The 55500-nt window shown below is 71.9% G+C and carries 52 protein-coding genes and 1 pseudogene (2 of these 53 only partly in view); 34 read left to right on the forward strand and 19 right to left on the reverse strand.

Features of this window, described 5'->3' with window-relative positions; all coding sequences use genetic code 11:
- The 3 genes in view from BLW43_RS04760 to BLW43_RS04770 are tightly spaced (at most 19 nt apart) and all read left to right on the forward strand, a layout consistent with a single transcriptional unit that may run on beyond the window.
- Positions 1-911, forward strand: partial view of a sugar ABC transporter substrate-binding protein gene (locus BLW43_RS04760; protein WP_093249400.1) — the 3' portion only. The gene continues 157 nt to the left of window position 1, outside the view; 911 of the gene's 1068 nt are visible here — the last part of the coding sequence; the start codon falls outside the window, past its left edge; it ends in the stop codon at positions 909-911.
- A 7-nt stretch (positions 912-918) separates the two neighbouring features.
- Complete coding sequence (locus BLW43_RS04765; protein ID WP_093249404.1) at positions 919-2412, forward strand: sugar ABC transporter ATP-binding protein; 1494 nt, start codon at positions 919-921, stop codon at positions 2410-2412.
- 19 nt (positions 2413-2431) lie between these two features.
- On the forward strand, positions 2432-3463 hold the full coding sequence (locus BLW43_RS04770; RefSeq protein ID WP_093249406.1) for an ABC transporter permease: 1032 nt from the start codon (positions 2432-2434) through the stop codon (positions 3461-3463).
- A gap of 37 nt (positions 3464-3500) precedes the next feature.
- Here the strand turns inward: BLW43_RS04770 and BLW43_RS04775 are convergent, their stop codons facing one another.
- Together BLW43_RS04775 and BLW43_RS22850 are read right to left on the reverse strand one after the other, a co-directional pair.
- Entirely contained in the window at positions 3501-4685 is a 1185-nt protein-coding gene (locus tag BLW43_RS04775) for a vWA domain-containing protein (RefSeq protein WP_093249409.1), read from the reverse strand.
- A 140-nt stretch (positions 4686-4825) separates the two neighbouring features.
- The gene (locus BLW43_RS22850) at positions 4826-5482 is read right to left on the reverse strand and encodes a hypothetical protein (protein ID WP_139283986.1); all 657 of its coding nucleotides are present in this window, start codon (positions 5480-5482) and stop codon (positions 4826-4828) included.
- 297 nt (positions 5483-5779) lie between these two features.
- Here BLW43_RS22850 and BLW43_RS04780 point away from each other — a divergent pair, with 297 nt between their 5' ends.
- The 8 genes from BLW43_RS04780 to BLW43_RS04815 all read left to right on the forward strand — a co-directional run bounded on the left by BLW43_RS04780 (position 5780) and on the right by BLW43_RS04815 (position 14487).
- On the forward strand, positions 5780-6238 hold the full coding sequence (locus tag BLW43_RS04780) for a MaoC family dehydratase (protein ID WP_093249412.1): 459 nt from the start codon (positions 5780-5782) through the stop codon (positions 6236-6238).
- 101 nt (positions 6239-6339) lie between these two features.
- Positions 6340-7275, forward strand: a complete 936-nt coding sequence (locus BLW43_RS04785) for a bifunctional riboflavin kinase/FAD synthetase (RefSeq protein WP_093249414.1) — start codon at positions 6340-6342, stop codon at positions 7273-7275.
- The gene (locus BLW43_RS04790; protein ID WP_093249417.1) at positions 7275-8048 is read left to right on the forward strand and encodes a lysophospholipid acyltransferase family protein; all 774 of its coding nucleotides are present in this window, start codon (positions 7275-7277) and stop codon (positions 8046-8048) included. Before BLW43_RS04785 ends, BLW43_RS04790 begins: the two co-directional genes overlap by 1 nt.
- Positions 8049-8138: 90 nt before the next feature.
- Entirely contained in the window at positions 8139-9476 is a 1338-nt protein-coding gene (locus BLW43_RS04795) for an MFS transporter (RefSeq protein WP_175478762.1), read from the forward strand.
- Positions 9477-9906: 430 nt separating this feature from the next.
- Entirely contained in the window at positions 9907-11226 is a 1320-nt protein-coding gene (locus tag BLW43_RS04800) for an ATP-binding protein (protein WP_175478763.1), read from the forward strand.
- Between the two features lie 113 nt (positions 11227-11339).
- Positions 11340-11807: a YcgN family cysteine cluster protein gene (locus BLW43_RS04805; RefSeq protein ID WP_093249979.1), complete on the forward strand. Its 468-nt coding sequence runs from the start codon at positions 11340-11342 to the stop codon at positions 11805-11807.
- Positions 11807-12889: a threonine aldolase family protein gene (locus BLW43_RS04810; protein ID WP_093249430.1), complete on the forward strand. Its 1083-nt coding sequence runs from the start codon at positions 11807-11809 to the stop codon at positions 12887-12889. The genes BLW43_RS04805 and BLW43_RS04810 overlap by 1 nt, the downstream gene beginning before the upstream one ends.
- 113 nt (positions 12890-13002) lie before the next feature.
- A complete protein-coding gene (locus tag BLW43_RS04815) occupies positions 13003-14487 on the forward strand; it encodes a peroxidase family protein (RefSeq protein ID WP_093249444.1) in 1485 nt (494 codons plus the stop codon).
- A 71-nt stretch (positions 14488-14558) separates the two neighbouring features.
- Here BLW43_RS04815 and hspQ read toward each other — a convergent pair whose 3' ends face one another.
- Positions 14559-14885: a heat shock protein HspQ gene (gene hspQ, locus BLW43_RS04820; protein ID WP_093249447.1), complete on the reverse strand. Its 327-nt coding sequence runs from the start codon at positions 14883-14885 to the stop codon at positions 14559-14561.
- A gap of 176 nt (positions 14886-15061) precedes the next feature.
- On the opposite strand from hspQ, the gene BLW43_RS04825 reads away from it, so the two are divergent.
- The 3 genes from BLW43_RS04825 (at position 15062) to BLW43_RS04835 (ending at position 17642) form a co-directional block, all read left to right on the forward strand.
- The gene (locus BLW43_RS04825; protein WP_093249449.1) at positions 15062-15937 is read left to right on the forward strand and encodes an AEC family transporter; all 876 of its coding nucleotides are present in this window, start codon (positions 15062-15064) and stop codon (positions 15935-15937) included.
- 63 nt (positions 15938-16000) lie between these two features.
- Positions 16001-16582: a transglycosylase SLT domain-containing protein gene (locus tag BLW43_RS04830; protein WP_093249452.1), complete on the forward strand. Its 582-nt coding sequence runs from the start codon at positions 16001-16003 to the stop codon at positions 16580-16582.
- A 22-nt stretch (positions 16583-16604) separates the two neighbouring features.
- Positions 16605-17642, forward strand: a complete 1038-nt coding sequence (locus BLW43_RS04835) for a P1 family peptidase (RefSeq protein WP_342741592.1) — start codon at positions 16605-16607, stop codon at positions 17640-17642.
- Between the two features lie 12 nt (positions 17643-17654).
- Here the strand turns inward: BLW43_RS04835 and BLW43_RS04840 are convergent, their stop codons facing one another.
- The 7 genes from BLW43_RS04840 to BLW43_RS04870 form a co-directional block, all read right to left on the reverse strand.
- Positions 17655-19058, reverse strand: coding sequence for a cytochrome P450 family protein (locus BLW43_RS04840; protein WP_093249455.1), 1404 nt, complete (start codon positions 19056-19058; stop codon positions 17655-17657).
- Entirely contained in the window at positions 19058-20683 is a 1626-nt protein-coding gene (locus tag BLW43_RS04845; protein ID WP_093249457.1) for a Dyp-type peroxidase, read from the reverse strand. The genes BLW43_RS04840 and BLW43_RS04845 overlap by 1 nt, the downstream gene beginning before the upstream one ends.
- A 3-nt stretch (positions 20684-20686) precedes the next feature.
- Positions 20687-21790 carry a hypothetical protein gene (locus BLW43_RS04850; RefSeq protein WP_093249462.1) on the reverse strand — a complete coding sequence of 368 codons (1104 nt, stop codon included), beginning with the start codon at positions 21788-21790 and terminating at the stop codon, positions 20687-20689.
- 3 nt (positions 21791-21793) lie between these two features.
- Complete coding sequence (locus BLW43_RS04855) at positions 21794-22441, reverse strand: hypothetical protein (RefSeq protein WP_093249466.1); 648 nt, start codon at positions 22439-22441, stop codon at positions 21794-21796.
- Positions 22442-22552: 111 nt separating this feature from the next.
- Positions 22553-23818: an MFS transporter gene (locus BLW43_RS04860; protein ID WP_093249469.1), complete on the reverse strand. Its 1266-nt coding sequence runs from the start codon at positions 23816-23818 to the stop codon at positions 22553-22555.
- 90 nt (positions 23819-23908) lie between these two features.
- A complete protein-coding gene (locus BLW43_RS04865) occupies positions 23909-25579 on the reverse strand; it encodes a methyl-accepting chemotaxis protein (RefSeq protein ID WP_093249472.1) in 1671 nt (556 codons plus the stop codon).
- Positions 25563-25889 carry a hypothetical protein gene (locus tag BLW43_RS04870; RefSeq protein WP_245730921.1) on the reverse strand — a complete coding sequence of 109 codons (327 nt, stop codon included), beginning with the start codon at positions 25887-25889 and terminating at the stop codon, positions 25563-25565. The genes BLW43_RS04865 and BLW43_RS04870 overlap by 17 nt, the downstream gene beginning before the upstream one ends.
- Before the next feature lie 170 nt (positions 25890-26059).
- On the opposite strand from BLW43_RS04870, the gene zapE reads away from it, so the two are divergent.
- Positions 26060-27169 (forward strand): cell division protein ZapE, encoded by a 1110-nt coding sequence (gene zapE, locus BLW43_RS04875; RefSeq protein ID WP_093249475.1) that lies wholly within the window; start codon positions 26060-26062, stop codon positions 27167-27169.
- 61 nt (positions 27170-27230) lie between these two features.
- On the opposite strand, the gene BLW43_RS04880 is transcribed toward zapE, so the two are convergent.
- Positions 27231-28013: a TetR family transcriptional regulator C-terminal domain-containing protein gene (locus tag BLW43_RS04880; RefSeq protein WP_425441162.1), complete on the reverse strand. Its 783-nt coding sequence runs from the start codon at positions 28011-28013 to the stop codon at positions 27231-27233.
- Positions 28014-28142: 129 nt separating this feature from the next.
- On the opposite strand from BLW43_RS04880, the gene aptA reads away from it, so the two are divergent.
- Entirely contained in the window at positions 28143-29471 is a 1329-nt protein-coding gene (gene aptA, locus BLW43_RS04885) for an omega-aminotransferase AptA (RefSeq protein WP_093249479.1), read from the forward strand.
- Positions 29472-29519: 48 nt separating this feature from the next.
- Here the strand turns inward: aptA and BLW43_RS04890 are convergent, their stop codons facing one another.
- The gene (locus BLW43_RS04890; RefSeq protein ID WP_093249483.1) at positions 29520-29783 is read right to left on the reverse strand and encodes a DUF7218 family protein; all 264 of its coding nucleotides are present in this window, start codon (positions 29781-29783) and stop codon (positions 29520-29522) included.
- Between the two features lie 129 nt (positions 29784-29912).
- Between BLW43_RS04890 and BLW43_RS04895 the strand changes: the two are divergent.
- From BLW43_RS04895 to hydA, 3 genes and pseudogenes are all read left to right on the forward strand, one after another.
- Positions 29913-30146 (forward strand): annotated as a pseudogene (locus tag BLW43_RS04895) (cupin domain-containing protein); the annotation flags it as partial.
- 37 nt (positions 30147-30183) lie between these two features.
- Positions 30184-31434: a Zn-dependent hydrolase gene (locus tag BLW43_RS04900; protein WP_093249486.1), complete on the forward strand. Its 1251-nt coding sequence runs from the start codon at positions 30184-30186 to the stop codon at positions 31432-31434.
- A 102-nt stretch (positions 31435-31536) separates the two neighbouring features.
- Positions 31537-32997: a dihydropyrimidinase gene (hydA, locus tag BLW43_RS04905; RefSeq protein WP_093249490.1), complete on the forward strand. Its 1461-nt coding sequence runs from the start codon at positions 31537-31539 to the stop codon at positions 32995-32997.
- A gap of 46 nt (positions 32998-33043) precedes the next feature.
- Here the strand turns inward: hydA and BLW43_RS04910 are convergent, their stop codons facing one another.
- Positions 33044-34345: a type I glutamate--ammonia ligase gene (locus BLW43_RS04910; protein WP_093249493.1), complete on the reverse strand. Its 1302-nt coding sequence runs from the start codon at positions 34343-34345 to the stop codon at positions 33044-33046.
- On the reverse strand, positions 34342-35187 hold the full coding sequence (locus BLW43_RS04915; protein ID WP_093249496.1) for a MurR/RpiR family transcriptional regulator: 846 nt from the start codon (positions 35185-35187) through the stop codon (positions 34342-34344). The genes BLW43_RS04910 and BLW43_RS04915 overlap by 4 nt, the downstream gene beginning before the upstream one ends.
- Before the next feature lie 82 nt (positions 35188-35269).
- Here BLW43_RS04915 and BLW43_RS04920 point away from each other — a divergent pair, with 82 nt between their 5' ends.
- The 6 genes from BLW43_RS04920 to BLW43_RS04945 are packed head-to-tail and all read left to right on the forward strand — an operon-like array spanning position 35270 to position 41378.
- Positions 35270-36052, forward strand: coding sequence for an N-formylglutamate amidohydrolase (locus tag BLW43_RS04920; protein ID WP_093249500.1), 783 nt, complete (start codon positions 35270-35272; stop codon positions 36050-36052).
- Positions 36049-36699 (forward strand): cysteine hydrolase family protein, encoded by a 651-nt coding sequence (locus BLW43_RS04925; RefSeq protein ID WP_093249505.1) that lies wholly within the window; start codon positions 36049-36051, stop codon positions 36697-36699. The genes BLW43_RS04920 and BLW43_RS04925 overlap by 4 nt, the downstream gene beginning before the upstream one ends.
- Positions 36692-38602 carry a branched-chain amino acid ABC transporter ATP-binding protein/permease gene (locus BLW43_RS04930; protein ID WP_093249510.1) on the forward strand — a complete coding sequence of 637 codons (1911 nt, stop codon included), beginning with the start codon at positions 36692-36694 and terminating at the stop codon, positions 38600-38602. Before BLW43_RS04925 ends, BLW43_RS04930 begins: the two co-directional genes overlap by 8 nt.
- Positions 38599-39762: an ABC transporter substrate-binding protein gene (locus BLW43_RS04935; protein WP_093249514.1), complete on the forward strand. Its 1164-nt coding sequence runs from the start codon at positions 38599-38601 to the stop codon at positions 39760-39762. The genes BLW43_RS04930 and BLW43_RS04935 overlap by 4 nt, the downstream gene beginning before the upstream one ends.
- 7 nt (positions 39763-39769) lie before the next feature.
- Positions 39770-40486 carry an ABC transporter ATP-binding protein gene (locus tag BLW43_RS04940; protein ID WP_093249520.1) on the forward strand — a complete coding sequence of 239 codons (717 nt, stop codon included), beginning with the start codon at positions 39770-39772 and terminating at the stop codon, positions 40484-40486.
- Positions 40487-40490: 4 nt separating this feature from the next.
- On the forward strand, positions 40491-41378 hold the full coding sequence (locus BLW43_RS04945; protein WP_093249526.1) for a branched-chain amino acid ABC transporter permease: 888 nt from the start codon (positions 40491-40493) through the stop codon (positions 41376-41378).
- 26 nt (positions 41379-41404) lie between these two features.
- On the opposite strand, the gene BLW43_RS04950 is transcribed toward BLW43_RS04945, so the two are convergent.
- The 5 genes from BLW43_RS04950 to BLW43_RS04970 all read right to left on the reverse strand — a co-directional run bounded on the left by BLW43_RS04950 (position 41405) and on the right by BLW43_RS04970 (position 46196).
- A complete protein-coding gene (locus BLW43_RS04950) occupies positions 41405-42172 on the reverse strand; it encodes an HpcH/HpaI aldolase family protein (RefSeq protein ID WP_093249531.1) in 768 nt (255 codons plus the stop codon).
- Between the two features lie 3 nt (positions 42173-42175).
- Positions 42176-43675, reverse strand: coding sequence for a tripartite tricarboxylate transporter permease (locus BLW43_RS04955; RefSeq protein ID WP_093249534.1), 1500 nt, complete (start codon positions 43673-43675; stop codon positions 42176-42178).
- Complete coding sequence (locus BLW43_RS04960; protein WP_093249538.1) at positions 43675-44121, reverse strand: tripartite tricarboxylate transporter TctB family protein; 447 nt, start codon at positions 44119-44121, stop codon at positions 43675-43677. Before BLW43_RS04960 ends, BLW43_RS04955 begins: the two co-directional genes overlap by 1 nt.
- 1 nt (position 44122) lies before the next feature.
- The gene (locus BLW43_RS04965; protein ID WP_093249541.1) at positions 44123-45106 is read right to left on the reverse strand and encodes a tripartite tricarboxylate transporter substrate binding protein; all 984 of its coding nucleotides are present in this window, start codon (positions 45104-45106) and stop codon (positions 44123-44125) included.
- 190 nt (positions 45107-45296) lie between these two features.
- Positions 45297-46196, reverse strand: a complete 900-nt coding sequence (locus BLW43_RS04970; protein ID WP_093249545.1) for a LysR family transcriptional regulator — start codon at positions 46194-46196, stop codon at positions 45297-45299.
- Positions 46197-46308: 112 nt separating this feature from the next.
- Between BLW43_RS04970 and cuyA the strand changes: the two genes are divergently transcribed.
- The 9 genes from cuyA to BLW43_RS05015 form a co-directional block, all read left to right on the forward strand.
- Positions 46309-47334, forward strand: coding sequence for a D-cysteate sulfo-lyase (cuyA, locus tag BLW43_RS04975; protein WP_093249549.1), 1026 nt, complete (start codon positions 46309-46311; stop codon positions 47332-47334).
- Between the two features lie 3 nt (positions 47335-47337).
- On the forward strand, positions 47338-48564 hold the full coding sequence (locus BLW43_RS04980) for a DegT/DnrJ/EryC1/StrS family aminotransferase (protein ID WP_093249552.1): 1227 nt from the start codon (positions 47338-47340) through the stop codon (positions 48562-48564).
- Complete coding sequence (gene cuyB, locus BLW43_RS04985) at positions 48561-49286, forward strand: cysteate racemase (RefSeq protein ID WP_093249559.1); 726 nt, start codon at positions 48561-48563, stop codon at positions 49284-49286. Before BLW43_RS04980 ends, cuyB begins: the two co-directional genes overlap by 4 nt.
- Positions 49287-49356: 70 nt before the next feature.
- The gene (gene tauA, locus BLW43_RS04990) at positions 49357-50355 is read left to right on the forward strand and encodes a taurine ABC transporter substrate-binding protein (RefSeq protein WP_093249568.1); all 999 of its coding nucleotides are present in this window, start codon (positions 49357-49359) and stop codon (positions 50353-50355) included.
- Positions 50356-50478: 123 nt separating this feature from the next.
- Positions 50479-51267 carry a taurine ABC transporter ATP-binding protein gene (locus tag BLW43_RS04995; RefSeq protein ID WP_093249579.1) on the forward strand — a complete coding sequence of 263 codons (789 nt, stop codon included), beginning with the start codon at positions 50479-50481 and terminating at the stop codon, positions 51265-51267.
- Positions 51264-52142: an ABC transporter permease subunit gene (locus tag BLW43_RS05000; RefSeq protein WP_093249583.1), complete on the forward strand. Its 879-nt coding sequence runs from the start codon at positions 51264-51266 to the stop codon at positions 52140-52142. Before BLW43_RS04995 ends, BLW43_RS05000 begins: the two co-directional genes overlap by 4 nt.
- A 46-nt stretch (positions 52143-52188) precedes the next feature.
- Positions 52189-53211 carry a YeiH family protein gene (locus tag BLW43_RS05005; RefSeq protein WP_093249589.1) on the forward strand — a complete coding sequence of 341 codons (1023 nt, stop codon included), beginning with the start codon at positions 52189-52191 and terminating at the stop codon, positions 53209-53211.
- 251 nt (positions 53212-53462) lie between these two features.
- On the forward strand, positions 53463-55388 hold the full coding sequence (locus BLW43_RS05010) for a DEAD/DEAH box helicase (RefSeq protein WP_093249596.1): 1926 nt from the start codon (positions 53463-53465) through the stop codon (positions 55386-55388).
- 92 nt (positions 55389-55480) lie between these two features.
- Positions 55481-55500, forward strand: the start of a protein-coding gene (locus BLW43_RS05015) for a dihydrodipicolinate synthase family protein (protein WP_093249597.1). It continues 883 nt past the right edge of the window; 20 of the gene's 903 nt are visible here — the first part of the coding sequence; it begins with the start codon at positions 55481-55483; its stop codon lies off the right edge, out of view.

Here is a 55500-nt window from a genome sequence, read left to right on the forward strand (position 1 = left end):
CGCAGGAGCTGAAGGCGTCGAGCCGCCCGCTGCGCGCCGCCTTCTCCAACGCCGGGCTGCAGGCGACCTGGTGCGCCCAGGGCAAGCAGGCGGCGGAGGCCTGGGGCCGGCTGATGAACGTCGAGGTCGTCTGGTTCGACGGCGAGCTTTCCGCCACCAAGCAGCGCGCCTCCATCGACAACATGGCCGCTCAGGACTGGGACTTCGTCGCGATCCAGACCTTCGGCATCGGCACGCTGACCGACCCGATCCGCCGGATGATCGACAAGGGCACGCCCGTCATCGCCATGGACACGATGGTGGCGCCCGAGGGGCAGGTCGACATCCACACCTTCATCGCGCCCGACAACGTGATGATGGGCTCGGTCGTCACCGCGCAGCTGCTCAGCGCCGCGGGCGGGGCCGGCGACGTGGTGATGACCCAGGGCGCGCTGGGCCATTCCGGCGCGCAGGGCCGCGCGAAGGGGTTCAAGCAGATCATGGCCTCCTACCCCGAGATGCGCCTTGTCGACGAGCAGCCCGCCGACTGGGACGTGACCAAGGTCGCCCGCATCTGGGATTCGGTGCTGACCCAGCACGGCGACATCAAGGCGGCCTTCTTCCACAACGACGACATGGCGCTGGCCGCCAGGCGCGTGATGGACGCCAAGGGCCGCGGCGACATCATCATCGCGGGCGTCGACGCCATGCCGCCGGCGGTCAACGCGGTCATGGAGGGCAAGATGCTCGCCACCGTGCGCAACCCCTCGTGCCGCATCCATGGCTGGGCGGTGGCGGCGGGCGTCGCGGCGGTGGCCGGCGGCGAGAAGCGGGGCGAGGACATCCCGTCCTTCATCCTCGCCGACGGGCCGGTGATCACGCAGGAGACGGCGGCGGGCCATCTGTGGCTCCAGAAGCACTTCCTGATCTGACCCGGCGATGAACCTGGAACAGGCGGGCGGGGGCGCGACGGCGCCCCTGCTGGAGCTGCGCGGCGCCGGCAAGAGTTTCGGCGGCGTCACAGCGCTCGAAGGCGTGGATTTCGACCTGCGCGCCGGCGAGATCCATGGCCTCGTCGGCGAGAACGGCGCCGGCAAGTCCACCACCATGAAGATCATCGCGGGCGTGCATCACGACTACCGCGGCGAGATGCTGGTCGGCGGACGGCCGGCGCGGTTCCGCAGCCCCGGCGAGGCGCTGGCGGCGGGCGTCGGCATGGTCCACCAGGAGCTTTCGGTCGCGCCGGAGCTGACGGTGGCGGAGAACGTGTTCCTCGGGGCCCAGCCGGTCACGCGGCTCGGCCTCGTGGACTGGAGCCGGATGAACCGCGAGGCGCGCGGGCTGATCACGTCGCTCGGGCTCGACCTCGACCCGCGCGCGCGGATGGGCGACCTGCCGGTGGGGCTCCAGCAGATGGTGGAGCTGGCGCGGGTGCTGTTCTCGGGCGCGCGCATCCTGATCCTCGACGAGCCGACCTCGGCGCTCTCGCCGCCGGAGGTGGAGCGGCTGTTCACGGTGCTGCGGCGGCTCAGGGGCGAGGGGCGCGGGCTGATCTTCATCTCGCATTTCCTCGACGACGTGCTGGCGATCTCGGACCGGGTGACGGTGTTCCGCAACGGCCGGCGGGTGACGACCGAGCCGGTCGCGGGGCTCACCAAGGACGCGGTGATCGGGCACATGATCGGGCGGCGCTCGGCGGAGCTGCACATGGGCGAGACGGCCGAGCTGCGCGGCGACGACGCGCGGCCCGTGGCGATGAGCCTGCGGGCGCCGGGGCTCGACATCGACCTGCGCGCCGGCGAGATCACCGGCGTCTACGGCTTCATGGGCTGCGGCCAGATCGAGCTGGCACGGGCGCTGTTCGGCAAGGGGCGCATCCGCGGCGCGCGGATCGAGATCGACGGCCGGCCCGTGTCGCTGCGCTCGACGGCGGCGGCGCGCGCGGCGGGCGTGGCGTATGTGCCGGAGAACCGCCGCATGATGCTGTTCCGCGAGGCGCCGGTCTACAAGAACGTCTCCATCGCCATCCTCGACCGCATCCACCGCGTCTGGCTGCGGCCGAAGGCGGAGCGGCGCATCGCGCAGACCCATATCGCCGACCTGCAGATCCGACCGCCGCAGGCGGGCATTGCGGTCGGCTCGCTGTCCGGCGGCAACCAGCAGAAGGTGGCGCTCGCGAAATGGCTCACGCATCTGCCGAAGGTGCTGATCCTGTCGGAGCCGACGCGCGGCATGGACGTCGGCGCCAAGGAGGACGTCATCCGCATCCTGCGCTCCCTGCGCGACCGCGGCGTGGCGGTGCTGGTGCTCTCCACCGAGCCCGAGACGATCCTGACGCTGGCCGAGCGCGTCCTGGTGATGCGCAAGGGCGCCGCGACGCTCTCGCTCAGCCGGGGGCGCATCGACAAGTCCCACCTGCTGGCCGCCGCATGATCCCTCTGGAGACGCAGCCATGAGTTCGACCGCCGAAAGCCGCCCGCCCCGGCGCAGCGCCGCCATGGGTTTCCTGCTCGGGCAGCTGCGCAACATCGCGCCGGTGATCGTGCTGATCGCGATGGTGGCGTTCTTCTCCTCGACCTCGTCGACGTTCCTGACGGTCGCCAACTTCATGAACATCCTCAGTCAGATATCGCTGACGGCGATCATCGCGGTGGGGCTGACCTTCGTGATCCTGACCGCCGAGATCGACCTGTCGGTGGCCGCCGTCGCGAACGCCGTGGGCATCATGGTGGCCTATTTCACGCTCCAGCCGGAGTATGTGAACATCGCCAACATGCCGGTGCACGGGGTGCTGGCGATCGTGCTGACGCTGGCGGCCTGCTTCGCCATCGGGCTGACGACGGCCTTCGGCGTGACGGTGATCGGCATTCCCTCCTTCATCATGACGCTGGCCATGATGCAGATCGCCAACGGCGTCTCGGCGATGCTTGTGCGGGGGCAGATCGCCTACAACTTCCCCGACGCGATCACATTCCTCGGCTCGGGCTCGATCTTCGGGGTGCGCGCGACCATCGTGGTGGCGCTGGTCTTTCTCGTGACGGCGCATCTGGTGCTGACCTACACGCGCTTCGGGCGCTACGTCTACATGGTGGGCGGCAACCGCGAGGCGGCGGAGTATTCCGGCGTCAACGTGCGCTTCGTGATCGGCGCGGTGCTGGTGATCGGGGCGATGTGCTCGGGCGTGGCGGGGATGCTGGGGGTGGCCTATTTCGGCTCGGCCCAGCAGACCCAGTTCGACACCTACCTGCTCGACGCCATCGCGGCGGTGGTGGTGGGAGGCACCAGCCTGTTCGGCGGACGCGGCGGCATCGGCAACACCGTCATCGGCCTGCTGGTGCTGGGGGTGCTCAACAACGGGCTCGACCACATCCAGATCGACAGCTTCCTCAAGATCCTGATCCGCGGGCTGATCCTGCTCGCCGCGCTCATCGTCAACGTCTACGCGCAGGCGCTGAGGGCGCCGCGGACGGCCGACGAGGGGTGAGCGCGGCCGGCGCGTCGCGGCGGCGCGAAGGCCCGCCTCAGCGGCTCGCCGCCCGCATCGCGCGGTCGAGCCCGTCGAGCGTCATGGGGAACATGCGGTCGGCCGAGAGGCGGCGGATGATCTGGATCGACTGGGTCCAGCCCCAGTGCTCCTCGGGAACCGGGTTGATCCAGATGTGCGAAGGCCAGCGGGCGAAGGCGCGCTCCAGCCAGACCGCGCCGGCCTCCGCGTTCCAGTGCTCCACCGAGCCGCCGGGCTGGATGATCTCGTAGGGCGACATCGAGGCGTCGCCGACGACGACGCAGCGCCAGTCGGGCCCATAGGTGCGCAGGAGTTCGTCGGTGGGCGTCACGTCCTCGCGCCGGCGGCGGTTCTCGCGCCAGACGCCTTCATACAGGCAGTTGTGGAAGTAGAAGTGCTCCAGGTGGCGAAACTCGGCGCGGGCGGCGGAGAAGAGCTGTTCGACCGTCTCCACATGGTCGTCCATCGAGCCGCCGACATCGAGCAGCAGCAGCACCTTGACGGCGTTGCGGCGCTCAGGGCGCGTACGCACGTCGATGAAGCCCTGCTCGGCGGTGGCGCGGATGGTGTTCTCGAGGTCGAGTTCCTCGTGCGCGCCCTCGCGGGCCCAGCGGCGCAGGCGGCGCAGCGCGATCTTGATGGAGCGGGTGTTGATCTCCACGTCGCCGTCGAGGTCGCGGAACTCACGCCGGTCCCACACCTTCACGGCGCGGCGGTGGCGGCTGCCGTCCTGCCCGATGCGCACGCCCTCGGGGTTGTAGCCGTAGGCGCCGAAGGGAGAGGTTCCGGCGGTGCCGATCCATTTCGAGCCGCCCTGGTGGCGGCCCTGCTGCTCCTTCAGGCGTTCGGCCAGCGTCTCCATCAGCTTGTCCCAGCCGCCGAGCGCCTCGATCTCGGCCTTCTCCTCGGCGGTGAGGTGCTTCTCCGCGAGCCGGCGCAGCCAGTCCTCGGGGATGGCGCGCGGGGTGGCGGGGTCTGCGCCGGCGACGGCCTCCAGCCCCCTGAACGTCTCGGCGAAGACGCGGTCGAAGCGGTCGTAGAAGCGCTCGTCCTTCACCAGCGCCGTGCGGGCGAGATGATAGAAGCCCTCGACGTCGAAATCGGCCAATCCGGCGCGCGTCGCCGCGATCAGCGCGAGATGCTCGCGCAGCGAGACGGGCACGCCGGCGGCCCGGAGCGAGAGGAAGAAGCCAAGGAACATCGCGGCGACGCTACCGCGCCGGGCGGCGGGTTTGAAGCCCGACCTCCAGGCGGCGGGGCGCTGCCCGGCAGGGTGGCCGGCTGGTTCGCGCACAAGACGGACGGTCGAGACCTGCAGCCCAACCGCTTAATCCCCCCCCATTAACGATCAGAAAGCGCCATTGAGGGCATGATGCGTATCTTGAGTGACTTTGGACTATGGGGGTGTTGTGCTACCTTACCCTTACCTGCGGCGTTCATGATCTTAAATGGTTCCTCCCCTCCAACACAGCTTGTTTCTGCAAATTCTCGGAGGTATTGGAGTAGTCTTGGGAAATGCCTGTTTCGGCCGACGTTTAAGCGCCGTGAAGCGCCGACTTTATCTCGGAGGTCACCGATTACGCCCCTCAGAAAAGTCGCAGCCGAGATATCAACTGTTGAGCTGCTTCCAGACAAAGCGTTAGAAGACATCTGACGTATTGATTGAAATACTTGATTTGGCGCATAATCGTCAATTGAACTAAATTTTTCTGGATTTATGATCTCTTCCGCCAAAATATCAAACATGGTTTCCTCATTATCTGTCTCTAATACTTCAAGTTCATCAATTAACAGAACTCTTGATTGCACCTGCTGGAGTTTTATTTTTAACTGACGAATAACATCCGACCTGCGCTCGGTAGGTGATCCACCAACCACAATAAGCTCTTCACCAAAAACATCAAGCCACGCATCTTTAATAAGGGTTATTGTCTTTTCAATTGCCATAGCAGACTGCTTCGGGTCGGTATAACTTCGATATGGCTCATCATCACGCATTGTAAAGGCTTTCATCTTGATGCTGTGATAAGTTCAGGCGTGAGTGTCAGGGGTAACTCGAGACTACTTCAGTGTCCATGATCCAAATGAACGACCGTCCACTTTCCGCGCATCCCTGCCGGTCGACCGTCACGCCAGGAGACGCGCGACCTCGGCGTGCGAAACTCCGGTTGGTAAGATAGTTCCCGAAATCAGCGCATATCAGGACTTAATCTTGCGCAAGGATATTGCTTTCGCACGCGCAGCATGGCATAGCCCCTCACGCAGGCGGGGATGCGAGCGATGGGAGAGACGGGCATGCTGGACAATGAGGCCTTCGGCGACATCAGGCGCGGCACGATCTGCATCGAGGACATCGCCGTGGGCATGTCGCGGTCCTTGCGCAAGGTGATCGAGGACGCGGATCTCGAGATGTTCGCGCGCATCTCCGGCGACCGGAACCCGGTGCATTTCGACGACGACTACGCCCGCGACACCATCTTCGGCGGCCGCATCGCGCACGGCATGCTGACCGCCTCGCTGATCTCGGCGATCATCGGTGAGCAACTTCCGGGCCACGGCACGATCTACCTCAAGCAGAACCTGAGCTTCCTCGCGCCCGTCCGCCCCGGCGATCTGGTCGAGGCGACGGTGACGGTGGCCGACATCGACTACTCCAAGCGCCGCGTGACGCTGGAGTGCGCCTGCACCGTCGGCGACAAGAAGGTGCTGAAGGGCGAGGCCATGGTGCTGGCGCCGTCGGCCAAGTTCGACTGAGGCCCCAGGCGGCGCGCGCCCGCGCGCTCGCTTGATCCCCCGCGCCGGCTGGGCGATACCCGGCCCGGGCACAGGGCCCGTTCGAGCATTCCGAGGGCGCGATGCGGATCATCCGGGGCGTCGACGCGGCGCGGCCGGAGGACCGGGGCGCCACGGCGGCGATGGGCAATTTCGACGGCGTGCACCGCGGCCATCGCGCGGTGCTGGAGCTGGCGGCCGCCGCCGCGCCCGACGCGCCGCTGGGCGTGGTGACGTTCGACCCGCATCCGCGCCGCTTCTTCCAGCCCGACGCCGAACCTTTCGCGCTGATGAGCTTCGAGGCGAAGGCCCGGCGGCTGGAGCGGCTGGGGGTCGAGCGGCTGTTCGCGCTGCCCTTCGACGCGGGCCTCGCAGCGCTGACGCCGGCGGCATTCTGCGAGGCGGTGCTGGCGGAGGGCCTCGGCCTGCGCCACGTCACGGTCGGCGCGGATTTCTGCTTCGGCAAGGGCCGCGCCGGCGACGGCGCGACTCTGCGGGCGGAGGGCGCGCGGCTGGGCTTCGGCGCGACGCTGGCGCCGCTGGTGGCCGACGGCGGCGAGCCGGTCTCCTCCACCGCGATCCGCAGCGCCCTGCGCGAGGGAAGGCCGGAGGAGGCGGCGCGGATGCTGGGCCACTGGCACCGCATCGAGGGCGTCGTGGAGCATGGCGAGAAGCGCGGGCGCACGCTCGGCTACCCGACCGCGAATCTCTCCCTCGGCGATCTCGCCCCGCCGAAATTCGGCGTCTACGCCGTCAAGGTCGACGTGCTGGACGGGCCCCATGCGGGCCAGCGCCGCGGCGTCGCCTCGCTGGGCGTGCGGCCGATGTTCGGAGAGAACCGGCCCAATCTCGAGACGTTCCTGTTCGACTTCTCGGGCGATCTCTACGGCGCGCGGATCTCGGTGGCGCTGGTGGCGTTCCAGCGGCCGGAGCTGAAGTTCGAGAGCGTGGAGGCGCTGGTGCGGCAGATGGACGAGGACAGCGCGCAGGCGCGGCGGCTGCTCGCGGCTGCGGCCTGATGCGCGTTCTCGCCTTCAACCTGTTCTTCTACGCCTTCAGCTTCGGGGTCGCCGCGACGGCCTGGGGCGTGGCGCGCTTCGGCTCCCAGGCGGCGCTGCGGCGGCTGCTGGCGTGGTGGGGGCGCGTGACGATAGGGGCGGTGCGGCTGATCCTCGGCGGGCGGGTCGAGGTGCGCGGGCGCGAGCGGCTGCCGGCGGGGGCGGCGATCATCGCGCCGAAACACCAGTCGGAGCTCGACGCGATCCTGCTCTTCAGCCTGTTTTCGGACCTGACGGCCGTGGTGATGAAGGAGTTGGAGAATTACCCCTTCGTCGGCGCGATGATCGCCAAGCTCGACCTGATCGCAGTGGCGGTCGACAGCGGGCGGCAGGGGCGCACGCAGGCGGTGGTGGCGGGCGCGACGAAGGCGCTCGACGAGGGTCGGCCGGTGCTGATCTATCCCGAGGGCACGCTGATGAGCCTCGGCGCGCGCGAGCGCTACCGCAGCGGCGTCTGGCGCATCTATGCGGCCTCCGGCGCGCCGGTCGTCCCCGTCGCGCAGTCGCTCGGCGCGATCTGGCCGCGGCGGGAGTGGCGCAAGCGGACCGGGCGGCGCGGTGCGGTGGAGTTCCTGGAGCCCATCGCGCCCGGCCTCGACGAGGAAGCGTTCATGGCGCTGCTTGAAACCCGCGTGGAAGACGCCACGATGAAGCTGATCCGCGAACATGCGGACGGGGCCGATCTGTCGGCGGCTGAAGACCGCTTCGCCCGCAGGGCCGCGAACGAGGCCTGACCGCGCAGGCGGTCGGGGAGGCCTGACCGCGCAGGCGGTCGGGGAGGTCTTATCGCCGGGGCACGGCCGCGGCGCAGCAGGAGAGCGCCCTTGGTCCCGCAGAACCAGTTCGCCCTGCTGCGCACGCGCCGCTTCCTGCCGCTGTTCCTGGTGCAGTTCCTCGGCGCCTTCAACGACCAGGTCTATCAGAAGGCGTTTGTCGCGCTGCTGACCTACCGGCTCGGCGACGAGATCGGCGTGCCGCTGGAGACGCTCGGCGTCATCGCCTCGGCGCTGTTCATCCTGCCCTTCGCCATCATCACGCCGACGGCGGGGCAGATCGCCGACCGCATGGACAAGACCCGCATGATGCGATGGGTCAAGTTCTCCGAGATCGTGGTGATGGGGCTGGCGGTGGTCGGCTTCCACACCCAGAGTATCTATTTCCTCTATTTCGTGCTGTTTCTGATGGGCGCGCAGTCGGCGATGTTCGCGCCGATCAAGTATTCCGTGCTGCCGCAGTGGCTGAGGCCGTGTGAACTGGTCGGCGGCAACGGGCTGGTGCAGGCTTTCACCTTCCTCGCCATCATCTTCGGCTCGATCGCGGGCAACGAGCTGATCCTGACCGACGCGGGCGTGGAGATCGTCTCCGGCTTCGTGCTGCTGGTGGCGCTGTCGGGCTTCGTCGCCTCGCTGTTTGCACCGCCGGCCCCGCCGATGGGGGAGGGCGAGAAGGTCGACCCGGTGTTCCCCCGCGCCATCGCCCGGCTGGTGGGCCGGTGCCGGCGCGACCGGCCGGCGTTTCGCGCCATGCTCGCGATCTCGTGGTTCTGGTTTCTCGGGGCCACCTTCCTGTCGCTGCTGCCGGCCTACGCCCGCGACGGCCTGGGCGCCGACGAGAGCGTGCTGACGGTGCTGCTGACGGCTTTCTCGGTGGGGGTGGCGGCGGGCGCGATGTCGTCCAACCGGCTGAACGGCGGCGTCGTCAGCGTGAACCTCGCCCCGATCGGCGCGCTGGGCATCGCCGTGATGGCGGTGGAGCTGTGGTTCGCCAGCGCCGCGGCGGCGCCGGCGCCCGGCGCCGGGCTGGTGGACCGGGCGACGTTCTTCTCCAGCTTCGAGGGCCTGCGCGTGCTGGCGGATTTCGCGCTGCTGGCGGCCTTCGCCGGCGTCTACGTCACGCCGCTCAACGCCGTGCTGCAGACCGAGGCGCCGCAGGCCGAGCGGGCGCGCTTCATCGCCTGCTCCAACGTGGTGGACGCCGCGGCGATGGTGCTGTCGGCGGCGTGCGTCGCGGTCTGCGTGGCGCTGGGGCTGCGCGCCATCGACGTTCTTGCCCTGTTCGCGCTGAGCGGCCTGCCCATGGCGCTGGCCGCGGCGCGTTTCGCGCCGGACACCGCTCTCGGAAAAGTTGCGCTAGCACTCCTGCCGCGCTCATCCGCAGGTTGATTTTTGCCATATTTTAAGGTTTTGTGTGGCTGCCGATTGCGGTGGCGTGTGTGGGTTGATTTGTCGAAGGAACGGGTGGTTGGAACAGGCACTTCGGAGCGCAGCCCGCGCGCTGAACAACGGGCCGGCCGCCGCAATGCGTTGGGGGCGAGTCTCCGGATCATGGCGACTGGTCTTCGTTTCTTCTGAAATTTCAGATATTTGCGGATACGCCGCCGAGGATTTTCTCAGCGGAGCCGTCACCTGGAGCGCGCTGGTCGGCGGGGGGGCGGGCGACCGTCCCTTCTCTCCCGAGGAGGTCGTCGGCGCCGACTGCGCCGTGACTCGCCGCTATGCAATTGTGGCGAAATCCGGTGAAATACGGCATATTTTCGACCAAACTCAGGTGTGGCGCGACGGGGCGAACAATCTTGACGGGTATTCAAGCGCGTTGCTCGACGTCACCGCCGAGCGCGGCGCCGGGAGCGACATCGGAACGCTGGCCTATGTCAGCCATGAGGTGCGCACGCCGCTCACCGGGATTCTCGGTCTCGCCGAGGCGCTGTCGCAGTCGCCGCTGACGGCGGAGCAGCGCGCGGTGGTGGACGCGCTGAGCGAGGCGGGTTCGTCGCTGCTGCACATGGTCAACAACATGCTCGAGGCGAGCCGGAAGGGCGCCGCGGCACCGGCGCTCGACGCGGCGCCGTTCCAGCTCGGCGCGCTCTGCTCGGCCACGACGCGGCTGTTCTCCCACCGCGCCGCGGCCAAGGGGCTTGAGCTCGGCTGCGGCGGCGGCCCGGAGGATCCCGTGCTGGTCGGGGACCAGGCGCGGCTCCGGCAGGTGCTGAGCAACCTGATCTCCAACGCGATCAAGTTCACTGAGCGAGGCGGCGTCGCGGTCGCCTGGGCCGTCGAGCCGCCGGCGGCGGACGGCAGGCGGCGCATGAGGCTGACCGTGTCGGACACCGGCGTGGGCATGTCGCCGGAGTTCGCGGCCGAGGTGTTCGAGCCATACCGCACCTCCGGCGCCGGACTGGCCCACGACCATGCCGGCGCGGGGCTCGGCCTGTCGATATCGCGCGACATCATGCGGATGCTCGACGGCGGCATCTCGGTCGAAAGCGCGCCGGGGGCAGGATCGCGGTTCCTAGTGGAGTGCGACCTGCCCGAGGCGAGGCGCGTCGCCGGTGCGAGCGGCGGCCCGGGCGCCGCAGGCGGGAGCGGCGCCGCAGGCGGGGCCTGCGCTCTGCGCGGCCCCATCGCCGCCGACCGGGAGTTCCTTGAGCGCATGCGCCCGGAGATCCTCGTCGCCGACGACGTGGAGGCGAATCGGCGCGTGGTGGACCTGCTGCTGAGCCCCGTCGGCGCGCGGGTGACATGCGTGGACAACGGCGTTGACGCAGTGGCGCTCGCTGCGACGCGGCGGTTTGACGCGATCCTGCTCGACGGCCGGATGCCGGGTCTCGCCGGGGTCGACGCCACGCTGGAGATACGCCGGCTTGAGGGCTGCGAGAGCCATCCGCCCTCCGCGATCATCGCGATGTCGGCTGACGCGGCGGAGCTGGCCGAGGCGTCTTTCGTGATGGCGGGGGCGGACGCCTACCTCCAGAAGCCCTTTGAGCCGGGCGGGCTGATCCGCGCTGTCGCCGCCGCCCTGCGCGCGCGGCAGGCGGGCGGATGGAAGGCGAACGGGCGGCAGGCGAGCGCGTGGCAGGCGAGCGGTTCGCCGGCCCGCGCGGCGCCGCGTCCGCTGGCGGCGGTGCGCGCCTGAACCCTGCGGGACGCCACGTCGCTCCGGCGCGCGGCGCAGCGGGGGCGGTAGGCCCGAGGCGCAGAGACCTTCGCCGCGGTCGCGCGGCGCTGACGGGCCTGCTAGCATGCGGCATGAACAGCATGATCGAGAAGACGGCGCGCGCGCCTTTCTGGCGGACCAAGCGCCTCGACCAGATGTCGCAGGACGAGTGGGAGAGCCTGTGCGACGGCTGCGGTCTGTGCTGCCTCGTCAAGCTTGAGGACGAGGACGACGGCGCGATCGCCTACACCCGCGTCGCCTGCCGCCTGCTCGACACCGACACCTGCCGCTGCGCCTCCTACGCGTTGCGCAGCGTGCTGGTGCCGGGATGCGTGCGCCTGACGCCCGAGACGATCGGCGAGGCGGCGCGGTGGATGCCGCGCACCTGCGCCTATCGCCTGCTGGCGGAAGGGCGCGACCTGCCCGAGTGGCACCCTCTGGTCAGCGGCGATCCGGCCGGCGCCCATGCCGCAGGCGTGTCGGCGCGGGGCTGGACGGTGCCCGAGTACGAAGTCCATGAAGAAGACTACGAAGACCATGTGATCCCGGGGTTCCCCTGATGCTTTTCTCCAGCGACAACATCGCCGCCTGCGCGCCGGAAATCATGGCCGCGATGGCCGAGGCCAACGCCGGCGCCGCGCGGCCCTATGGCGCGGACCCCGCCACCGGGCGGCTGGAGGCGCTGGTGACGGAGGTGTTCGAAAAGCCGGCGAAGGTGTTCCTCGTCTCCACCGGCACCTCGGCCAACGCGCTGGCGCTGGCCTGCCTCTGCCCGCCCTGGGCGACGGTCTACTGCCACCAGAAGGCCCATGTGGAGGAGGACGAGTGCGGCGCGCCGGAGTTCTACACCGGCGGCGCCAAGCTGACCCTGCTGCGCGGCGAGGCGGCGAAGATCGCGCCCGACGCGCTGGCCGACGCGCTGCGCTTCACGGCGCGCGCGGGCGTCCACAACGTGCAGAAAGGCGCGCTGTCGCTGACGCAGGCGACCGAGCTTGGCGCGGCCTATACCCCCGACGAGGTGGCGGCGCTGGCCGGCATGGCGAAGGCGGCGGGCGTTCCGGTCCACATGGACGGCACCCGTTTCGCCAATGCGCTCGCGCGGCTGGGCTGCGCGCCGGCGGACCTCACCTGGCGGGCGGGCGTCGACGCGCTCTGCCTCGGGGCCACCAAGAACGGCGCAATCTGCGCCGAGGCGGTGATCCTGTTCGAGGGCGGCGCCGCGCATGACAGGGCGTGGGAGTTCGAGCTGCGGCGCAAGCGCGGCGGGCACCTTTGGTCCAAGATGCGCTTCATGAGCGCGCAGATGGAGGCCTATCTGACCGACGGGCTGTGGCTGCGGCTGGCGGGCCGGGCCAACGCAATGGCGGACCGGCTCGCCGCCGGGCTGCGCGCCATCCCCGGCGTGGAGATCGCCGCGCCGATGGGCGCCAACATGATGTTCCCGCGTTTCCCGCGCCGCGGCCACCGCGCGCTGCAGGACGCCGGGGCGCTCTACTACCTCTGGCCGGGCGACCAGAGCCTCGACGGACCGGACGACGAACCGCTGCAGTGCCGGCTCGTCTGCTCCTGGGCGACGACCGAGGCGGAGGTGGACGCTTTCGTCGCCACGCTCTCAGGCGCCCTGGCGGCGAAGGCTGCGTGAGGCGGCCGCCGACTGCGTTAACGGGCGGTTAACGGCACACTGACGCCACGTCAGTAAGGTTCTTCACCGGCGCCGCATTCCGCGGCGGAGACCGGAACGGAGAACCCGACGCCATGAAGAAGCATTTCACCTGCCATCATGGGCTGGCGAAGCCACGCGGCTGCGGCCATGTCGCCGTCGGCGGCTTCTCGCGGCTGTTCCCGAAGCTCGACAGCCTTGCGGTGTCGGAGATCGACGCCGCGGCGCTGGGCGGGCCGGGCGGCCTGATGCACGACTTCGACGGCGCCTCGCCGGATATCGACATCCCGGCCGGCTACATCTTCTTCGCGCAGTTCGTCGACCACGACGTGACGCTCGACACCGGCTCGAAGCTGCGCGGCGCGCCGCTCGACGCCAAGGCGGTGAGCGGGCTCGGCAACGTGCGCTCGGCCAGCCTCGACCTCGACTGCGTCTATGGCTTCGGCCCGGAGGGCAGCCCGCATCTCTACAACGGCGCGCGTCCGGGCGAGATGGCCGTGGGCGAGGGCGGCCGCGACCTGCCGCGTTCGCCCGGCGGCGTCGCGCTGATCGGCGACCCCCGCAACGACGAGAACATCTTCGTCAGCCAGATGCAGCTGCTGTTTCACAGGTTCCACAACCGGCTCCTCGTCGAACGGGTCCACCAGACCGACGGCGCGCGCGGCTTCGACCGCTTCGAGGCGGCGCAGGAGGAGGCGCGGTTCCACTACCAGTGGCTGGTGCTGTTCGACTTCCTCAAGCGGCTCTGCGACCCCGAGGTGTGGCGCTTCGCCGTCGGCAGGCTGCTCGACCACGCGGCGGGCTTCCCGCTCTGCTACGGTCTTGACGCGCATGGCAAGCTGCCGATGCCGGTGGAGTTCTCGGCGGCGGCCTATCGCGTAGGACATACGCTGGTGCGGTCGCGCTACGCCGTGAACGACGCGCACCCGGATGTCGAGCTGTTCGACGAGCGCTTCGGCGCCACCGGCTTCTCGGCGCTGCCGGCGGGGCTTGAGGTGGATTGGAAGTACATGCTGGCGCTTGAGCCGCACCACCGCCCGCGCATGTGCAAGGCGGTCGACCCGCTCTTCGCCGACGAGCTCCAGAACCTCCCCGTCGTGGGCAGCAACAACCCCGACGACCGGGCGCTGGCGTTCCGCAACCTGCTGCGGGGCAACGCGCTGGGTCTGCCGAGCGGGCAGGACGTCGCCAAGGCGCTCGCGGCGGCGGGCTACCCGATCGCGCCGGTCGACCTCGCGCTGCCGACGCTGCCGGGGTGGTGGCGCGTCGAGCGCGCGGACCGCGCCAGCGCGCTGACCTGCCAGACGCCGCTGTTCTACTACCTGATGCGCGAGAGCGAGGTGGTCCATCAGGGGCGGCGCTACGGACCGACCGGCTCGGCGATCCTGATGGAGGTGTTCGGGGGCATGCTGCGCCTGTGCGGGGGCACGTTCCTCAACCATCCTCACTGGGCGCCGGACGCCTGCGTGGCGCGCAAGGCGGACGGCTCGGTGCAGGACGCGGAGCTCGCCGCACTGGTCGACGACCCCGACTACTATCCTTTCGAGCTGGCGGATCTGGCGCGCTTCACCCTCGGGTGATCGCACGTCGGCGCCGGTCCTGTCGGGCCGGCGCCGTCAGCGGGGCGCGCGTCGGGGTCGGCCTGGCGCCGTCAGTGGCGCAGTTCGGCATGGAGCTCGTAGGCGCCGTCGCGCAGGTCGCCGAACATGTCCTCGACCTCCGGGTGGTCGACCGGTTCGCCGGTCTCGTCGGGAACAAGGTTCTGCTCCGAGACATAGGCCACATAGTAGCTCGTCTCGTTCTCGGCGTAGAGGTGGTAGAACGGCTGGTCCCTGCGCGGGCGCACGTCTTCCGGGATCGCCTCCCACCATTCCTCGGTGTTGGCGAACTCGGGGTCGACGTCGAAGATCACGCCGCGGAACGGATAGACGCGGTGGCGCACCACCTGGCCGATCCGGAATTTCGCGGTCACGCCCATGCCGGGCCTCACGGAAGACTCATGCAACTCCATGGGGGGGACTTACGCCTTCGGCGTTGCGATTTCCAGTGCCGCCGCATGCGCGGCGCACGGCGGGACGCCGCCGGGCGCGTCGACAGCGCGGGCGGCGCATGATAGGCGGAGCGCCGTCATCGGCCGTGCGGGCGTCGCCTTCCATGTTTCTCCAGGTAATCGAGATCGTCACGCCCGTGTTCGCGCTGGCGCTCATCGGGTATGTCTGGCGGCGCCTGGGCCTCGCCTTCGACATCGCCTTCGTCAGCCGCATCGCGATGCAGGTCTCGGTGCCGGCGCTGCTGTTCTCGGTGCTGAGCCGCATCGAGGTGGACCCCAAGGCGTTCCGGGACCTCGCGCTGGCGTCGCTGGCGCTCTACGGCGCGATAACGGTTGCGTCATGGGCGCTGATCCGCGGCGCGGGCCTCGATGGGCGGGTCTATCTCGCGCCGGTGATCTTCGGCAACACCGGCAATGTCGGCCTGCCCATCGCGCTGTTCGCCTATGGCGAGCCGGGACTGGCCTACGCGATGATCGTGTTCGCGGTGATGGCGGCGCTCTCCTTCACCATCGGCATCTGGATGGTGACGGGCAAGGGCTCGCCCATGGAGGCGCTGAAGCAGCCGATCTTCCACGCCGCCGCCCTCGGCATCCTGTTCGCCAGCCAGGGCTGGCATCTTCCGACGGTGGTGGACGAGACGCTGACGCTCGTCGGCCAGATCGCGATCCCGATGATGCTGATCACGCTCGGCGTCGCGGTCGCGCAACTCGACGTGCGCGACGTCGGCCGGGCGCTGTGGATCTCGCTGGCCAAGGCCGGGCTCTGCGCGCTCGCGGCGATCACCGTGGTCGGCGCCTTCGGTCTGGAGGGGGCGCCGGCGGGCGCGCTGATCATCCAGGCGATCATGCCGGTGGCGGTGACGAACTACTTGCTGGCCACCCGCTACGACGCCCAGCCCGACGCGGTGGCGGGGCTCGTCGTCGTCTCGACGCTGCTTTCGGTGCTGATCCTGCCCCTGACGCTCGCCGCGCTTCTCTGAAACCCGCATTTCGGGTATCCTCGCGTCAAAACGAGCAGGCGACAACAAACAGGCGGCGCGAAAATGCCGGTATATCTCCTTCGCTGGGGCGCGTTGGCGCTTGCGTTGTTCACGGTCGGCTGCGGCTCGTCCGACAGGATGCCGCGCAACACCGAGGACATCTGTGCGATCTACCAGGACAACCCGCACTGGCGCCGCGCGGTCGCTCAGGCGCGCGACAAGTGGGGCGCGCCGGAGGAGGTCAAGATGGCGATCATCTGGCGAGAGTCCTCCTTCCGGGCGGAGGCCCGCCCGCCGCGCACCTACACCCCAGGCATCCCCACCGGCCGCGTCTCGTCGGCCTACGGCTACAGCCAGGCCATCGACGGCACGTGGGACTGGTACGAGAAGGACACCGGCCACAGCGGCGACCGCGACGAGTTCGAGGACGCGATCGACTTCGTCGGCTGGTACATGGCCAAGACGCGCCGGGCCAACGGCGTCGCCATGAACGACGCCTACAACCAGTATCTCAACTATCACGAGGGCCACGCCGGCTATCGCCGCGGCGACTGGCGCAACAAGGCGTGGCTGATGCGCGCCGCGGCGCAGGTGCAGGCGCAGGCGGACCGCTACCGGCTGCAGGCGTCGCGATGCCGGGCCTGAGGGCGGCGGCGGCGGGCGCAGCGTGGCCGCCCTGAGCGGCCCGCGCAACGCGCTCGTCGACGTGCCGGGCCTGAGCGTCGGCCACGCCGACGAGGCGGGGCTGCGCTCGGGCGCCTCCGTCGTGCTGTTTCACGCGCCGGCGACGGCGGCGGTGGACGTGCGCGGCGGCGCGCCGGGCGCGCGCGAGACCGACCTGCTGGCGCTGGAGAACACCGTCGAGCGGGTGGACGCCATCGCGCTGTCGGGCGGCTCGGTGTTCGGGCTGGAGGCCGCCGGCGGCGTCGTCGCCGGGCTGCGTCGCATGGGCCGCGGCTTCGCGGTCGGCGCGGCGCGAGCGCCCATCGTCCCCGCGGCGATCCTCTTCGATCTCGGCAACGGCGGCGACAAGGCGTGGGGGCTGCACGGGCCCTATCGCGAACTTGGCCTCGCCGCGCTGGACGCCGCCGGGGCGGACGCGCGCTGCGGAGCTTTTGGCGCGGGCTTCGGCGCGCAGGCGGGGCAGGGGACGGCGGCGCCGCTGCGCGGCGGGCTCGGGACGGCGTCGGCGCTCGACGCCGGGAGCGGCGCCACGGTCGGCGCGCTCGTCGCGGTCAACGCGCTGGGCTCGCCGCTGATCGGCGACGGGCCGCATTTCTGGGCGGCGCCCTTCGAGCGGGGCGCGGAGTTCGCCGGGCTCGGCTGGCCCGCGCGGCCGGACATCGCCGAAGGCGGCGTGAACGGAGCGCTCGGCGCGGCCACCACCATCGCCGTGGTGGCGACCGACGCGGCGCTCTCCAAGCCGCAGTGCCGCCGGCTCGCGATCATGGCGCAGGACGGGCTGGCGCGGGCGCTGCGCCCGGCGCACACGCCCTTCGACGGGGACGCGGTGTTCGCGGCCTCCTGCGGGTCGGTCGCGCTGGAGACGGGCGGCGCCGAGCCGACGCGGGCGCTCGCCCGGCTCGGCGCGCTGGCGGCGGACGTTCTGGCGCGGGCCGTGGCGCGCGGCGTCTTCGAGGCGGCGAGCGCGCGGGGGCTCGACGGGCTCGCCCCGGCCTGGCGGGACCGCTTCGGCGCGGCGTGACGCGCCGCCGGCTCAGCCGAAGGCGACCGGCAGGCTCTGCGGGAACGGCGTCCCGCCGTCGACGCGCGGGCCGGTCCGCCGCAGGTTCGGCTGCGCGAGCAGCGGCGTCAGCATGGCTGGGATGACGGCGCGGTTGATCTCGGCCCCGAAGCAGCGGTGCAGCCCCTCGCCCCAGTGGATGTAGGTCTCCCACGGGCGGTCGATGCGGAACTGGCCGGCGTCGGGCACGTCGAGGCTGTCGAACATCGCCGAATGGGTCGCGGCGAACACCATGGCGCCTTCGGGTATCCGGCGGCTGCGCAGGGTTCCGCGCGCGATGCGCGTCTCGCGCAGCGCCCGGCGATAGACCACCGGGTTGTGCGGGTTGAAGCGCAGCGCCTCCCAGACATGGCCGGCGACGGTCTCGGCGTCGCCCGCCTTCGCGGCGTTGCAGGCGGCGCGCAGCTCCGCGGGGCGGTCGAGCAGCTCGTCGAGCGCCAGCGTCGCCGCCTTGGAGAGCGTCGGGATCGCGCCAATGTAGAGGCCGATCAGGTTGTTGCGGACGCTGAGATCGTCGAGCCCCGGCGCGCCCGCCTTCTGCAGCGCCGCGAGCCTCGCGAGCACGCTGTCGCCTTCGCCGGGCGAGGCCTTGCGCGCGGCGATGGCGGCGTCGAGCCATTTCCGCGCCGAGGCCGCCGCCGCGCGGCCCTTCGCGCCGACCTCGGGGTCGGCGCCGAGATCGTTGAAGAGGAACCAGAACATCGCCGTCGCCTCGGCGATCATCGTCGCGCGGTCGGGCGCGCCGAGCGCCGGGCCGAGGCCGAAATAGGTCTGGATCACGTCCGCCGCGACGGGTCCGCCGAGCCGGGCGGGGACGTCCAGCGCGCCGCCCGCCCCGGCGACGATCTCGCGCGCCAGCGCCGCGGCGCGGGGCGCGACGAAGGCGGGCACGTCGGTGTGGCGCACCGCCAGCCGCATCGCGGTCGCGTCGCGCTCGTAGTCCGGCCCCGGCTGCATTCCGAGAAAGAAGTTCGGCCCGGCGGTGATCTCGCGCATCCGCGGCTCGTAGACGACAGCGAAATCGGCGTCGCGGCGCAGCACCTCCAGCACGTCGGCGCGGCGGGTGACGATCGCCGTGCCCGCGTTGGGATAGGCCTTCACCAGCGCAGCGGAGAGCTTCAGCGTCGGCCAGAAGGCGCGCAGGACGGCGAAAAGGTCACGCTGGCCGCTGGGACGGGCGAGATGGGGCAGGACGCGGCCCGCAAGGCTCCCCTCGCCCCTGCGCTCGCGCCATGCGAGCCGGCCGAGGCCCCAAAGGCCCGCCAGCCCCCGCAGCCAGTTCCCGAGCACCGCCGCGAGCGTGTCGAGCGCGGCGCCCAGGAGGGCGGTCAGCCCGCCGAGCAGGGTCGAGAGCAGGGACGACAGCGCGGCGCCCATCAGGTCGGGTCGATCACGCCGAGCCCCATCATCCGCAGCGCGGTGAGCGAGGGCAGAAAGAAATAGTCGCCGCCGCGCGCCTCGACGAAGGTGCGCAGGCTGTCGACGATGTAGGGCCTCGCGCCGCTTCCGGGCCGCGCGGCGATGGTGAACCGGCGATGGACGGAGTGATCGCCGAGCACCGGGCACGCATCGTTTCCGGCATTGAAATCGAGGCCGTAGTTGATCCACTGCTGCTGGATGAACTCGAACTGGCGCTGCAGGCTGGCGCAGATCGCCATGAACACCACGCCCTGCTCGGTATGGTCGTCGCCGCCCTCCGCGCCGTAGGGCAGGCCGCGGCGCAGGATGCGGCGGCGCTTGTTGAGCTGGCTCGTGGCGTTCGGGTTGCCGCCCGAGGGGGCGTTGAGCGGGTCGAGATAGTCGCGGGTGTTGACGCGGCGCAGATGCGCGGTGTTGGGGCAGTCGTAGCCGGCCATGTCGGCGGCGTAGCGGAAATCCGACGGCTCGGTCCCGCCGAGCCAGCGCGCAACGTTCTGCGCGGCCGTCGTCGGGTCGGGGTCGTCGAAGCCGAGCCGGGCGCGCTCGGCCAGCCACGCCGCATGGTCCCCGGCGCGGGCGAGCGGGACGCCGTCGGGCCAGCGCCCGACCGCCTTGGACTTGAGCGTGACCTTCGCCTCGTCCTCGGAAACGCCGAAGATGCGGGCGTAGCGCGCGGCCTCGCCCGCCCACACGCTCTCCCAGCTCGCGACGTTCTGGTGCAGCTTGCGCCACACCATGAAGGCGCCGTTGCGCGAGAAGCCCCAGGGGCGCGGGGCGGGCGGCAGCTCCTGCGCCTCATCGGCGTGGCCGAGCAGGAACTCGCCGGTCGCCAGCGGCTCCCAGCCCGTCTTCGGGTCCATCCACTTGCCGCGGCCGACGACTCGGGTCCGCTCCACCGCCTCGGAGGTCTGGCCCTTGAACACCGGGTCGCCGATGCCGTCGGTGAAGCCGAAATGCTCCCGCGGGGTGGGAACCATCGCGCCGTCAGGCAGCGTCGCGAACACCGCCCGGCCTTCCTGGAAGTCCGCCGCGCCGTCGCGGCCGTGGCCGGCCATGATGCGCACCCTGCCGCCGCAATGCTCGGCGCAGACTTCGCGCAGCCACGCGGTCTGTTCCTCCAGCGCGTCGACCGGCTCGGCGCGGCCGGGCTTGCCCTGCGCGTTCATCGAGAGGAAGACGTGGACCTCGCGCGAAGTGCCGGGGGCGTTGTCGCGCCAGATCGGATCCCACGCTTCGTCCCAGCCGCGGGCCTCCTCCTCGGTCAGCGCGGGGCTGCGGTCGCCGAGAATGAAGGCGCGGGCCTTCATGCCGTCGGCGAACTCGGTCGGGAAACCCTGCAGCGTGCGCGTCGGCAGGCCGAGCGCCCAGAGGCCGAAGAAGGTGAAGCCGACATTGAGCGTCACCTGCGGCTTCACGGTCCACGCCGCGGCGGTGGTGACGCGGGGGCGGATCGCCTCGATGAAGCGGCGGCCCGCCGCGCCGTCGGTGATCTGCAGGAAGAAGTAGCGCGCGAAGGGGAAGCTGTAGCGGCCATAGGCGCGGGCGACGTTGCCCTGCACGTCGGCGAGATCGAGCGACGCCATGGCTCAGGCCTCCTTCTTCGCGGCGCGGCGCGGCTTTTTCGGCGCGGCGGCGACGCGGGCCTCGATGGGCGCCGGCGGGTCTGCGACGGGGCGGGCGAGGCGGACGACGCCGGGCGGCTGGGTCGGCCCGGCGTCGTCCCCCGGCCGGTGCTCGGCGAGGAAGGCGCCGAAGGCCGCGTGCAGGTCGCGGGCGTCCAGCTCCTGCGAGGCGGACGCGAAATCCGTGAACTTCTGCTGGAGATAAAGCGACTTGAGCACGCCGGGCAGGTTGGCGCCCGCCGGCGGCGGAAACGGCTTTTCGCCGCGCCCCATCACGAATCGGTAGACCGCGAGGATGGCCGCGGCGCTGGCGAGCAGCGCCCAGCCGATGGTCGGTCCGGGCCGCCAGTCGACGAACCACGCGACGACGGGCGTCGCCTCCATGCCGGCGAGCCAGCCGAGGATCGCCAGCAGCAGCACGGCGACGGGCGCCAGCGCGACGACGAGGATGGCCTTGAAGGGCAGGCTCGGCAGCGCAGGTGGCGACGTCCAGTAGTCGTGGAACGGCATGGTCGTCTCGACCTGGCAGCGGGCGATCCAGCCTGCGAAATCGTCGGCGTCGGCCACCTTCTCGAAGCCCCGGCAGCAGCCGAAGACGGCGCGCAGCTCGTCAGCCGTCACGCCCCAGAGGTGGCGGGCGTAGCTGTCGCGCACGGCGTCCTGCTCGGCCGGTGAGAGGGTCGCGGGCAGAGGCGCGCCGTCCTCGCTCACCGCGTCGGTCTCGGCGGCGAACATCAGGTAGGCGCTGTTGAGGCGGTCGGGGGCGTCGGCGACGATCGGGTTGGGGCCGAAGAGCGAGGTGAGGACGGGGTTCTTCGGCGGCCGCCCGTTGTACACCGCGTCGTCGATGACGACGAAGCGCGCCAGATGGGTGCGCAGGCTGCGGGCGAAGGGGCTCTGCGCGCCGCTGCGCTCCGTCGCCGGGGACTGGAGCGCGGTGGGCAGCTTCTCCAGCGTCGCGGCGAGGCGTTCGCGCCAGCTCTCGGCGCCCGGCTCGTCGCTCACGGCGCCGGGGCGGATGGGGGCGAGCACGGTGAGGAAATAGCTGCCGGCGTCGAAGTTCGGCATGGCTCACACCCCTTCGCGGCGAAAAGCGGCGGCGCGGTTCACGTCGGCGGCTTCGGTGGAGAGGCTGGCGACCGGGCCGTAGCCGGGCTCGCCGAGGCAGCCCTGCGTCGACGTGAGCGCGCGGGCGTAGCTCTCCGCGAACTGCTCCGGCGTCTCGCGGGCGTGGCGCGCGGCGAGGTCGGCCAGCGCGGCGCGGACCTTGAGCGCGCATTTCACGTCTCGCTGCGCCGAGCCGGGCGTGGCGTTGTAGTAGTAGTTGGTGTCGATCTGGTTGTGGACGATGTAGTTCTTGAACGCCGTCACCGGAATCGACTTCGGATATCGGAACGCCGAATACCAGAACAGGTTGAGGCCGTTGGGAATGCCGTCCGAGAAGGCGTCGATGTACTGGTCCCAGGTGCCGTTGAAGTTCGAGCAGAAGATCATGTAGTCGTAATTCAGGTTCTGCGGGCCGTTGCCGAGATCGGGCCACTGGTCGCGCTTCACGATGACCCAGCGGGCGAAGTGGATCAGCGAGAGGCCGAGCAACCCGCCCAGCGTGCCGGGCGCCCCGCGCGAGACCATGAAGAGCAGCCGGTTGATCCAAGTGCGCGAAGTCGGCGACGGCGTGATCACCGTCATCGCATAGGCCTTGCCGGCGATGTTGGACATCGGCTCTCCCTCGGGCTTGAGTCCGTCGAGGGGAAAGCCTGCGCTTCTGCAACCGCTTAGGGAAGGGGGACTTTAGGCGTCACGCATCAGGGAGCGCCGCCGGGGCCGGCTTCAGGCCGGCGCCGGCGCCCAGGCGCGGTCGCGGATCGGCAGGTGCGCGACCGCGGACATCACCCCCAGCGCGATCGCCAGCCACCAGACCGCCTCGTAGCCGCCATGGAGGTCGTAGAGCCGCCCGCCCATCCAGACGCCGGCGAAGGCGCCGACCTGATGGCTGAGGAACACGAAGCCGTAGAGCGTCGCCATCGCCGCCGGGCCGAACATGGTCGCCACGAGCCCCGCCGTCAGCGGCACGGTCGACAGCCACAGCACGCCGATCGACAGCGAGAAGACGATGACGCTGAGCGGCGTCGGCGGCAGCGCGATGAAGGCGAGGATCACCACCGCGCGCAGGGCGTAGATGCCCGACAGGATGTAGGGCTTGGGGTAGCGCGCCCCCAGCCGCCCCGCCAGCAGTGTGCCGGCGATGTTGGCGAGGCCGACGAGCGAGATCGTCGCCGCCCCCAGCGCCTCCGCCGAGACGCTGCGCCCCATCAGCGTGAAGGCCGAGCAGACCTCGGCGACATAGGCGGGGAAATGCGCGGTGATGAAGGCGACGTGGAAGCCGCAGACGAAGAAGCCCAGGCAAAGCAGCAGGTAGCTGGAATGCCCGAACGCGCGGCGCATCGCCGTGGCGAGCGGAACCGGCGCCGGGCCGCCCGGCTTCGGCGCCGGCGCCTTGAGGCGGGGAATGCACAGCGCCATCGGCGCCAGCAGCAGCGCCATGGCGAGGATCGCCTCGCGCCAGCCGAACTCGACCACCAGCCACTGCGCGATGAGCGGCATGAACACCTGCCCCGAGGCGCCCAGCGCCGAGACGAGGCCGAGCGCCTGGCTGCGGCGATGCTCCGGCGCCGCGCGCGCGACCACCGACAGCACCAGCCCGAAGGCCGTCCCCGAGACGCCGAGCCCCACCAGCAGCCCCGCGCCAAGATGCTGGCCGAGCGGCGTCGCCGCCATCCCCGAGATCACCATCCCCGCGACATAGCAGGCGAACCCGATCCAGAGCGCGCGGCGGTCGCCGTAGCGGTCGGCGATCATCCCGAACAGCGGCTGGGCGAGGCCCCAGACGAGGTTCTGCATCGCCAGCGAGAAGGCGAAGGTCTCTCGCGGCCAGCCGAGATCGGCCGACATGGGCTCCAGCACGAGGCCGAACATCGAGCGCGCCCCGAAGCTCAGCGCCAGGGCGACCGTCCCGGCGACCATGATGACCGTCAGGGCGCGGGCGTCGGCGTCGCTGCGCGGCGGCGCGCGGTTCTCGGCGGGAGAGTTCGTCATGCGGAGGCGCTCCGGGATCGCCCCGGATGGGGCGCGCGCGCGACTGTCCACCCCGCCGCGCCGCGCGTCAATTCGACCGTCGCCGGAGGGTCAGGCCGCCCGCGCGCCGCGCCTGTGGTCCGCCACGGTGAACGCGCCGGCGAGGTCGTCCAGCCCGTCGATGCGCAGCGCTAGCCCCTGCGCGGCGTCGGCGGCGGCGGCGGAGGCCGCGGCGTTGGACTGCACGGCGATGTCGATGCGGCCGATGGCGGTGCTGACCTCCGAGACGCCCTCGGCCTGCTCCCGGCCCGAGGCGGCGACATCGCCGACCGCCTCGATGAGGCCCGACATGGAGCTGGAGATCTCGCCCAGCGCCGCGCCGGTGTCCTGCACCATGCGCACGCCGTCGTTCACCGCCTCGGCGCTCTGGCGGATCAACTCGCCCACGCTGGCGGCGGCTTCGGTCGTGCGCTGGGAAAGCGTGCGGACCTCGGTGGCGACGACGGCGAAGCCGCGGCCGGCCTCGCCGGCGCGGGCGGCCTCGACGGCGGCGTTGAGCGCCAGCAGGTTGGTCTGGAAGGCGATGCCGTCGATGAGCCCGATGATCTCCTTGATCTTCTCGGAGCTCTCCTCGATCCGGCCGACCGCCGCCACCGCGCCTTTGGCGAGCGCCTCGCCTTTCTGGGTGCGGTCGGCGGCGCCGCGCGCCATGCCGTCGGCGCGCTCCAGCATCGTCGCGCTGGCGGAGATGCGGCTGGCGATCTCCTGCAGCGCGGCGGCGGTCTCCTCGACCGCGGCGGCCTGGCCCTCGACCTCGCCGGAGACGGAGCGGACGTCGCGGCTGATGCTCTCGGCGGCGTCGCGGGCCTCGGCCGCAGCCGCGGCGATGCCGCCGACCAGCCGGCTCAGCGCCTCCGCGCTCTGCTCCATGCGGCGCTCGCATTCGCCGAAGCGGCCCTGTCCGACGACGGCGCCGCCGCCGCGCAAGTCGCCCTCGGCGACGCGGCCGAGCCGCTCCTCCAGCCGGCCCAATGAGCTGTCGACCGCCGTGAACAGGCCGTTCAGGCCCGTCGCGAGCCGGTTCACCGCGTCGTCGGAGAATTTTGGCGCGATGCGCCCCGAGAAGTCGCCCCTGACGCCCTGCTCGACGACGCTGGCGAACTCCGCCTCCAGCATCGCGAAGGTCGCCTCGCGCTCGCGCTCGGCGGCCTCCTCCATGGCGACCGTCTCCGCCTGCGCCGCGACAGCCGCGCGGGTGCGCTCATGGGCCTCCGCCGTCAGCTTCTGGCGGTGGATCACCATGGCGATCAGGGCGCCCGCCTCCACCAGCAGCACCACGGCGTGAACCAGGGTGCGCCCGGTGTCGGCGCCGCCAGGATAGATGAGCGCCGGCAGGCCGAAGTTGAGGGCGAGGTGGTGCACGGCGACGAGCCCGGTGGCGGCGACGAGGGCGGGGACGTTGACCAGCGCAGTGAGCGCGGCCAGCATCGCAAAGAAATACATGTGCGCATCGACCTGCCACGCATGGCCGGAGAGCGCGCCGACGGCGATCGCCGGCTGCGCCATCAGGCTCAGCGCCAGCGGCACGCGCCCCATCGCGCCGGCGCGGCTGGCGAGCATCCCGCCGGCCGCGACCCCGGCGGAAAGGCCCGCCGCGAGCGCGACGCTCGTGCCGGCAAGCGCCGCGCAGCTCGCGACGACCGGCACGTGCAGCCATGCCGCGAGGCCGAACAGCCTCGCAACGGGCGCGGCCTCGTCGGCGGCGCTAACGGTTCCCGTCATCTGTCTCAACTCCACAAAGTTCCGCCACGACCAGCCCGTTGGCGGCGAAGGCGCCGGCCGCGCGCAGACGCGGCGCGAAGTCGGGCGATCCGAACACGGCGAGCGTCGCCAGGGGCGCTTCGCGCAGGGCGATGATCCGCCCGCCCGCGGCTTCGGCGGCCGCAGCCGCGTCCAGCCAGGGCGGCGCGATCACGAGGACCGGGCCGCCGACGGGGCCGAGCGGCGCGGAAAGCGCGAGCGCCGCCGGGCCGACGACCACCGTCGCCAGCGTGAAGCCGATCGATGCGCACGCCGCCCGAATTCCGTTCACCGGTTCCCTCCGACTCACGACCCGACTTGTCGACTGAGGCGATTAAGGCCGCGTGAAATGGAAAACTTTCGCCGATGGCGAGCGTTCGCCGCCGCGCCGCTTGCCCATCCCGGCGGGCCGGTGATTGAGTGCCGCGGCGGCGGCGGGCCGTCTGGAGGAGGGGGAGGCCGATGGCGGACGGGCCGATGAGCCGCTACCGCGCGCGGGTCGCTGAAGGGGGCCTCGTCGCCGATCCGGCGCAGGCGCTGGCGGTGGAGAAGCTGCAGCTCCTGCACCAGCGCCTCGACGGCTACACGCCCGCCCGGCCGCGGCGGGTGGCGCGCGGGCTGCTGGGCTTCGGGCGCAAGGCCGCCAAGCCCGACGCGCCGCTGGCGGGGCTCTACCTCTACGGCGGCGTGGGGCGCGGCAAGTCCATGCTGATGGACATGTTTTTCGAGGGCGCGCCGGTGCGCCGCAAGCGCCGCGTGCACTTCCACGGCTTCATGCAGGAGATCCAGGCCGGCATCCACGCCGCGCGCATGTCGGGCGTGGACGACCCGCTGCCGCCGGTCTGCGACGAGATCGCGGAGGGCGCGCTGCTGCTGTGCTTCGACGAGTTCCAGGTGGAGGACATCGCCGACGCGATGATCCTCGGGCGGCTGTTCCAGGGGCTGTTCCAGCGCGGGCTCGTGGTGGTGGCGACGTCGAACCGCCACCCGGACGAGCTCTACAGGAACGGCCTGAACCGCCAGAGCTTCCTGCCCTTCATCGCGCTGCTCAAGGAGCGTCTCGACATCCACGCGCTGGAGGGGCCGACCGACCACCGGCGGCGGGCGCTCGGCGCGCGGGACGTCTATGTGACGCCGCTCGGTCCCGAGGCCGATGCGGCGATCGAGGCGGCCTGGTCGGCGCTGACCCAGGGCGCGCGCGAGGCGCCGCTGGACCTGCGGGTGCAGGGCCGCTCGGTGCGGCTGCGGCGCGTGGCGGCGGGCGCGGCGCGCGCCGACTTCGCCGAGCTCTGCGGCGCGGCGCTGGGCCCGGCTGACTATCTCGCCATCGCGAACGCCGTCAGCGCGCTGGTGCTGGAGAACGTGCCCTGCTTCGACCGGCGCAACGCGACCGAGGCGAAGCGCTTCGTGACGCTGGTGGACGCGCTGTATGAGGCGCGCGTGCGGCTGATCTGCTCCGCCGCCGCGCCGCCCGACCTGCTGCACGGAGAGGGCGACGTCGCCTTCGCCTTCGCCCGCACCGCCTCGCGCCTGATCGAGATGCAGGGCGAGGGCTGGCCGCCAGCCTCCTGAGCCGGCGCAGGCGCGCCGCTTCGGCGGCGTCCGACGCCCCGCACCGCCTGGGCGCATCGGCTCAGCGCCGCGGGCGCAGGCCGTCGATGAACAGGGCGTCGAGCGTCCCGGCGGCGTCATCGATGCAGACGTCGAGACCGTCGCCGAGCACGGCTCGCACCTGGGCGTCGAAATCGGCGTAGTGCTGGGTGACGGCCCAGATCGCGAAGATCAGGTGGCGCGGATCGACCGGCGCCAGCCGCCCCGCCGCGATCCAGTCGGCGATCACGGCGGCCTTCTCGTCCACCAGCGCGCGCAGCGGGCCGGAGAGCGCCGGGCCGATGCGCGGGGCGCCGGCGATCACCTCATGGGCGAAGATGCGGCTCTCGCGCAGGAAGTCGCGCGCCATGCCGAGCTTGCGGCGCAGGTAGCCGCGCAGTTCCGCGATGGGGTCTCCCGCGGGGTCGAGCGCGCGCAGCGGCTCCAGCCACGTCGCCAGCAGGCTCTCCATCAGCGCCAGGTGGATCGCCTCCTTGCTCTCGAAGTAATAGATCAGGTTGGGCTTGGACATGCCGGCGCCCTCGGCGATCCGGTCGATCGTGGCGCCGTGGAAGCCGTTGGCGGCGAACGCCTCCAGCGCGGCCTCCATGATCCGGGCGCGGTTGCGCGCCTGCGTGGCGGTGCGGCGGCCCGCCGAGGCTGCGCGGGTCCGCGCGGCGCGGGGGCCGCCGGCGTCGCCCGGCGCGTCGGCCGACGTTTCGGGCGAGAGCCCGTCGGCCGCCGTCTCTGGCGGGCGCCTGTCGGCCGCCGGGGCGTCGGCGCCCCATGCGGCGGCGCCGCGTGGCGCATTTCCGGGCGTGGGCATCGCGCTCCCCTTCTCCGGCGCCGCCCGCCTTGACCGACGCCCGCGCTCTGATAGCGTTTTGCGCACCTTCCGGAAAAGCCCGCGAGGGTTCTGACCGTCTCGCCACGCCGCTCAGGGGAGCCAGGCCTCATGTCGGACCGCCGCGCCGCCGCGCCCAACGATCTGCGCGCCTTCTGGATGCCCTTCACGGCGAACCGCCAGTTCAAGGCGGCGCCGCGGATGCTCGTGGCCGCCGAGGGGATGCATTACACCGCCGCGGACGGCCGCAGGATCCTCGACGGGACCGCGGGCCTCTGGTGCGTCAACGCGGGCCACAAGCGCCCGCTCATCGTGAAGGCGATCCAGAACCAGATCGAGGAGCTCGACTACGCGCCCGCCTTCCAGATGGGCCACCCCAAGGCGTTCGAACTGGCCAACCGGCTGGCCGACCTCGCGCCCGAGGGCCTCGACCATGTGATGTTCACCAACTCCGGCTCGGAGGCCGTCGAGACCGCCCTCAAGACGGCCATCGCCTATCACCGCGCGCGGGGCGAGGGCGCCCGGTTCCGCCTGATCGGGCGTGAGCGCGGCTATCACGGGGTGAATTTCGGCGGCATCTCGGTGGGCGGCATCGTCTCCAACCGCAAGATGTTCGGCACGCTGCTGACCGGCGTCGACCACATGCGCGACACCCATCTGCCGGAGAAGAACGCCTTCTCATGGGGGCAGCCCGAGCATGGCGCGGAGCTGGCGGACGACCTGCTGCGCATCGCCAAGCTGCACGACCCGTCCACCATCGCCGCGGTGATCGTGGAGCCGATGTCGGGCTCGACCGGCGTGCTGCTGCCGCCGATCGGCTACCTCCAGCGCCTGCGCCAGATCTGCGACGAGCACGGCATCCTGCTGATCTTCGACGAGGTCATCACCGGCTTCGGCCGCGTGGGCGAGCCCTTCGGGTCGCAGCGCTTCGGCGTGACGCCCGACATGATCGTGTGCGCCAAGGGGCTGACCAACGGCATCATCCCGATGGGCGCCGTCATCGTGTCCCCGAAGATCCACGACGCCTTCATGACCGGGCCCGAGCACCTGATCGAGTTCTTCCACGGCTACACCTACTCGGGCAACCCGATGGCCGCCGCGGCCGGCCTCGCCACGCTGGAGACCTACAAGCAGGAGGGCCTGCTCACCCGCGCCCGCGAGCTGGAGCGGTACTGGGGCGACGCGCTGCATGCCCTGCGCGGGCTGCCGCACGTCATCGACATCCGCAATCTCGGCCTGATCGGCGCCGTGGAGCTGGAGCCGATCCCCGGCCACCCGACCAAGCGCGCCTTCGCCGCCTTCCTGAAGGCTTTCGAGAAGGGCCTGCTGATCCGCACCACCGGCGACATCATCGCGCTCTCGCCGCCGCTCATCATCGAGAAGCCGCAGATCGACGAGCTGATCGGCGGGCTGGCGGACGTGCTGAAGACGCTGGAATGAAGTGCGCCGCCCCCGCCGCAGCGGTCGCGCCGCGGCGGGCGGCTGCCGTCAGCGCGCCCGCAGCGCCGCGATCAGTTCGGCCTTGTCCATGGCCGAGCGCCCCTCGACGCCGAAGTCGCGGGCGCGCCTCGACAGTTCGTCCACCGTCCACTCCTCGTAGGGCGGGGTTTCCCCACCCTTCCGCGACCGGCGCCGCTCGTCGTTGGCGCGCGCGTTGGCTATGCGCGCCGCCTTCTCCTTGCCTGCGCCTTCCCTGCGCAGCGCCTCGTAGGTCTCGTCGTCCTTGATGTGGGGTCCGTGGTCCCTGGTCATGCCTTCGCCTCCGTCGTGTCTCCTCCGGGCAACGCGCCCGCGCCTCGAACCGATCCGCCGCCGGCCCGGCCGCGCCGCGCCTCGAAAGGGAGCTTTCGCATGACCCGACCGCAGGCCGTGCCGACCCAGATGGTCGACGACGCGCGCGTGCGCGTCACCCGGTGGGACTTCGAGCCCGGCGCCGAGACCGGCTGGCACCGTCACGAGATGGACTACGTCATCACCCCCGTCACCGACTGCGCCATGCTGCTGGTCGAGCCCGGCGGAGCGGAGCGGCGCGTCGACATCCCCGCCGGTCAGTCCTACCGCCGCGACTGCGGGGTGGAGCACAACGTGATCAACGCCGGCGCGGCGCCGATGGCCTTCGTCGAAGTGGAACTGAAGTCAACGGAGAGAGCGGATGGCCGCCCCCGGCGAGAACCTGAAGATCGACGGCGCCCGGCTCTGGGACAGCCTCATGGAGATGGCGAAGATCGGCCCCGGTGTGGCGGGGGGCTGCAACCGCCAGACCCTCACCGACGCGGACGCCGAGGGCCGCGCGCTGTTCCAACGCTGGTGCGAGGCCGAAGGGCTCGTGATGGGCGTCGACGAGCTCGGCACGATGTTCATGCGCCGCGAGGGCGCCGACCCGGAGCTCGACCCGGTCTATGTCGGCTCGCATCTCGACACCCAGCCGACGGGCGGGAAGTATGACGGCGTGCTCGGCGTGCTCGGCGGGCTGGAGATCGTGCGCACGCTGAACGCCCTCGGCATCCGCACCCGCCGGCCCATCGTCGTGACCAACTGGACCAACGAGGAGGGCGCGCGCTTCGCCCCCGCGATGCTCGCCTCGGGCGTCTTCGCCGGCGTCATCGAGCAGGGCTGGGCGGAGGACCGCACCGACGCGAAGGGCCTGCGCTTCGGCGACGAGGTGGCGCGCATCGGCTGGAAGGGCGACGAGACGGTCGGCGCGCGAAAGATGCACAGCTTCTTCGAGCTGCACATCGAGCAGGGGCCGATCCTGGAGGCCGAGGGCGCCGAGATCGGCGTCGTCACCCACGGGCAGGGCCTGCGCTGGATTCAATGCACAGTTACCGGCAGGGCGAGCCACACCGGCTCCACGCCCATGGCGATGCGCCGCAACGCCGGGCGCGGCATGGCGCAGATCATCGAGCTGGTCCACGAGATCGCGATGAAGAACCAGCCCGACGCTGTGGGCGCCGTCGGCCACGCGGAGGTGTTCCCGAACTCGCGCAACATCATCCCCGAAAGGGCGGTGTTCACGGTGGACCTCCGCAGCCACCGGCTCGACGTGCTGGAGGAGATGGTCGCCGAACTGCTGGAGCGCGCCCCGAAGCTGTGCGAAGCGCTCGGCGTGCGCTTCGAGCACGAGATGGCCGGCCAGTTCGATCCGCCGGCCTTCGACGAGACCTGCGTCGGCATGATCCGCGCCGCCACTGAGCGGCTCGGCTACTCGCACCGCGACATCGTCAGCGGCGCCGGCCACGACGCCTGCTGGATCAACCGCGTCGCGCCCACCGCGATGGTGATGGTCCCCTGCGTCGGCGGCCTCAGCCACAACGAGGCCGAGGAGATCACGCCCGAATGGGCCGAGAAGGGAACCAACGTGCTGCTGCATGCGGTGATTGAGGCGGCGGAGGTGGTGGCGTGAGACGGCCGGCGCTCTCCCGCGCTGACCCGGCCCTGCGCGGGGCCCTCGACGGACGGCGCGGCGGCGCAGCGACCTGCGACCAGTTGTGACAGGAGAGACCCCATGGCGAAGGTGATCAAGGGCGGGACGATCGTCGCCGCCGACCGCACATACAAGGCGGACGTGCTGATCGAGGGCGAGAAGATCGCCGAGATCGGCGAGGGGCTTAAGGCCGAGGAGACTATCGACGCCGAGGGGTGCTACGTCATCCCCGGCGGCATCGACCCCCATGTGCACATGGAGATGCCGTTCATGGGGACGTTCTCGGCGGAGAACTTCCATTCCGGCACCATGGCGGCGGCCTCCGGCGGCACCACCACGATCATCGACTTCTGCATCCCCGCGCCCGACGGCTCGATGCTGGAGGCCTGGGACCAGTGGGTGGCGAAAAGCCATGACCGCGCGGTGGTGGACTACGCCTGGCACATGTGCGTCACGGGGTGGTCGGAGCGCATCTTCGACGAGATGCAGGAGGTCGTGAAGCGGGGGGTGAACACCTTCAAGCACTTCATGGCCTACAAGGGCGCGCTGATGGTGGACGACGACGAGATGTTCGCCTCGTTCAGCCGCTGCGCCCAGCTTGGCGCCCTGCCGCTGGTCCACGCCGAGAACGGCGACATCGTCGCCGCGCTCCAGCAGAAGCTGATGGCGGAGGGCAACAACGGCCCCGAGGCGCACGCCTATTCCCGGCCGCCGGAGGTGGAGGGCGAGGCCGCGAACCGCGCCATCATGATCGCCGACGCCGCCGGCTGCCCGGTCTACATCGTCCATGTGTCCTGCGAGCAGGCGCATGAGGCGATCCGGCGCGCGCGCCAGAAGGGCCAGCGCGTCTATGGCGAGCCGCTGGCGCAGCACCTGATCCTCGATGAGAGCGAATACCAGAACAAGAGCTGGGACCATGCCGCCCAGCGCGTGATGTCGCCGCCGTTCCGCTCCAAGGCGCATCAGGACGGGCTGTGGGCGGGGCTCGCCGCCGGTTCGCTGCAGGTGGTGGCGACGGATCATTGCGCCTTCACCACCGAGCAGAAGCGCATGGGGATGGGCGACTTCACGAAAATCCCCAACGGCACGGCGGGGCTGGAGGACCGGCTCTCGGTGCTCTGGACCTACGGGGTTGAGCCGGGGCGGATCACCATGGAGGAGTTCGTCGCCGTGACCTCCACCAACATCGCGCGCATCCTCAACCTCTACCCGCGCAAGGGCGCGATCATGGTCGGCGCCGACGCCGACATCTGCGTGTGGGATCCGAAGGCGGCAAAGACGATCTCGGCGGCGACGCAGAAATCCATCATCGACTACAACGTGTTCGAGGGCGTGAAGGTGTCGGCCACGGCGCGCTGCACGCTCTCGCGCGGCGAGGTGGTGTGGTCGGCCGGCGCCAACGCCCAGCCGGCGCCCGGCCGCGGCCGCTTCGTCAAGCGCGAGCCCTTCACGCCGGTCTCGACGTCGCTGGCGAAGTGGAAGGAGCTGACGGCGCCGCGCAAGGTGATCCGGGACATCGCCAACATGCCCGCCGGCGTCTGACGCGCCCGCGCGGGCGAGGGCTGCGGGGCGGACGGGCCCCGCGGCCTCAGTACACGGCCTCGTAGGCGCGGCAGCGCGCGGCGACGTCCATCTGCGCGACATGGGCCAGTTCGGCTGTCTTGTGGGCGCGGTAGGTCGGCGCGAAGATCGGCGGGAACCATGCGGCGACGTGCGGATCCTCGGCCATCCGGTCGAGCGCGGCCTGAAGGCTCTGCGGCAGTCGCACGAAACCGCGCGCCGCCAGCGCCTCGGGCGACAGCAGCGACAGGTCCTCCTCGGTCGGCGCCGGCGCGGCGAGCGCCTCCTCGACGCCCTGCGTCCCGGCGTGGACGATCGCCGCCAGCGCAAGATAGGGGGAGGCGGCGGCGTCGGCAGCGCGATACTCGATGTTGAACTGGCGCGCCACCGCGTCGGGGTCGCGCGAGGTCGTCGGGCAGACGCGCAGCGACGCCTCGCGGTCGCGGAACCCCAGATTGTTGTACGCCGCCGACCACCGGTGCGGCGTCAGACGCAGGCAGGAGATCGCCGAGGGCGCCGTCAGCGCGATGATCGCGTCGAGATGGCGCAGCACCCCCGCGGCGAAGGAGGCCGTCAGCGCCGACATCCCGGACGGGCCGGCCGGGTCGTGGGTCGCCGGCGCGCCGTTGTCGTCGACGAAGCTCATGTGGATGTGGACGCCGTTGCCGACGCTGGCGGGGTCGCGGATCGGGGTGAAGGTGACGCGCTGCCCGAGGCTGCGCGCCGTCGAGCGCGCGAGTTCGCGCACCATCACGGCGGCGTCGGCGGCGCGGACGCCCTCCTCCGGGCCGATCGTGACCTCGTACTGGTCGACGCCGTACTCCTTCATGATCGTGTCGGGGCGCAGGCCCGCCGCCTCGATCTGCGCGGTAAGCGTCTCGCAGAAGGCCCGGCGCGCCTCGAAGCCGCCGCGGGCGTAGCTCTCGCCCACCGCCCCCGCGCCGTCGAGGAACTGGAACTCGTGCTCGAAGGCGGCGACGAGGCGCACGCCGGCGGCGCGATGCAGCCGCGCCAGCGCCGCCTTCAGAAGCGACCGGGAGCAGAGCTCCCATGGCGCCCCCTCCAGCGTGAGGATGTCGCCGAGCATGAAGCGCTCGGAGCGGTCGCCGAACTCGGCCGGCGCGTGGGCGGCGCGGTCGGGCACCAGCAGCAGGTCGCCGAGCGCGCCGAAGCGCGTCTCCGCGATCACGTCGAAGCAGGTGATCTGGACGTTGGTCGGCGTCCAGCCGACGCCGCGCGCGAGCCGTTTCTCGAGGTCGGCGGCGGGGAAGGCCTTGCCCCGGACCTTGCCCGCCAGATCGCAGGTCGCGGCGAAGATCAGCGGCGTCATGGCCTCGTCTCCCGTTCGGTCGGTCGCGCGGCGTCCCACGCCCCGATGCGGGCGCGCGTGTGCTCCCAGTCGTCCTCGGCGACCGCGGTGGCCAGCGCCTCGACCACGGCGAGCGCGGCGCAGTAGCTGTCCCACAGCGCGCCGTTCTCGATCGGCGCGGCGAGCACCTCGGCGGCGTGGCGGTTGGCGGGCGAGAGCCAGCGGTCCGTCAGCAGGACGACGAGGGCGCGGCGCGCGGCGGCCTGCTCGGCGAGGCGGGCCAGCGCCGGCTGGTAGCGCCGGAAGTCCACGAGGAAGAACACGTCGCCCGGCCGCATCCGCAGCAGGTGATCCGGCCACGCCTCGGGGTCGCGGGGCAGGTGATGGACCCCCTCGCGCGCCTGGCGCAGATGAAAGGAGAGGTGCGTCGCGATGGCGTCGCTGATGCGCCCGCCGAGCACGAAGACCGCGCGCCGCCGGTCCCCCAGCAGCTCGCGCACGCGGCGGAACTGCGCCTCCGTGATCGCGCCGCGCGCCGACCGCATCTGCGCCGCCGCGCGGTCGATGAACTCGCCGAGGAAATCGTTCTCGATCCGCCGCCCCTTCGCCCGGATCTCCACCGGAGAGCGCTCGCCCTCGCGCAGCTCCGACAGAAGGCGGCGCTGGAGCTCGGGGTAGCCGCACAGGCCGATCTTGGCGACGAAACGCGAGATCGAGGGGGCGGATACCTCCGAGCGGTCGGCGAGCTCCTGAATCGACAGAAGGCCGGCATATGGGTAATCTGAGAGCAGCGAAGTGGCGAGCTTTCGCTCCGCCGGCGTCATGGCGCCCGAATTCTGCTCAATCATCTCGCGGACTGTCATCGCGACGATCTTGGCGGGCGATTTGTTTCAGTCAACGAGAAATGCGTTGACACTGAAAAATTCCTTTCCCTAGCGTAGTGTCATGGCAGCCTTGGATGACGCTCCAGCCCAGCACCGCCTGCTTGCGCCCGGCGACCCGGCGCCGGTGGAGGTCGTGAACGCGGCGAGCGCGGCGCCGGTCCTTCTGCTCTGCGAGCACGCCGGGCGCGCGGTTCCGGCGGCGCTGGCGGGGCTGGGGGTGTCGGGGGCGGTGCTGTCGAGCCATCGCGGGTGGGACATCGGCGCCGAGGCGGTGGCGCGCGGCGTCGCCGCGAAGCTTGGCGCGCCGCTGGTGATCCAGCGCTACAGCCGGCTGGTGATCGACGCGAACCGGCCGCCGGGCTCTGCCCAGTCGATCCTCGAGACCAGCGACGGCGAAGCGGTCCCGGGCAATCGCGGGTTGAGCGAGGCGGCGCGCAGGGCGCGCGTCGCGGAGATCTTCGAACCCATGGACCGCGCCATCGTCGCCGCGTTCGAGCGCGCGCCGCGCCGGGCGGCGTTCTCGATCCACTCGTTCACGCCGACGCTGGGCGGCGCGGCGCGGCCCTGGCGCGCGGGGTTCCTCAGCCGACGGGACGTCGCGACGGCGCAGGCGCTGATGGCGGCGGTGCGCGCCGCGCTACCGGGTCTGACCCTCGCGCTCAACGAACCCTACCGGATCGAGGACGAGACCGACTGGTTCATCCCCGCCCACGCCGAGCCCCGCGGCCTCGCCCATGCGCTGATCGAAATCCGCAACGACCAGATCGACGACGCGGCGGGCGCGGCGCTCTGGGTCGACCTGCTCGCCGACGCCATCTCCGCCGTGTTGAGGATCGACCGATGACGCTGACCCGCGACGTCCCCCTTGTTCCGGCGCAGAGCGCGCTGCTGTTCGTCGACGTCCAGAACTTCTCCGCCCATCGCGAGGGCGGGGAGTTCCGCGACCTCGCGCCGGAGGATCTGGAGGCGCGCTACGGCTGGTTCTTCGCCGAGCTGGAGGGCCGGGTGATCCCGAACATGCAGGCGGCGCAGGCCGCCTGCCGCGCCGCCGGCGTCGAGGTGATGTACACGACCATCGAGAGCCTGACGCTGGACGGCCGCGACCGCTCGCTCGACTACAAGATCACCGGCTTCCATGTGCCCAAGGGCTCGTGGGACGGCAGGGTGCTCGACGCCATCGCGCCGCAGGGCGACGAGATCGTGCTGCCCAAGAGCTCGTCCTCGGTCTTCATCTCCACCCACATCGACTATGTGCTGCGCAACCTCGGCGTGCGGCAGCTGGTGATCTGCGGCCTCGTCACGGATCAGTGCGTCGAGAGCGCCATCCGCGACGCCTGCGACCTCGGCTATCTCGTCACGGAAGTGACGGACGCCTGCCTCACCTACGCCGAGGCCCGCCACGCCGCGAGCCTGAGCGCCATCCGCGGCTATTGCCGGCAGGTCACGACCGCCGAATTCGTGGCCGAGCTGGCGGAGGCCGGCGGTGGCTGAGGGCGCCGCCGCCGCGACCGGATTTCCCGACCGCGGCGCCGCCCCGCTGGCGAGCCTGCCGGGGCGTGTGCGGGCGTCGAACGCGGCGCGCACCGCTGTCTGCCTCGCGCTGGCGCTGGCGGCGGCGGCGGCCCTGACGCTGCTGTTCGGCCGCTACGGCGAGCGCATCGCCGTGCAGATGTGCGTGAACGTGGCGGCGGTCGTCGCGCTCGGCGCGTTCTGCGGCAACACCGGGATCGTTTCGTTCGGGCACGGCGCGTTCATGCTGATCGGCGCCTATCTCTCCGGGCTGCTGACCATGCCCGCGGCGCTGCAGCGCACGGCGCTGCCGGAGCTGCCGGCGCTGCTGGCGGGGTGGGAGCTGAGCGTGTGGGCGGCGGCGCCGGCGGTGGCGCTGGCGGGGCTGGCCTTCGCGGCGGCGAGCGGCGGCGCCATCGCGCGGCTGGCGGGCGCCTCGGCGACCATCGCCACGCTGGGGCTGCTCATCATAGTGCACGGGGTGGCGCTCGGCGCGCGGGAGGTGACGCGCGGCAGCCAGACCTTCTTCGGCGTGCCGCGCGCCACCGATCTCGCCGTCGCGCTGGGCGCGGCGCTGCTTTTCATCGTGGTCGCGCGCGCCTTCCGAGAGAGCCGCTGGGGCCTGTTCGCCCGCGCCGCGCGCGACGACGCGGCGGCGGCGGAGGCGCTCGGCGTCGACCCGCGGCGCACGCGCTTCGTCGCGTGGTGCGTGTCGGGGACGATGGCGACGCTGGCCGGCGCGCTCTACGGGCACATGCTCGGCGCCTTCTCGCCGGCCTCGTTCTTCCTGCCGCTCGTGTTCGCCCAGGTCGCCATGATGATCGTGGGCGGCATGACGACGGTCAGCGGCGCGGTCGCAGGCGTGCTCGTGGCGACGCTGCTGCAGGACGCCGTGCGTCAGGCGGAGGGCGGCTTCACGCTGCTCGGCGTGGACGTGCCGGCGGTGTTCGGCCTGACGACGGTGGCGCTGGGGCTCGCGATCCTGCTGGTCATCTGGCGGCGGCCGCGCGGGCTGACGGGCGGGCGCGAACTGGGGCCCGGGCCGGGCGCGCGTCTCTTCGCCGGGCTCGCCGCCAGCGTCGAGCCCGCGCCGCCGCCGGCGCGCGCCGTGGCGGCGGCGCTCGAGGCGCAGGGGCTCTCGCGCAGCTTCGAGGGCGTCGCCGCCGTGGCGGATGTCGGCTTCTCCGCGCCGACGGGCGCCGTCACCGGGCTGATCGGCCCCAACGGCGCCGGCAAGACGACGCTCGTGAACCTGCTGACCCGCGCCTATGACGCCGACGCAGGCGCGGCGCGGTTCGGCGGCGCGGATCTGCTCGCCGCGCCGCGCACCGGCGTCGCGCGGCTCGGCGTGGCGCGCACCTTCCAGAACCTGCGCCTGTTCGGCGGCCTCACCGTCTTCGAGAACGTGCTGACGGCCGCGCTCGCCGCCGGACGGCCACGCGCGCGCGCCGAGGCGATCGCGCTGCGCGAACTGGCTGCCTTCGACCTAGGCGCGCTGGCCGACATCCGCGCCGAGGCGCTGCCCTATGGCGCGCGCAAGCGGCTGGAGATCGCTCGGTGCCTGGCGCAGGAGCCGGCGATGATCCTGCTCGACGAGCCCGCCGCCGGCATGAACCCCGCCGAGACCGACGACCTCGCCGCGCGCCTGACGCGGGTGCAGGCCGAGCGCGGCGTCGGCCTGCTGCTGATCGACCACGACCTGCGCTTCGTGAACCGGCTGTCCTCGCGCATCGTCGTGATGAACCGCGGCCGGGTGATCGCCGAGGGCGCGCCGGAGACGGTGCGCGCCGATCCGGCGGTCGTCGAGGCCTATATCGGGCGCGGGCGGACCGCGTCACACGCGAAACTTCACACCCCGGATCAGACGGAAGGAGAGACGACATGAAGACGTCCATCATGGCGCTGGCGGCGGCCGGCGCTCTCGCCGGCGCTCTGGCCGCCGGCGCCGCGGTCGCGCAGGAGGAATACGTCGTCGGCGTGATGTCGGCGCAGTCGGGCTACCTCGCCCCCTACGACATGCCGGCCTATGCCGGCTTCAGGTTCTGCGTCGATGAGATCAACGCCAAGGGCGGCCTCAACGGCGCGCTGCCGGTGCGGCTGATCGTGAAGGACACCCGCTCCGACATCGCCGAGAGCGTCAAGGTCGTGCAGGAGATGCTCGACGACGGGGCGCAGTTCATCGTGTCGTCGGCCGACGCCGACCCCACCATCGCCGCGGCGCAGATCACAGCCGCCGACGGCGTGCCGACGATGACCTTCGCGGGCACCGCCCCGGTGCTGACGCAGGTCGGCCCCCATGTCTTCGGCAGCTATCCGGCCGACAACCAGCAGGCCGCGGTGCTGGCCGATTACGCCCATGCGGAGGGTCTGCGCAGCGTCTGGCTCGTGAAGTCGCCCGACAGCGCCTACACGCTCGGCGGGCCGGAGTACTTCGGCGAGGCGTTCGAGGCGCTGGGCGGCGCGGTGCTCGGCACGTCGCTCTACTCGCTGAACCAGCCGGACTTCTCCGCCATCGTGACCACGATCAAGGCGGCCGACCCGCAGCCCGACGTGATCGTGACCTGGGCCTGGGAGCCGGACTTCCCCGCCTTCATCAAGGCGCTGCGCGGCGCCGGCGTCGAGACGAAGGTGATGGGCGGCGACGTGCTGGACACGCCGACGGTGCGCGGCCTCGGCCCGGTTGTGGACGGCGTCGTCCACACTTCCGGCGGCTTTCCGCAGGAGGGCTCGGCCTACGCCGACTTCATCGACCGCTTCGAGGCCGCCACCGGCGTCGTCCCCGACAACAACTACTACGTCAACGGCTGCGACATCGCCGGGATGATCGAGCAGGCCGTCGCCGCCGCCGGCTCGACCGATCCGCAGGCCGTGACGGCGGCGATGGCGGAGATCGAGGACGGCGAGGGCGTGATGTCCGACTTCACGTTCAAGGGCACCGACCGGATGCCGCTGCGCGAGGTCGTGGTGGCGCGGATCACCGGCGACGGCGGCAAGGAGTTCGTCAAGCGGGCGATGGCCGACCCCGCGACACTGCCGCAGCCCTGAGCGGCCGATGAGCGTCGCGGCTCTGGAAGTCAGGGGACTTGAAGTGCGCTACGGCCCGGTCAGGGCCGTGCGCGGCGTCGATCTCGACGTCGCCCCCGGCGGCGTCACCGCGCTGCTCGGCGCCAACGGCGCCGGCAAGACCACGACGCTGATGGCCGCAGCCGGCGCGCGGCGGTTCGCCGCCGGCTCGGTCACGATCTTCGGGCGGGACATGACCGGCGCCGACCCCGAGGCGGTGGTGCGCGCCGGCGTCGCCATCTCGCCGGAGGGCCGCCGCGTGTTCGCCTCGCTCTCGGTGGAGGAGAACCTCACGGTCGCCGGCGCCGTGGTCCCCGACCGGGCGCTGGCGCGCGGGCGGCGGGCGGAGATGATGGAGCGCTTCCCGATCCTCGGGGAGCGCCGCCGGCAGCTCGCGGGGCTGCTCTCGGGCGGCGAGCAGCAGATGCTCGCCGTCGCGCGGGCGCTGATGAGCGGGCCGCGGCTGCTGTTGCTCGACGAGCCCTCGCTCGGGCTCGCGCCCAGGATGGTCGACCGCATCTTCGAGATCGTCGAGGCGCTGCGGGCGGAGGGCATCGCCGTGCTGCTCGTGGAGCAGAACGCCGCGCTGGCGCTGGAGGTGGCCGACAGGGCGGTGGTGCTGGCCAACGGCGCCGTGGCCGCGGCCGGGACGCCGGCGGAGATCGCCGACGACGCGCTGCTGCGCAGCGCCTATCTGGCGGCCTGAGACGATGGAGACGCTGGTCCAGCAGGTCGTCAACGCCGTGAGCCTCGGCGGCGTCTACGCCATGCTCGCGCTCGGCCTCGCGATCGTCTTCTCGATCGTGCGCCTGATCAACTTCGCCCATGGCGAGGTGATGACCTTCGGCGGCTACGGCGTGTTCCTGGCGCTCGCCTTCGGCGCCCCGCCGCTGGCCGCGCTCGCGACGGGCGTCGGCGCCGCGGTGGCGATGGCGCTGGCGCTGGAGCGCGCGGCCTTCCGCGCCATGCGCGGGGCGGACGTGGTGACGCTGCTGATCACCAGCTTCGCCGTCTCGGAGATCCTCAAGGTTCTGTTCCAGAACGGCATTTCTGCGCGCCCCGTGCCGATCTCGCTGCCGCAGTCATGGTCGGGAACCTGGCGGCTCGGCGAGCTGACCATCGGCGTGGCGCCGACGGTCTCGATCTTCGTGACGCTCGCGGCCTTCGCGGGGTTGACCCTCATACTGCGGCGCACGACCGTCGGCGTCGCCATGCGCGCCGCCGCGGAGGATCTCGAGATGCTTCAGCTGCTGGGCGTCAGGGCCAACCGCGTGGTGGCGACGGCCTTCGCGCTCTCCGGCCTGCTGGCCGGGGTGGCGGCGGTGATCTGGACGGCGCAGCGCGGTTCGGTGGACCCGATGATGGGCTTCTTCCCGGTGCTCAAGGCGTTCATCGCCACGGTGCTCGGGGGGCTAGGCAGTCTCGGCGGGGCGGTTCTGGGCGGCTTCGCGGTCGGCTTTCTGGAGGTGATGGCGCAGGCGTTCCTGCCGCCGGCGCTGGCGCCCTACCGCGACGCCGTGGTGCTGGCCGCGGTGATCGCGGCGCTGCTGGCCCGGCCCGACGGCCTGCTGCCGGCCCGGCGGGGGGAGCGCTCCTGAGCCGCGCCGCCGCCGGGGCCGGGGCCTCAGCCCATCTCCCGGTCGCGCTCCGCGGCGGCGGCGCGGGCGGCGGCGGTGAGCAGGGAGATGTCGTTGGGGCCGAGGATGAGGCGATAGCCGAGCTTCTCCAGCGCCTTCCATCCGCGCTCCTGCCCGGTGATGGTGCCGATCAGCTTGCCCTGCGCACGCGCCGCCGCCTCGATCCGGCCGAGCTGCGCCAGCACGTCGGCGTGGTCGAGCCGCTCCAGCAGGCCGATGGAGCCGGCGAGATCATTGGGGCCGACGAAGCCCATGTCGACGCCCGGCGTCGCCATGATCGCCTCGAAGTCCGCCACGGCGGAGACATGCTCGATCTGCGCCATCAGGAACAGGTCGTCATGGGCGTTGGCGCGATAGTCGGCCACCGCGCCGAAGCCCGACGCGCGCACGATGGGCGCCGCGTAGCCGCGCCGGCCGAGCGGCGGATAAAGGCAGGCGGTCGCGACCTGACGCGCCGTCGCCGCGTCGTTGACCATCGGCACCATGATCGAGCGCGCGCCGCGGTCGAGCGCGCGCTTCAGCGTGGCGTCGTCGCCCGAGGGCACGCGCAGGATCGCCTCGCCGCCGGCGCCCTCGACGGCGCGGATCAGGCCCGTCGCCGCCTCGACGCCGGCGCAGCCGTGCTCGCAGTCGACCACGATCACGTCCCACCCGGCGCGCACCATGGCCTCGGCGACCTCGGGCGAGCCGAACTCCAGCCATGCGCCGCACACCGTCTCGCCCGCGGTCAGCCGCGCCTTCAGCCTGTTGGCCATTCGTCACCCCCTCGATGGCCGCCGCCGCGCGAGCGTCTCGCGTCCCGCGCGCAGCAGCAGGAAAGCCCAGAGCGCGAGCGTCGCCGCGCCCAGTATCAGCGACGGCGTCCGCTCGAAGAAGTCGGCGAAGTCGCCGCGCGCCTTGAGCATCGACACCATGAAGTTGTCCTCCACCACTCGGCCGAGCACCAGCCCCAGGATCGCCGGCGCGATCGGGATGCGCGCGCGCTCCATCGCGAAGCCCAGGGCCCCGAGCGCGAGGATGATCCAGAGCGCGGTGGTGGAGTTGGTGATCGCGTAGCCGCCCACCAGCGACAGCATCAGCACCACCGGCATCAGCACCGGCCGAGGCGCGCGCAGCAGCCATGTCGCGGCGAGGATCGCGAGCGTCCCCGAGACCAGCATCAGCACGTTGGCCAAGGCGAAGGAGGCGAAGAGCGCGTGCACGAGGTCGGCGTCGGTCGTGAAGATCTGCGGTCCCGGCGTCAGCCCCTTCAAGAGCAGCACGCCGATGGCGATGGCGGTGACGCTGTCGCCGGGAATGCCGAACACCAGCGCCGGCGTCCAGGCGCCGGCGACGGCGGCGTTGTTGGCGGCGCCGCCCTCGACCACGCCGCCCATGGCGCCGCGGCCATAGTCCTCGGGGTTGCGGGCGGTCTTGCGCGAGATGGCGTAGGCGATCCACGCCGCGATGTCGGCGCCTGCGCCCGGCAGCGCGCCGATAACCGTGCCGAGCCCGCCTGAGCGCAGCACGCGCGCCCAGCGCCCGCGCACCTCGCGCCAGGCGGCGGCGACGGCGGCGCCGGCCGGCTCCACCGTGAATTTCGGCATGCGCGAGGGGAACGGGTCGGCGGCGTTGCGCAGCAGCTCCGACATCGCGAACATGCCGATCATGGCGGGGATGAAGCTGATCCCGTCCAGCAGCTCCACCTGTCCGAAGGTTAAGCGCGGGTGGCCCACGGCGACGTCGATGCCGACGCTGGCGATCAGGAGCCCGATGAAGAGGCTCGCGAAGTTGCGCGACACCGAGGCGCCGCCGACGAACACGGCGCAGGTCAGCCCCAGGCAGGCGAGCCAGAAGCTCTCGTAGCTGGAGAACCGCGCCGAGAGCCGCGCGAGCTCCGGCGCCGCCGTCGCCAGCAGCGCCACGCCGATCAGCCCGCCAAGGCTCGCCGTGATCAGCGAGACGAAGAGCACGGTGCGCGGCCTGCCGGCGCGGGCGAGCGAGTGACTGTCGTCGACATAGGCGGCGGAGGCCGGCGTTCCGGGGATCTTCAGCAGCGCGCCGGAGATGTCGCCGGCGAAGATCGCCGTGGTGGTGGTGGCGACGATGGCGCTGACCGCCGCCAGCGGCTCCATGAAATAGGTGAAGGGCACCAGCAGGGCGACGGCCATGGTCGCCGTCAGGCCCGGCATCGCGCCGACGAAGGCGCCGTAGAGCGTGCACAGGAACACGACGAGCAGGATCTCGGGCGTCAGGATGGCGCCGATCACGCCCTCCATCACCAGGCCGCCGGCGTGAGAAGACCCCAGGGCAGCGGCACCCGCAGCAGGCTGTAGAAGATGAAGTGCAGCGCCAGGGGCGCCGCCGCCGCCATCGCCGCGCATGTGGCCCAGCCGCCGCCGAACAGCCGCGACGCGACGAGCGCGACGGCGGCGAAGGTCAGGTGGAAGCCGAGCCAAGGCAGCGCCAGCGCCGCCCCCGCCACTGTCGCGAGCAGCCCGACGGCCTTCGCGGGAACGCTGTCGCCGCGGCTCGCCGCCGGCGCCCGCGCGCCTTCGGCGCCGATCAGGCCGCCGCAGACGATCAGGCCGCCGGCCGCGATGGTGGGAAAGAGGTCGGGGCCATAGTCCATGCCGCCGAGCTTCGGAAAGCCCTGCGCGCGCCAGACCACGGCGAGGCCGAGGGCGACCAGCGCCGCCCCCGTCCACGCATCGCCGCGGTTCACCCTACTTGGCCAGGCCGACGGCCTCGATGACCTTGCCGAGCGCCTCGTCGGACCGCGCCATGTAGGCGGCGAGGTCGGCGCGCGACATCGACACGACCTCGGAGCCGCGGCTCGCCTTGAACGCCGCCCATTCGGGCGTCGCGACGATGTCGGCGATCGCGGCCTCATAGCTGCAGGCGATCTCGTCGGACATGCCGGCGGGGCCGGAGGCGGTGATGTAGGCCGCCAGCGTCCAGCCGCTCGGCAGCGCCTTCGCGGTCAGCGGCACGTCGGGCAGCGCGGCCATTGGCTGGTCGTGCATGTAGGCCAGCGCGCGCAGCTCGCCGCTCTCGATCATCGCCTTGCCTTCGGAGAGCGCCGGCGTCGCGATGTCGACGCCGCCGGCGATCAGCTCCTGCATCGCGGGCGCCGCGCCCTGCGAGGGGATCCAGCGGATCGCGTCGGGCGCCAGCCCCTCGGCGTTCAGCATCCCCGCAAGCGCGAGATGCCAGATGCCGCCCTGCGAGGTGCCGGAGGCCGTCAGCTCGCCGGGGTTGGCCTTGGCGAAGGCGAGCAGCGCGTCGAGGCTCTCGAACCGGCTGTCCTTCTTCACCAGCACGGAGGACGGCACGATGTCGACCAGCGCCAGCGGCGTGACGCTCTCAAAGGTCATGTCCGTCAGGCCGACATGGTGCATCGTGTTGATCTCGACCGTGACGGCGCCGATCGTGTAGCCGTCCGGCTCGGCGTTCGCGATGGCGCTGTGGCCGGTCACGCCGTTGCCGCCGGTGCGGTTGACCACGTTGAAGGGCACGCCCCAGGCCTGTTCGAGCATGCTCGCGAGCATCCGGGAGTTGGCGTCGGTGCCGCCGCCGGCGCCCCAGGGCACGACATAGGTGACGGCGCGTTCGGGCTTCCAGTCGCAGGCGGCCATCGCGAGCGGCGCCGCGAACAGCGCAGGCGCCGCCACGGCGGCGAGCAGGGAGAGACGGGTCGTGCGGGTCATGGGACTTCCTCCGGATCGGCGCGCGTCTCGTTTCCCGGACGGCGCTACGCGGGGCAGCATCGACGCGCGAACCGGTCTCGTCAATCCGCCGTGGCCCGGCGTCGCGGCGCCGCGGCGCGGCGTGGCGGAAGACGGGGCGCAGGATCGCGAGAGGTCGCGCGGGGCGGCGCGGCGCGCGGCGTCGCCGGGCTCAGCGCAGCAGGCGCGCGGCCTCCTCCCAGGCGAAGGCCTCCAGCGCGCTCGGCCGCCCGGCCAGCCTGAGCGCGCAGACGCGCAGATCGCAGGCGGGCAGGCGGTCGGAGAGGTCGGCGAGTCGACCGTCCTCTACGGCGCGGCGCGCAAGGCTCTGCGGTATCCACGCGACCCCGACGCCGCCCGCGGCCATCTCCTGCGCCGCGAGCGTCAGCGCCGTCTCGACCCGCCGCAGCACGTCGGCGCGACGCTGCAGCGCGGGAAACACCTCCCGCGCCAGCACGTCGCCGAAGAACACCGTCTGCGGATAGGCGACGACGGTGATGCGGCCCTCCGCGAGGCCGGCGCGCACTGCCTCCGCCCCGTCGCGCCGGAACACCGGCACGAGCCGGTCGTCGCCGATGTCGGTCCAGTCCACATAGTCCGCCCTGAGCGGGGGGCCGTCGCTCGCCAGCCGATAGACGAAGGCGAGATCGGCCTCGCGCGACAGTAGCAGCGTCAGGCAGTCCCCGCGATTGGCCGAGCGCACGCGGAGCTTCGCGGTCGGCAGCCTGCGCGCGACGGCGCCGGCCAACTCGGGCGTGAAGCTCGCGGTGAGCGCATGCTGGCAGGCGAGCACGATGCGCTCGCCGGAGAGACGGTCCCCGCGCCGCAGGTCGGCGAGCAGCTGGCGCAGGCCGCCGGCGAGTTCGGCCATGCGCGCGCGCTGCTCGGCGGTGACGGGGCGCAGCGCCACGGGCTTGCGCGCCCTGTCGAACAGCTCGACGCCGACATAGGCCTCGATGGCCCGGATGCGGCGCGAGAACGCCGAATGCGTCAGCCGCCGCCGGTCCGCCGCCTCGCTGAACGAGCCGGTCTCGGCCACGGCCAGGATGTCCTCCAGCCATTCGAGGTGCATTTGGGGGGCTCCAAGTTGCGCTTTGCGACACTTGTATCGAGAATTTCGACGTTGATCGACGCATTCCTTGCGATCACTGTCTGTGAGTTGCAATTCCTGACAGGAGCCGTCGATGCACCTCGCGCGCTTTCCCCGCATTTTCGCCGCGCATCTGCCGACGCCGCTCGAGCGGCTCGACCGGCTCTCGCGCGAGCTCGGCGGCCCGGAGATCTGGATCAAGCGCGACGACTGCACGGGGCTTTCCACTGGCGGCAACAAGACGCGCAAGCTCGAATTCCTGATGGCGGAGGCCGAGGCGATGGGCGCCGACATGGTGATGACGCAGGGCGCCACCCAGTCGAACCACGCGCGCCAGACCGCCGCCTTCGCCGCGAAGCTCGGCATGGGGTGCCACATCCTGCTGGAGGACCGCACCGGCTACGCCGAGCACAACTACAACGACAACGGCAACGTCCTGCTCGACACGCTGCATGGCGGCACGCTCGCGCGCTACCCCGGCGGCCACGACATGCCTGGCGAGATGGAGCGCGCGGCCGAGGCCGAGCGCGCCAGGGGGAAGAAAGTCTACACCATCCCCGGCGGCGGCTCGAACCCCACCGGGGCGCTCGGCTACGTCAACTGCGCGTTCGAGCTGCTCGCGCAGGCCAACAACGGCGCCCTGCGCATCGACCGCATCGTGCACGCCACCGGCTCCTCCGGCACGCAGGCCGGGCTGGTCGTCGGGCTCAAGGCGCTGAACGCCAACATCCCGCTGCTCGGCTTCGGCACCCGCGCGCCGCAGCCGAAGCAGGAGCAGATGGTCTATGATCTCGCGGTGAGGACGGCCGAGAAACTGGGCTGCCCCGGCGTCGTCAGCCGCGAGGACGTGGTGGCCGACACCTCCTATGTCGGCGAGGGCTACGGCCTGCCGCGCGAGGACACCATCGAGGCGATCCGCATGTTCGCCGAACTGGAGGGGCTCCTCCTCGACCCGGTCTATTCCGGCAAGGGCGCGGCGGGGCTGATCGACTACTGCCGCAAGGGCAGGTTCAGGAAGGGCGAGCGCATCGTGTTCCTGCACACCGGCGGCGCGGTGGGCCTGTTCGGCTACGACCGCTTCCTGACCGCCGGCGACGCCGCGACCGCCGTCGCGGCCTGAGCCATGGCGCGTCCGCCCTTCCGCGGATCGTTCACCCAGCAGCCGCCCATTCCCGAGGAGGGGGTGGCGGCGGCGCTGGCGGTGCTGCGCTCGGGCCGCCTGCACCGCTACAACGCCGCCCATGGCGAGACGCCCGAAGCGGCCGCGCTGGAGCGCGACTACGCCGCGTGGCAGGGCGCGCGCTACTGCCTCGCCGTCGCCTCGGGCGGGCAGGCGATGCAGATCGCCCTGCGCGCGGCGGGGGTCGGGCGGGGCGACCGGGTGCTCACCAACGCCTTCACCCTGGCGCCGGTGCCGGGCGCCATCGCCGCCGTCGGGGCCGAGGCGGTGCTGGTGGAGATCGACGGGAACCTCGTCCTCGACCTCGACGACCTGGCCGAAAAGGCCTGGATCAGCGGCGCGAAGACGCTGCTGCTGTCGAACATGCGCGGCCATCTGTGCGACATGGACCGTCTCGCCGCGTGGGCCGCCGCCGGGGGCGTGGCGCTGATCGAGGACTGCGCGCACACCATGGGCGCGACGTGGAACGGCCGGAAGTCGGGCTCCTTCGGGCTGGCCGGCTGCTTCAGCACCCAGACCTACAAGCACATGAATTCCGGCGAGGGAGGCCTGCTGACCTCCGACGACGCCGCGTTCATGGCGCGCGCGACGATGCTCTCGGGCAGCTACATGCTCTACGGCCGCCACGGGGCCGGGCCGGACCCCGAGACCTACGCCGACATCCGGCTCGACACGCCGAACATGTCGGCGCGGATGGACAACCTTCGCGCCGCGATCCTGCGCCCGCAGCTGCGTGCGCTCGACGCCGCGATCGCGGCGTGGAACGCCCGTCACGACCGGCTGGCCGCCGCGCTCGCCGCGCATCCGCTGGTCAGGACGCCCGAGCGGCCGGCGCAGGAGCGCTATGTCGGCTCGTCGCTGCAGTTCATGGTGCCGGGGATCGGCGCCGGGGCGGCGCAGGCGCTTCTCGACGCGACGCTCGCGAACGGCGTGGAGCTGAAATGGTTCGGCGCCGCGGAGCCGGTCGCCTTCACCTCGGCGCACCGGAGCTGGCGCTATGTGACGCCCCAGGCGCTGCCGCGGACCGACCGCATCCTCGCCGGCCTTTTCGACATGCGCGTGCCGCTGACCTTCAGCCTGGAGGACTGCGACCTGATCGCGGCGCACATCCTTGACGCGCTGGACGCCCTGGGCGCGGACGCCGGGCTCGCTGGGCAGGGCGCCGCATGAGCGCCGCGCCGCGCCGCGTCGGCGTGCTGGGCGGCATGGGGCCCGAGGCCACCGTGCTGCTGATGAGCAGGCTCATCCGCGCCACGCCAGCGCGCGACGACGCCGACCATGTGCCGCTGATCGTCGACCAGAACCCCCAGGTTCCCTCGCGCATCGCCCGGCTGATCGAGGGCGTGGGGGAAGATCCCGCACCCGTGCTGGCGGACATGGCGCGGCGGCTGGAGGCGGCGGGCGCCGAGGCGCTGGCGATGCCCTGCAACACCGCGCACCACTATGCCCCGGCGATCCGCGCGGCGGCGTCCGTGCCGTTCATCGACATGGTGGCGCTCTCGGTCGCGCGGGCGCTGGCGACGGCCGGGGCCGGCGGGCGCGTCGGCGTTCTGGCCTCGCCCGCCGTGCGGCGCATCGGCCTGTTCGACGGGCCGCTCGCCGCGGCGGGGCTCACGCCCGTCTACGTCGCCGACGAGGCGGCCACGCTCGCCGCGATCCGCGCCATCAAGGCCGACGGGCCGACGCCCGCCGCGCGCGCGGCGCTCGGTGCGGCCTCGGCGGCGCTGCTGGCGGCGGGCGCCGAGGCGCAGATGATCGCCTGCACCGAATTCTCGCTCATCCCCGACGCGGTCGACCCCGGCGCGCGCGCCTTCGACACGCTCGATGCGCTCGTCGACGGGATCGTGGCCTTCGCGACGGGAAGGGAGGCGCCGGCGCGCCTCGCCGGCTGACGCCACGTCGCACGGGGAAGTCGCACGGGAGGCGGCGAACGCCTCCGGACCAGACAGGGAGACTGCACGCATGTTCTCGACGATGAAGAAGCTCGCCGTCGCCGCCGCGTTCGGCGCGTCGGCGGTCGCCGCCTCCGGCGCCGCGCAGGCGCAGACGGTGGTGATCGGCCAGTTCGGCAACCCCACGCCGATGCAGGCCGCCCGCGCCGAGGGCGCTTTCGAGGCCGCCACGGGGTGGGACATCGAGTGGCGCACGTTCAACTCGGGCGCCGAGGTGATCGCGGCCATGGCCTCGGGCGACATCAAGCTCGCCGAGCTCGGCTCCTCGCCGCTGGCCATCGCCGCCAGCCAGGGCGTCGAACTGCAGGTCGTCATGCTGGCGCAGGTGATCGGCGAGGCCGAGAGCCTGATCGTGCGCGAGGGCGCCGGCATCGCCGCGCTGGAGGACCTCAAGGGCAAGCGCCTCGCCGTGCCGGTGGGCTCGACGGCGCATTTCTCGCTCATGGGCGCGCTGAAGCACGCCGGGGTGTCGGAGCGCGAGGTGACCATCCTCAACATGCCGCCCGACCAGATCGCCGCGGCCTGGGAGCAGGGCGCCATCGACGCCGCCTTCATCTGGCAGCCGGTGCAGAGCCAGATCCTGCAGAGCGGCGCGCTGCTCGTCGGCGGCGACGAGACCGCCGAGTGGGGCTACCCGACCTTTGACGCCTGGGTGGTGAACGCCGACTTCGCCGCGGAGAACGCCGCGGCCGTCGCCGGCTTCGTGCGCGCGATGGACGCGGCCAACGCCGCCTATCTCGCCGACCCGGCCGCCTGGACCGCCGACAGCGCGCAGGTGAAGGCCATCGCCGCGGCCACTGGCGCGGCGCCCGATCAGGTGCCCGAGATCCTCAGGGGCTGGACCTTCCTGCCGCTCTCGGAGCAGCTCACGCCGAAGTGGCTGGGCGGCGCGCCGGCGACGATGAAGGCGACGGCGGAGTTCCTGCAGGCCGCCGGCCGCATCGACAGCGCGCGCGACGACTACGCGCCCTTCGTCAACACCGCCATCGGCGACGCGGCGCTGAAGTAAGAGCGGAGACCCGATACGGAGTTTCGGGTCCGGCTCCAAGGCCGCGCCGCGCGCGTCAGGCGACCCGGTCCGGCGGCGCGCCGCCGGACCGTCCCCGCACCCCGTGACAGGAGAACGGCGACGATGGGTCTCTCGATCAACGATGCCTCGGTGGTCTATCCGGCCGCCGAGGGCCGCCCGCCGGTGGAGGCGCTCTCACGCGTCGCGCTTGAGATGGCCAACGACGATTTCGTCGTGGCGCTTGGGGCGTCGGGCTGCGGCAAGTCCACGCTCCTCAACCTCATCGCGGGCTTTCTGGCGCCGAGTTCGGGCGAGGTTCTGCTCGACGGCGCCCCGGTGACGGGTCCGGGCGCCGACCGCTCGGTGGTGTTCCAGAAGCACGCGCTGATGCCGTGGCTCAACGTCATCGACAACGTCGCGTTCGGGCTGATGCTGCGCGGCGTCGCCGAGGCCGAGCGCCACCGTGTCGCAGCGGAGTATCTCGCGCTGCTCGGCCTCGACAAGTTCCACGACAGCAAGGTTTATCAGCTCTCGGGGGGCATGCAGCAGCGCGTCGGCATCGCCCGCGCGCTGACCTGCGACCCCAAGGTGCTGCTCATGGACGAGCCGCTGGGCGCGCTTGACGCGCTGACCCGCGAGAAGGCGCAGGAGCTGATCCTCAACGTCTGGCACAGCACGCACAAGTCGGTGTTCTTCATCACGCACAGCGTCGAGGAGGCGCTGTTCATGGGCACCAGGCTCATCGTGATGTCGCCGCGCCCCGGCCGCATCGCCCATCGCTTCGACCTGCCGTTCTCGCGGCGGTTCCTGGCGGGGGAGCCCGCGCGGCAGGTCAAGGCGTCGCGCGACTTCATCGCCCTGCGCGAGCGCATCCTGGAGATCATCTTCGCCGACGAGGAGGCCGCCGCATGACCGACGCCGGCAAGCCGACCGCCGCCGCGGCGCGATCGGGGCCGGGGCCGCTCGCCCGCCTGATGCGCGGCAGGCCCAGCCGCCCCGGCGAGACCTACGGCGTGCCGGGGCAGGGCGACGCCACATGGCTCTCCGTCGGCTCCATCCTGTTCCTGCTGTTCCTGTGGTGGCTGGTGACGGCGATGGGCTGGGTGAAGCCGCTGTTCGTGCCCTCGCCCGGAGCGATTCTGACCAAGTTCGTCGACGTCTGGAACAACGGCTTCACCAACACGCCGTTCCTGGAGCATGTCGCGATCTCGACAGCGCGCGTTTTCGGCGCGTTCCTGCTGGCCTGCGCCGTCGGCATTCCGCTGGGGCTGGCGATGGGGATGAGCCCGGTGATGCGGGGCCTGTTCGACCCGCCCATCGAGTTCTACCGGCCGATCCCGCCGCTGGCCTATCTGCCGCTGATGATCATCTGGTTCGGCATCGGCGAGACGTCGAAGGTGCTGCTGATCTTCCTGTCGGTGTTCGCGCCGGTCACGCTGGGGGCGCGGGCCGGCGTGCGCTCGGCGGCCATCGAGCAGATCCATGCGGCCTATTCCTTCGGCGCCTCGCGCTGGCAGGTGATGCGCCACGTCATCCTGCCCTCGGCGCTGCCCGAGATCCTGACCGCGATGCGCATCGGCGTCGGCTTCGGCTGGACCACGCTGGTCGCCGCCGAGATGGTCGCGGCGACGGAGGGCCTCGGCTACATGGTGCTGTCGGCGAGCCAGTTCCTGCAGACCTCCACGGTGATCATGGGCATCATCGTCATCGCCGCCATCGCCTACGCCTTCGACCTGCTGATGCGCTTCGTGGAGCGCAGGGTGGTGCCGTGGAAGGGCCGGATGTGAGCCGTTGCAGCCCACCCGAGGCAGACCGCCCGCAGGAGCGCCGCGCATGACCGCATCGGACGAGGAGGCCGGAGCGCCCTCGCGCCTCGCCGCGGGCCGGGCGTGGTGGTCACGCCACCGGCAGGGGCTTCTGCTGGCCGGCACCGTCGCGCTAGCGGCGGGCTTTCTCGGCGAGCACTACGGCGCGCCGGCGATGCTGTTCGCGCTTCTGATCGGGATGGCGTTCAACTTCCTTGCGGCCGACGAACGCGCCGCGCCCGGCGTCGTCTTCTGCTCCAAGACGCTGCTGCGGATCGGCGTGGCGCTGCTCGGCGTGCGGCTGACCTTCGAGGACGTCGCGCGGCTCGGCTGGACGCCCACCATCGGCGTCGTGACGATGCTGATGCTGACGCTGGGCGGCGGCGTGCTGATCGCGCGCGCCTTCGGCAGAGGCTCGGCCTTCGGACTGCTCACCGGGGGCGCGGTCGGCATCTGCGGGGCCTCCGCCGCGCTGGCGCTGGCGGCGGTGCTGCCGTCGCGGCTGATCGGGGAGCGCGACGTGCTGTTCACCGTGGTCGGGGTGACGACGCTCTCGACCGTCGCGATGGTGATCTACCCGGCCCTGTTCGGTGCTCTGGGGCTGGACGACACCTCGATCGGATACCTGATCGGCGCGACGGTGCACGACGTCGCGCAGGTCGTGGGCGCGGGCTACTCCGTCAGCGTGGAGGCGGGCGACATCGCCACCTTCACCAAGCTCCAGCGCGTTGCGCTGCTGCCGGTCGTGCTGCTGGTGGTCGCCTTCGCCTACCGCGCCGAGGGCGGCAAGCGCGTCGGGCTGCCGTGGTTCGTGGTCGCCTTCACCCTGCTCATGCTGGCGCGCAACACCCTGCCGGCGCCCGACTGGCTGATCGAGGCGGCCAACACGACCTCCCGTGCGATGCTGCTGACCGCCATCGCCGCGCTCGGCGTGCGCACGTCGCTGGCGGAGATGCGGGCGGCCGGCGCGAAGGGGGTGCTGGTGATCGCCTGCGAGACGCTGGCGCTGCTGGGCATGGCGCTGGTCTTCGCCTTCGCGTTCCTGCACTGAGCGCGGCGCGCCTGCCTGCACCGAGCGCGACGCGCCTGCCTGCACCGAGCGCGGCGCGCGCCCGCCTGCACCGAGCGCGGCGCGCGCGCGCCTGCACCGAGCGCAAAGCGACATTGCTTTGACTCTCGCCGGGCGAGCGGGTAGCGACCCGCTTTGGCCTCGCGACGCCGGGGCGGCGCGCGCTCCGGCGCGCCCGCGCCGCGAAGCGCGCCGTTCACCGGGCGCAGAGCCCTTCCATCCAGGCGAGGCGCATGACCGATCTCGACATCGCGGCGCCGCTGGCGGCCGCCCTTGAGGCGAAGGGCTTCGACAGCCTGACCCCCGTGCAACGCGCCGTTCTGGCGGCGGAGGCCGCCGGGCGCGACGTGCTGGTGTCGGCGCAGACCGGCTCCGGCAAGACGGTGGCCTTCGGCCTCGCCATGGCGCCGGAGATCCTCGGCGGCGCCGGGCGGCTGGAGGCGGCCGCGGCGCCCCTTGCGCTGGCGATCGCCCCGACGCGCGAGCTTGCGCTGCAGGTCGCGCGCGAGCTGGGCTGGCTCTACGGCGAGGCCGGCGCGCTGATCGCCACCTGCGTCGGCGGCATGGACTATCGCAACGAGCGCCGGGCGCTGGAGCGCGGCGCGCATGTCGTCGTCGGCACGCCGGGGCGGCTGCGCGACCACATCGAGCGCGGCGACCTGAATCTCTCGGCGCTGCGGGCCTGCGTGCTCGACGAGGCCGACGAGATGCTCGACCTCGGCTTCCGCGAGGATCTGGAGTTCATCCTCGAGGCCGCCCCGCGCGGGCGCCGCACGCTGATGTTCTCCGCCACCGTGCCGGCGGGCATCGCGACGCTGGCCAAGACCTTCCAGCGCGACGCCCTGCGCATCGAGACCGCCGGCGAGGCGCGTCAGCACGCAGACATCGCCTATCGCGCCGTCACCGTCGCGCCGCGCGACCGCGAGCCCGCGATCTTCAACCTGCTGCGCTACTACGAGGCGCCCGCCGCGATCGTGTTCTGCAAGACGCGGGCGAACGTGAACCACCTGCTCGCGCGCATGGGCAACCGCAACTTCCAGGTCGTGGCGCTCTCGGGTGAACTGAGCCAGCAGGAGCGCACCCATGCGCTGCAGGCGCTGCGCGACGGCCGGGCGCGCGTCTGCATCGCGACAGATGTGGCGGCGCGCGGCATCGACCTGCCGGGGCTCGACCTCGTGATCCACGCCGACCTGCCCACGAATTCCGAGACGCTGCTGCACCGTTCGGGCCGCACCGGCCGGGCCGGGGGCAAGGGCGTCTCGGCGCTGATCGTCACGCCGGGCGACTTCCGCAAGGCGCAGCGCCTGCTGCAGGGCGCGCAGGTCGAGGCGGATTGGGGAGATGCGCCCTCCGCCGATGCCGTGAACGCGCGGGACGACGCGCGGATCATGGAGCATCCGGCGCTCGCCGAGGCGGCGGGGGACGAAGCGGCGCTCTCGGCGACGCTGCTGGAGCGCTTCGGCGCGGAGCGCGTCGCGGCGGCCTTCGTCCGGCTGTGGCGCGGCGAGCGCTCGGCGCCCGAGGAGTTGTCGGGGACGCGCCCGCCTGCGCCGACGGCGCCGCGCGACCGGCCGGCCTTCGGCGAGTCGGTCTGGTTCTCGATCTCGGTCGGCCATGAGGACCGCGCCGAGGCGCGCTGGCTGCTGCCGAAGATCTGCGAGGCCGGCGAGATCACCAAGGACGCCGTCGGCGCGATCCGCGTGCGCCAGAAGGAGACCTTCGTGCAGATCGCGAAGGACGCCGCCGAGAAGTTCGGCACGGGCGGCGAGTTCGAGGACGGCATGCGCATGAGCCGTCTGGAGGGCGAGCCGGTTCTGGACAGGGACGCGCGCGCGCCCGGTCAGCGCCCGGCCCAGCGTCCTGCCCCGCTCTCCGGCCCGCGTCCGGGCGCCGCGGCCGCTCCCCGCCCAGGGCGCGCCGGGCCCCCGGGGGGCGACCGCGACGGGGAAAGCCGCCCGAGGCCGGCGCCTGACGGAGAGGCCGCGGCGCGGAGGCCGCGCACGGCGCCCGCCGAGGGCCCCGCGCCCCCGCGCCCGCGCGCGGCCAAGCCGCGCGACGGCGAAGCGGCGCGTGGGCCGAAGGGCGCCAGGCCCTTCGACAAGCCCGGGCCGAAGCCGAGGCCTAAGCCGGACGGCAAACCGGGGAAGCCGAAGGGCTGAGCGGGGAACGCGCGGACCGGACCTGCGCGGCCCCTTGCGCCGCGGCCCGGCAAGCCCGACGGTCATCCGGAGCGGCGGGGGAGGGACGGGCGATGGCGGCGGGCGAGGGCGT

Source organism: Rubrimonas cliftonensis, from assembly GCF_900107585.1.
Classification (GTDB): domain Bacteria; phylum Pseudomonadota; class Alphaproteobacteria; order Rhodobacterales; family Rhodobacteraceae; genus Rubrimonas; species Rubrimonas cliftonensis.

What these genes read in the sequence shown, in the direction of transcription:
- BLW43_RS04765 (WP_093249404.1), top strand. Translation starts at nt 919, where the DNA reads ATGAACCTGGAACAGGCGGGCGGGGGCGCGACGGCGCCCCTGCTGGAG.
- BLW43_RS04770 (WP_093249406.1), top strand. Translation starts at nt 2,432, where the DNA reads ATGAGTTCGACCGCCGAAAGCCGCCCGCCCCGGCGCAGCGCCGCCATG.
- BLW43_RS04775 (WP_093249409.1), bottom strand. Translation starts at nt 4,685, where the DNA reads ATGTTCCTTGGCTTCTTCCTCTCGCTCCGGGCCGCCGGCGTGCCCGTC.
- BLW43_RS22850 (WP_139283986.1), bottom strand. Translation starts at nt 5,482, where the DNA reads ATGCGTGATGATGAGCCATATCGAAGTTATACCGACCCGAAGCAGTCT.
- BLW43_RS04780 (WP_093249412.1), top strand. Translation starts at nt 5,780, where the DNA reads ATGCTGGACAATGAGGCCTTCGGCGACATCAGGCGCGGCACGATCTGC.
- BLW43_RS04785 (WP_093249414.1), top strand. Translation starts at nt 6,340, where the DNA reads ATGCGGATCATCCGGGGCGTCGACGCGGCGCGGCCGGAGGACCGGGGC.
- BLW43_RS04790 (WP_093249417.1), top strand. Translation starts at nt 7,275, where the DNA reads ATGCGCGTTCTCGCCTTCAACCTGTTCTTCTACGCCTTCAGCTTCGGG.
- BLW43_RS04805 (WP_093249979.1), top strand. Translation starts at nt 11,340, where the DNA reads ATGAACAGCATGATCGAGAAGACGGCGCGCGCGCCTTTCTGGCGGACC.
- BLW43_RS04810 (WP_093249430.1), top strand. Translation starts at nt 11,807, where the DNA reads ATGCTTTTCTCCAGCGACAACATCGCCGCCTGCGCGCCGGAAATCATG.
- BLW43_RS04815 (WP_093249444.1), top strand. Translation starts at nt 13,003, where the DNA reads ATGAAGAAGCATTTCACCTGCCATCATGGGCTGGCGAAGCCACGCGGC.
- hspQ (WP_093249447.1), bottom strand. Translation starts at nt 14,885, where the DNA reads ATGGGCGTGACCGCGAAATTCCGGATCGGCCAGGTGGTGCGCCACCGC.
- BLW43_RS04825 (WP_093249449.1), top strand. Translation starts at nt 15,062, where the DNA reads ATGTTTCTCCAGGTAATCGAGATCGTCACGCCCGTGTTCGCGCTGGCG.
- BLW43_RS04830 (WP_093249452.1), top strand. Translation starts at nt 16,001, where the DNA reads ATGCCGGTATATCTCCTTCGCTGGGGCGCGTTGGCGCTTGCGTTGTTC.
- BLW43_RS04840 (WP_093249455.1), bottom strand. Translation starts at nt 19,058, where the DNA reads ATGGGCGCCGCGCTGTCGTCCCTGCTCTCGACCCTGCTCGGCGGGCTG.
- BLW43_RS04845 (WP_093249457.1), bottom strand. Translation starts at nt 20,683, where the DNA reads ATGGCGTCGCTCGATCTCGCCGACGTGCAGGGCAACGTCGCCCGCGCC.
- BLW43_RS04850 (WP_093249462.1), bottom strand. Translation starts at nt 21,790, where the DNA reads ATGCCGAACTTCGACGCCGGCAGCTATTTCCTCACCGTGCTCGCCCCC.
- BLW43_RS04855 (WP_093249466.1), bottom strand. Translation starts at nt 22,441, where the DNA reads ATGTCCAACATCGCCGGCAAGGCCTATGCGATGACGGTGATCACGCCG.
- BLW43_RS04860 (WP_093249469.1), bottom strand. Translation starts at nt 23,818, where the DNA reads ATGACGAACTCTCCCGCCGAGAACCGCGCGCCGCCGCGCAGCGACGCC.
- BLW43_RS04865 (WP_093249472.1), bottom strand. Translation starts at nt 25,579, where the DNA reads ATGACGGGAACCGTTAGCGCCGCCGACGAGGCCGCGCCCGTTGCGAGG.
- zapE (WP_093249475.1), top strand. Translation starts at nt 26,060, where the DNA reads ATGGCGGACGGGCCGATGAGCCGCTACCGCGCGCGGGTCGCTGAAGGG.
- BLW43_RS04880 (WP_425441162.1), bottom strand. Translation starts at nt 28,013, where the DNA reads ATGCCCACGCCCGGAAATGCGCCACGCGGCGCCGCCGCATGGGGCGCC.
- aptA (WP_093249479.1), top strand. Translation starts at nt 28,143, where the DNA reads ATGTCGGACCGCCGCGCCGCCGCGCCCAACGATCTGCGCGCCTTCTGG.
- BLW43_RS04890 (WP_093249483.1), bottom strand. Translation starts at nt 29,783, where the DNA reads ATGACCAGGGACCACGGACCCCACATCAAGGACGACGAGACCTACGAG.
- BLW43_RS04900 (WP_093249486.1), top strand. Translation starts at nt 30,184, where the DNA reads ATGGCCGCCCCCGGCGAGAACCTGAAGATCGACGGCGCCCGGCTCTGG.
- hydA (WP_093249490.1), top strand. Translation starts at nt 31,537, where the DNA reads ATGGCGAAGGTGATCAAGGGCGGGACGATCGTCGCCGCCGACCGCACA.
- BLW43_RS04910 (WP_093249493.1), bottom strand. Translation starts at nt 34,345, where the DNA reads ATGACGCCGCTGATCTTCGCCGCGACCTGCGATCTGGCGGGCAAGGTC.
- BLW43_RS04915 (WP_093249496.1), bottom strand. Translation starts at nt 35,187, where the DNA reads ATGACAGTCCGCGAGATGATTGAGCAGAATTCGGGCGCCATGACGCCG.
- BLW43_RS04920 (WP_093249500.1), top strand. Translation starts at nt 35,270, where the DNA reads ATGGCAGCCTTGGATGACGCTCCAGCCCAGCACCGCCTGCTTGCGCCC.
- BLW43_RS04925 (WP_093249505.1), top strand. Translation starts at nt 36,049, where the DNA reads ATGACGCTGACCCGCGACGTCCCCCTTGTTCCGGCGCAGAGCGCGCTG.
- BLW43_RS04935 (WP_093249514.1), top strand. Translation starts at nt 38,599, where the DNA reads ATGAAGACGTCCATCATGGCGCTGGCGGCGGCCGGCGCTCTCGCCGGC.
- BLW43_RS04940 (WP_093249520.1), top strand. Translation starts at nt 39,770, where the DNA reads ATGAGCGTCGCGGCTCTGGAAGTCAGGGGACTTGAAGTGCGCTACGGC.
- BLW43_RS04945 (WP_093249526.1), top strand. Translation starts at nt 40,491, where the DNA reads ATGGAGACGCTGGTCCAGCAGGTCGTCAACGCCGTGAGCCTCGGCGGC.
- BLW43_RS04950 (WP_093249531.1), bottom strand. Translation starts at nt 42,172, where the DNA reads ATGGCCAACAGGCTGAAGGCGCGGCTGACCGCGGGCGAGACGGTGTGC.
- BLW43_RS04955 (WP_093249534.1), bottom strand. Translation starts at nt 43,675, where the DNA reads ATGGAGGGCGTGATCGGCGCCATCCTGACGCCCGAGATCCTGCTCGTC.
- BLW43_RS04965 (WP_093249541.1), bottom strand. Translation starts at nt 45,106, where the DNA reads ATGACCCGCACGACCCGTCTCTCCCTGCTCGCCGCCGTGGCGGCGCCT.
- BLW43_RS04970 (WP_093249545.1), bottom strand. Translation starts at nt 46,196, where the DNA reads ATGCACCTCGAATGGCTGGAGGACATCCTGGCCGTGGCCGAGACCGGC.
- cuyA (WP_093249549.1), top strand. Translation starts at nt 46,309, where the DNA reads ATGCACCTCGCGCGCTTTCCCCGCATTTTCGCCGCGCATCTGCCGACG.
- BLW43_RS04980 (WP_093249552.1), top strand. Translation starts at nt 47,338, where the DNA reads ATGGCGCGTCCGCCCTTCCGCGGATCGTTCACCCAGCAGCCGCCCATT.
- cuyB (WP_093249559.1), top strand. Translation starts at nt 48,561, where the DNA reads ATGAGCGCCGCGCCGCGCCGCGTCGGCGTGCTGGGCGGCATGGGGCCC.
- tauA (WP_093249568.1), top strand. Translation starts at nt 49,357, where the DNA reads ATGTTCTCGACGATGAAGAAGCTCGCCGTCGCCGCCGCGTTCGGCGCG.
- BLW43_RS04995 (WP_093249579.1), top strand. Translation starts at nt 50,479, where the DNA reads ATGGGTCTCTCGATCAACGATGCCTCGGTGGTCTATCCGGCCGCCGAG.
- BLW43_RS05000 (WP_093249583.1), top strand. Translation starts at nt 51,264, where the DNA reads ATGACCGACGCCGGCAAGCCGACCGCCGCCGCGGCGCGATCGGGGCCG.
- BLW43_RS05005 (WP_093249589.1), top strand. Translation starts at nt 52,189, where the DNA reads ATGACCGCATCGGACGAGGAGGCCGGAGCGCCCTCGCGCCTCGCCGCG.
- BLW43_RS05010 (WP_093249596.1), top strand. Translation starts at nt 53,463, where the DNA reads ATGACCGATCTCGACATCGCGGCGCCGCTGGCGGCCGCCCTTGAGGCG.